The 55,753-nt window shown below is 64.0% G+C and carries 55 protein-coding genes and 1 pseudogene (1 of these 56 cut by a window edge); 27 read left to right on the top strand and 29 right to left on the bottom strand.

Going from position 1 to position 55,753, the window contains the following annotated elements; translation table 11 throughout:
- The 3 genes in view from XH88_RS13445 to XH88_RS13435 are tightly spaced (at most 43 nt apart) and all read left to right on the top strand, a layout consistent with a single transcriptional unit that may run on beyond the window.
- Positions 1–1,747, top strand: partial view of an acyl-CoA dehydrogenase C-terminal domain-containing protein gene (locus tag XH88_RS13445; protein WP_271668768.1) — the 3' portion only. 44 nt of this gene lie to the left of the window's left edge; 1,747 of the gene's 1,791 nt are visible here — the last part of the coding sequence; its start codon lies off the left edge, out of view; it ends in the stop codon at positions 1,745–1,747.
- A gap of 43 nt (positions 1,748–1,790) precedes the next feature.
- Complete coding sequence (locus tag XH88_RS13440) at positions 1,791–2,999, top strand: acetyl-CoA C-acetyltransferase (protein ID WP_271668767.1); 1,209 nt, start codon at positions 1,791–1,793, stop codon at positions 2,997–2,999.
- 18 nt (positions 3,000–3,017) lie between these two features.
- Positions 3,018–5,231, top strand: coding sequence for an FAD-dependent oxidoreductase (locus tag XH88_RS13435; protein ID WP_271668766.1), 2,214 nt, complete (start codon positions 3,018–3,020; stop codon positions 5,229–5,231).
- A gap of 451 nt (positions 5,232–5,682) precedes the next feature.
- Here XH88_RS13435 and XH88_RS13430 read toward each other — a convergent pair whose 3' ends face one another.
- Both XH88_RS13430 and gstA read right to left on the bottom strand, forming a co-directional pair.
- Positions 5,683–5,991 carry a hypothetical protein gene (locus XH88_RS13430; RefSeq protein WP_271668765.1) on the bottom strand — a complete coding sequence of 103 codons (309 nt, stop codon included), beginning with the start codon at positions 5,989–5,991 and terminating at the stop codon, positions 5,683–5,685.
- A gap of 226 nt (positions 5,992–6,217) precedes the next feature.
- A complete protein-coding gene (gene gstA / locus XH88_RS13425; RefSeq protein WP_271668764.1) occupies positions 6,218–6,832 on the bottom strand; it encodes a glutathione transferase GstA in 615 nt (204 codons plus the stop codon).
- 126 nt (positions 6,833–6,958) lie between these two features.
- Between gstA and XH88_RS13420 the strand changes: the two genes are divergently transcribed.
- The 3 genes from XH88_RS13420 to XH88_RS13410 all read left to right on the top strand — a co-directional run bounded on the left by XH88_RS13420 (position 6,959) and on the right by XH88_RS13410 (position 9,680).
- Entirely contained in the window at positions 6,959–7,456 is a 498-nt protein-coding gene (locus tag XH88_RS13420; protein WP_271668763.1) for a MarR family winged helix-turn-helix transcriptional regulator, read from the top strand.
- A 99-nt stretch (positions 7,457–7,555) separates the two neighbouring features.
- Entirely contained in the window at positions 7,556–8,926 is a 1,371-nt protein-coding gene (locus XH88_RS13415) for a glutamate--cysteine ligase (RefSeq protein WP_271668762.1), read from the top strand.
- Positions 8,927–9,101: 175 nt separating this feature from the next.
- On the top strand, positions 9,102–9,680 hold the full coding sequence (locus tag XH88_RS13410) for a PAN domain-containing protein (protein ID WP_271668761.1): 579 nt from the start codon (positions 9,102–9,104) through the stop codon (positions 9,678–9,680).
- An 82-nt stretch (positions 9,681–9,762) separates the two neighbouring features.
- On the opposite strand, the gene XH88_RS13405 is transcribed toward XH88_RS13410, so the two are convergent.
- The 3 genes from XH88_RS13405 to tldD are packed head-to-tail and all read right to left on the bottom strand — an operon-like array spanning position 9,763 to position 12,542.
- The gene (locus XH88_RS13405) at positions 9,763–10,329 is read right to left on the bottom strand and encodes a nucleotidyltransferase family protein (RefSeq protein WP_271668760.1); all 567 of its coding nucleotides are present in this window, start codon (positions 10,327–10,329) and stop codon (positions 9,763–9,765) included.
- A gap of 12 nt (positions 10,330–10,341) precedes the next feature.
- A complete protein-coding gene (lepB, locus tag XH88_RS13400) occupies positions 10,342–11,118 on the bottom strand; it encodes a signal peptidase I (RefSeq protein WP_271668759.1) in 777 nt (258 codons plus the stop codon).
- Positions 11,115–12,542, bottom strand: coding sequence for a metalloprotease TldD (gene tldD, locus XH88_RS13395; protein ID WP_271668758.1), 1,428 nt, complete (start codon positions 12,540–12,542; stop codon positions 11,115–11,117). The genes lepB and tldD overlap by 4 nt, the downstream gene beginning before the upstream one ends.
- A gap of 170 nt (positions 12,543–12,712) precedes the next feature.
- Between tldD and XH88_RS13390 the strand changes: the two genes are divergently transcribed.
- Positions 12,713–13,000, top strand: coding sequence for a hypothetical protein (locus tag XH88_RS13390; protein WP_271668757.1), 288 nt, complete (start codon positions 12,713–12,715; stop codon positions 12,998–13,000).
- Between the two features lie 6 nt (positions 13,001–13,006).
- Here XH88_RS13390 and XH88_RS13385 read toward each other — a convergent pair whose 3' ends face one another.
- Positions 13,007–13,540, bottom strand: a complete 534-nt coding sequence (locus tag XH88_RS13385; protein WP_271668756.1) for an invasion associated locus B family protein — start codon at positions 13,538–13,540, stop codon at positions 13,007–13,009.
- A 447-nt stretch (positions 13,541–13,987) separates the two neighbouring features.
- Here XH88_RS13385 and coxB point away from each other — a divergent pair, with 447 nt between their 5' ends.
- The 9 genes from coxB to XH88_RS13340 all read left to right on the top strand — a co-directional run bounded on the left by coxB (position 13,988) and on the right by XH88_RS13340 (position 21,074).
- Positions 13,988–14,842, top strand: coding sequence for a cytochrome c oxidase subunit II (gene coxB / locus XH88_RS13380; protein WP_271668755.1), 855 nt, complete (start codon positions 13,988–13,990; stop codon positions 14,840–14,842).
- 85 nt (positions 14,843–14,927) lie between these two features.
- Positions 14,928–16,547 carry a cytochrome c oxidase subunit I gene (gene ctaD / locus XH88_RS13375; RefSeq protein WP_271668754.1) on the top strand — a complete coding sequence of 540 codons (1,620 nt, stop codon included), beginning with the start codon at positions 14,928–14,930 and terminating at the stop codon, positions 16,545–16,547.
- 60 nt (positions 16,548–16,607) lie between these two features.
- Positions 16,608–17,552: a heme o synthase gene (locus XH88_RS13370; protein ID WP_271668753.1), complete on the top strand. Its 945-nt coding sequence runs from the start codon at positions 16,608–16,610 to the stop codon at positions 17,550–17,552.
- Positions 17,549–17,725, top strand: coding sequence for a hypothetical protein (locus XH88_RS13365; RefSeq protein WP_063686513.1), 177 nt, complete (start codon positions 17,549–17,551; stop codon positions 17,723–17,725). Before XH88_RS13370 ends, XH88_RS13365 begins: the two co-directional genes overlap by 4 nt.
- Before the next feature lie 3 nt (positions 17,726–17,728).
- Positions 17,729–18,385, top strand: a complete 657-nt coding sequence (locus tag XH88_RS13360) for a cytochrome c oxidase assembly protein (protein WP_271668752.1) — start codon at positions 17,729–17,731, stop codon at positions 18,383–18,385.
- A gap of 63 nt (positions 18,386–18,448) precedes the next feature.
- Entirely contained in the window at positions 18,449–19,345 is an 897-nt protein-coding gene (locus XH88_RS13355; protein ID WP_271668751.1) for a cytochrome c oxidase subunit 3, read from the top strand.
- A 96-nt stretch (positions 19,346–19,441) separates the two neighbouring features.
- Entirely contained in the window at positions 19,442–19,843 is a 402-nt protein-coding gene (locus tag XH88_RS13350; RefSeq protein ID WP_271668750.1) for a DUF983 domain-containing protein, read from the top strand.
- Positions 19,840–20,592 carry an SURF1 family protein gene (locus XH88_RS13345; protein ID WP_271668749.1) on the top strand — a complete coding sequence of 251 codons (753 nt, stop codon included), beginning with the start codon at positions 19,840–19,842 and terminating at the stop codon, positions 20,590–20,592. The genes XH88_RS13350 and XH88_RS13345 overlap by 4 nt, the downstream gene beginning before the upstream one ends.
- A gap of 116 nt (positions 20,593–20,708) precedes the next feature.
- Positions 20,709–21,074 carry a nuclear transport factor 2 family protein gene (locus tag XH88_RS13340; RefSeq protein ID WP_271668748.1) on the top strand — a complete coding sequence of 122 codons (366 nt, stop codon included), beginning with the start codon at positions 20,709–20,711 and terminating at the stop codon, positions 21,072–21,074.
- Between the two features lie 31 nt (positions 21,075–21,105).
- Here XH88_RS13340 and XH88_RS13335 read toward each other — a convergent pair whose 3' ends face one another.
- The gene (locus XH88_RS13335) at positions 21,106–22,446 is read right to left on the bottom strand and encodes a histidine kinase (RefSeq protein WP_271668747.1); all 1,341 of its coding nucleotides are present in this window, start codon (positions 22,444–22,446) and stop codon (positions 21,106–21,108) included.
- A gap of 86 nt (positions 22,447–22,532) precedes the next feature.
- Here XH88_RS13335 and XH88_RS13330 point away from each other — a divergent pair, with 86 nt between their 5' ends.
- The 5 genes from XH88_RS13330 to XH88_RS13310 all read left to right on the top strand — a co-directional run bounded on the left by XH88_RS13330 (position 22,533) and on the right by XH88_RS13310 (position 27,834).
- Positions 22,533–23,177, top strand: coding sequence for a response regulator transcription factor (locus tag XH88_RS13330; protein WP_271668746.1), 645 nt, complete (start codon positions 22,533–22,535; stop codon positions 23,175–23,177).
- Between the two features lie 550 nt (positions 23,178–23,727).
- Positions 23,728–25,146 carry a threonine synthase gene (gene thrC, locus XH88_RS13325; RefSeq protein ID WP_271668745.1) on the top strand — a complete coding sequence of 473 codons (1,419 nt, stop codon included), beginning with the start codon at positions 23,728–23,730 and terminating at the stop codon, positions 25,144–25,146.
- The gene (locus XH88_RS13320; protein ID WP_271668744.1) at positions 25,143–26,432 is read left to right on the top strand and encodes a M16 family metallopeptidase; all 1,290 of its coding nucleotides are present in this window, start codon (positions 25,143–25,145) and stop codon (positions 26,430–26,432) included. Before thrC ends, XH88_RS13320 begins: the two co-directional genes overlap by 4 nt.
- A gap of 40 nt (positions 26,433–26,472) precedes the next feature.
- The gene (locus XH88_RS13315; RefSeq protein ID WP_063197874.1) at positions 26,473–27,060 is read left to right on the top strand and encodes a GNAT family N-acetyltransferase; all 588 of its coding nucleotides are present in this window, start codon (positions 26,473–26,475) and stop codon (positions 27,058–27,060) included.
- A 120-nt stretch (positions 27,061–27,180) separates the two neighbouring features.
- Positions 27,181–27,834, top strand: a complete 654-nt coding sequence (locus XH88_RS13310) for a hypothetical protein (RefSeq protein ID WP_271668743.1) — start codon at positions 27,181–27,183, stop codon at positions 27,832–27,834.
- A gap of 176 nt (positions 27,835–28,010) precedes the next feature.
- Here XH88_RS13310 and XH88_RS13305 read toward each other — a convergent pair whose 3' ends face one another.
- The 5 genes from XH88_RS13305 to XH88_RS13285 form a co-directional block, all read right to left on the bottom strand.
- Positions 28,011–28,496, bottom strand: coding sequence for a F0F1 ATP synthase subunit B family protein (locus tag XH88_RS13305; protein ID WP_271668742.1), 486 nt, complete (start codon positions 28,494–28,496; stop codon positions 28,011–28,013).
- 5 nt (positions 28,497–28,501) lie between these two features.
- A complete protein-coding gene (locus XH88_RS13300) occupies positions 28,502–29,068 on the bottom strand; it encodes a F0F1 ATP synthase subunit B (RefSeq protein WP_271668741.1) in 567 nt (188 codons plus the stop codon).
- Positions 29,069–29,129: 61 nt separating this feature from the next.
- A complete protein-coding gene (locus XH88_RS13295; protein ID WP_092289028.1) occupies positions 29,130–29,357 on the bottom strand; it encodes a F0F1 ATP synthase subunit C in 228 nt (75 codons plus the stop codon).
- A gap of 53 nt (positions 29,358–29,410) precedes the next feature.
- Positions 29,411–30,160 carry a F0F1 ATP synthase subunit A gene (locus tag XH88_RS13290; protein WP_271668740.1) on the bottom strand — a complete coding sequence of 250 codons (750 nt, stop codon included), beginning with the start codon at positions 30,158–30,160 and terminating at the stop codon, positions 29,411–29,413.
- Between the two features lie 114 nt (positions 30,161–30,274).
- Positions 30,275–30,649, bottom strand: coding sequence for an AtpZ/AtpI family protein (locus XH88_RS13285; RefSeq protein ID WP_271668739.1), 375 nt, complete (start codon positions 30,647–30,649; stop codon positions 30,275–30,277).
- Positions 30,650–31,036: 387 nt separating this feature from the next.
- On the opposite strand from XH88_RS13285, the gene XH88_RS13280 reads away from it, so the two are divergent.
- Together XH88_RS13280 and XH88_RS13275 are read left to right on the top strand one after the other, a co-directional pair.
- Complete coding sequence (locus XH88_RS13280) at positions 31,037–31,570, top strand: hypothetical protein (RefSeq protein WP_271668738.1); 534 nt, start codon at positions 31,037–31,039, stop codon at positions 31,568–31,570.
- A 150-nt stretch (positions 31,571–31,720) separates the two neighbouring features.
- On the top strand, positions 31,721–32,194 hold the full coding sequence (locus XH88_RS13275) for a secondary thiamine-phosphate synthase enzyme YjbQ (protein ID WP_271668737.1): 474 nt from the start codon (positions 31,721–31,723) through the stop codon (positions 32,192–32,194).
- Positions 32,195–32,279: 85 nt separating this feature from the next.
- Here the strand turns inward: XH88_RS13275 and XH88_RS13270 are convergent, their stop codons facing one another.
- Positions 32,280–33,914: an MFS transporter gene (locus tag XH88_RS13270; protein WP_271668736.1), complete on the bottom strand. Its 1,635-nt coding sequence runs from the start codon at positions 33,912–33,914 to the stop codon at positions 32,280–32,282.
- Positions 33,915–34,206: 292 nt separating this feature from the next.
- Between XH88_RS13270 and XH88_RS13265 the strand changes: the two genes are divergently transcribed.
- The gene (locus XH88_RS13265; protein ID WP_271668735.1) at positions 34,207–34,878 is read left to right on the top strand and encodes a response regulator; all 672 of its coding nucleotides are present in this window, start codon (positions 34,207–34,209) and stop codon (positions 34,876–34,878) included.
- A gap of 689 nt (positions 34,879–35,567) precedes the next feature.
- Here XH88_RS13265 and XH88_RS13260 read toward each other — a convergent pair.
- The 6 genes from XH88_RS13260 to XH88_RS13235 all read right to left on the bottom strand — a co-directional run bounded on the left by XH88_RS13260 (position 35,568) and on the right by XH88_RS13235 (position 45,496).
- Positions 35,568–39,077, bottom strand: a complete 3,510-nt coding sequence (locus XH88_RS13260; RefSeq protein ID WP_271668734.1) for a PAS domain-containing hybrid sensor histidine kinase/response regulator — start codon at positions 39,075–39,077, stop codon at positions 35,568–35,570.
- Positions 39,078–39,253: 176 nt separating this feature from the next.
- Positions 39,254–40,483: a 5-aminolevulinate synthase gene (gene hemA, locus XH88_RS13255; RefSeq protein ID WP_271668733.1), complete on the bottom strand. Its 1,230-nt coding sequence runs from the start codon at positions 40,481–40,483 to the stop codon at positions 39,254–39,256.
- 228 nt (positions 40,484–40,711) lie between these two features.
- Positions 40,712–41,773, bottom strand: a complete 1,062-nt coding sequence (locus XH88_RS13250) for an MBL fold metallo-hydrolase (RefSeq protein ID WP_271668732.1) — start codon at positions 41,771–41,773, stop codon at positions 40,712–40,714.
- Positions 41,774–41,908: 135 nt separating this feature from the next.
- The gene (locus XH88_RS13245) at positions 41,909–44,062 is read right to left on the bottom strand and encodes a methyl-accepting chemotaxis protein (protein ID WP_271668731.1); all 2,154 of its coding nucleotides are present in this window, start codon (positions 44,060–44,062) and stop codon (positions 41,909–41,911) included.
- A 165-nt stretch (positions 44,063–44,227) separates the two neighbouring features.
- The gene (locus XH88_RS13240; protein ID WP_271668730.1) at positions 44,228–44,953 is read right to left on the bottom strand and encodes an outer membrane protein; all 726 of its coding nucleotides are present in this window, start codon (positions 44,951–44,953) and stop codon (positions 44,228–44,230) included.
- A gap of 222 nt (positions 44,954–45,175) precedes the next feature.
- Complete coding sequence (locus XH88_RS13235) at positions 45,176–45,496, bottom strand: hypothetical protein (protein ID WP_209961152.1); 321 nt, start codon at positions 45,494–45,496, stop codon at positions 45,176–45,178.
- Positions 45,497–45,686: 190 nt separating this feature from the next.
- Between XH88_RS13235 and XH88_RS13230 the strand changes: the two genes are divergently transcribed.
- Complete coding sequence (locus XH88_RS13230) at positions 45,687–45,974, top strand: hypothetical protein (RefSeq protein ID WP_271668729.1); 288 nt, start codon at positions 45,687–45,689, stop codon at positions 45,972–45,974.
- An 86-nt stretch (positions 45,975–46,060) separates the two neighbouring features.
- Here XH88_RS13230 and XH88_RS13225 read toward each other — a convergent pair whose 3' ends face one another.
- The 7 genes from XH88_RS13225 to XH88_RS13195 all read right to left on the bottom strand — a co-directional run bounded on the left by XH88_RS13225 (position 46,061) and on the right by XH88_RS13195 (position 52,265).
- Entirely contained in the window at positions 46,061–46,270 is a 210-nt protein-coding gene (locus tag XH88_RS13225; protein ID WP_271668728.1) for a hypothetical protein, read from the bottom strand.
- Positions 46,267–46,431, bottom strand: coding sequence for a hypothetical protein (locus XH88_RS13220; RefSeq protein ID WP_271668727.1), 165 nt, complete (start codon positions 46,429–46,431; stop codon positions 46,267–46,269). Before XH88_RS13220 ends, XH88_RS13225 begins: the two co-directional genes overlap by 4 nt.
- 167 nt (positions 46,432–46,598) lie before the next feature.
- The gene (locus XH88_RS13215; RefSeq protein WP_271669058.1) at positions 46,599–48,218 is read right to left on the bottom strand and encodes an ABC transporter ATP-binding protein; all 1,620 of its coding nucleotides are present in this window, start codon (positions 48,216–48,218) and stop codon (positions 46,599–46,601) included.
- A gap of 2 nt (positions 48,219–48,220) precedes the next feature.
- Positions 48,221–49,060 carry an ABC transporter permease gene (locus XH88_RS13210; RefSeq protein WP_271668726.1) on the bottom strand — a complete coding sequence of 280 codons (840 nt, stop codon included), beginning with the start codon at positions 49,058–49,060 and terminating at the stop codon, positions 48,221–48,223.
- Positions 49,057–50,028 (bottom strand): ABC transporter permease, encoded by a 972-nt coding sequence (locus XH88_RS13205; protein WP_271668725.1) that lies wholly within the window; start codon positions 50,026–50,028, stop codon positions 49,057–49,059. Before XH88_RS13205 ends, XH88_RS13210 begins: the two co-directional genes overlap by 4 nt.
- A 78-nt stretch (positions 50,029–50,106) precedes the next feature.
- Positions 50,107–51,657, bottom strand: coding sequence for an ABC transporter substrate-binding protein (locus XH88_RS13200; RefSeq protein ID WP_271668724.1), 1,551 nt, complete (start codon positions 51,655–51,657; stop codon positions 50,107–50,109).
- A gap of 296 nt (positions 51,658–51,953) precedes the next feature.
- Positions 51,954–52,265, bottom strand: a complete 312-nt coding sequence (locus tag XH88_RS13195; protein WP_271668723.1) for a hypothetical protein — start codon at positions 52,263–52,265, stop codon at positions 51,954–51,956.
- Between the two features lie 181 nt (positions 52,266–52,446).
- Between XH88_RS13195 and irr the strand changes: the two genes are divergently transcribed.
- The gene (gene irr / locus XH88_RS13190) at positions 52,447–52,926 is read left to right on the top strand and encodes a Fur family transcriptional regulator Irr (protein WP_271668722.1); all 480 of its coding nucleotides are present in this window, start codon (positions 52,447–52,449) and stop codon (positions 52,924–52,926) included.
- 52 nt (positions 52,927–52,978) lie between these two features.
- Here irr and XH88_RS13185 read toward each other — a convergent pair.
- Together XH88_RS13185 and XH88_RS13180 are read right to left on the bottom strand one after the other, a co-directional pair.
- Positions 52,979–53,247, bottom strand: a pseudogene (locus XH88_RS13185) (hypothetical protein); the annotation flags it as partial.
- A 177-nt stretch (positions 53,248–53,424) separates the two neighbouring features.
- Complete coding sequence (locus XH88_RS13180; protein WP_271669057.1) at positions 53,425–53,502, bottom strand: BA14K family protein; 78 nt, start codon at positions 53,500–53,502, stop codon at positions 53,425–53,427.
- 259 nt (positions 53,503–53,761) lie between these two features.
- On the opposite strand from XH88_RS13180, the gene XH88_RS13175 reads away from it, so the two are divergent.
- Entirely contained in the window at positions 53,762–55,018 is a 1,257-nt protein-coding gene (locus tag XH88_RS13175) for an aminopeptidase (protein WP_271668721.1), read from the top strand.
- 61 nt (positions 55,019–55,079) lie between these two features.
- On the opposite strand, the gene XH88_RS13170 is transcribed toward XH88_RS13175, so the two are convergent.
- Positions 55,080–55,634 carry a hypothetical protein gene (locus XH88_RS13170; RefSeq protein ID WP_271668720.1) on the bottom strand — a complete coding sequence of 185 codons (555 nt, stop codon included), beginning with the start codon at positions 55,632–55,634 and terminating at the stop codon, positions 55,080–55,082.
- Between the last annotated feature and the right edge of the window lie 119 nt (positions 55,635–55,753).

Raw genomic sequence — 55,753 nt, 5'->3', positions numbered from 1 at the left:
CAACGACGTCTTCCAGATCGACCGCTACGACAATCTCGCCGGCTTCTCCGATGCCTCGAGCGACGTGCGCGAGGCCATCCTGGGCGAAGCCGCCAAGCTCGCCGAAGAGGTGCTGCAGCCGCTCAATCGCGTCGGTGATCTCGAAGGCTGCAAGCGCGCCGACGATGGCAGCGTCACCACGCCGAAGGGTTTCAAGCAAGCTTTCAAGCAGGTCGCCGAAGGCGGCTGGCTCGGCCTGTCGGCGCCGACCGAGTTCGGCGGCCAGGGCCTGCCGGTGACGCTCAGCCAGGCGGTCAACGAATTCCAGATCTCCGCCAACATGGCGTTCTCGATGTATGGCGGTCTCACCATGGGCGCGACCGCCGCATTGCTGGTGCACGGCAGCCCCGAGCAGAAGCAGACCTACGTTCCGAAGATGATCGCCGGCGAATGGACCGGCACCATGAACCTGACCGAGCCGCATTGCGGCACCGATCTCGGCATGCTCCGCACCAAGGCAGTGCGCCAGGCCGACGGCAGCTTCAAGATCACCGGCACCAAGATCTTCATCTCGGCCGGCGAGCATGATCTTGCCGACAACATCATCCACCTCGTGCTCGCCCGCATCGAGGGCGCACCTGGCGGCATCAAGGGCGTGTCGCTGTTCGTGGTGCCGAAATTCCTGGTGAATGCCGACGGTTCGGTCGGCGCACGCAATGGCGTCGTCTGCGGCTCGATCGAGCACAAGATGGGCATCCACGGCAACTCCACCTGCGTGATGAACTACGACAACGCCACCGGCTGGCTGATCGGCGAAGAGAACAAGGGCATGCAGGGCATGTTCGTGATGATGAACGAGGCACGCCTCGGCGTCGCCGTTCAAGGGCTCGCGCAGTCCGAGGTCGCCTATCAGAACGCGGTCGCCTATGCCCGCGAGCGCATCCAGGGCCGCGCGCTCACCGGCGTGAAGGCGCCGGACAAGCCGGCTGACCCGATCATCGTGCATCCCGACGTGCGCCGCACGCTGCTCTCGATCCGCGCCTTCAACGAGGCCGCACGCGCCTTCGTGATGTGGACCGCGCTGAAGAGCGACGTTGCTCATCGCTCCGAGGATCCGAAGGACCGCCAGTCCGCCGATGACCACATGGGCCTGATGACGCCGGTGCTGAAAGGCTTCCTCACCGACTATGGTTTCGCCAACGCGGTGCAGGCGCAACAGATGTATGGCGGTCACGGCTACATCGCCGAGCAGGGCATGGAACAGTTCGTGCGCGATGCGCGCATCGCCATGATCTATGAAGGCGCCAACGGTATCCAGGCGCTCGACCTCGTCGGCCGCAAGCTGCCGCGCGACGGCGGCCGTGCCATCATGGCCTTCTTCGGCGAGGTCATGACCTTTGCCAAGGAGAACGGCGGCGACGAGGCGCTGAAGCCTTTCATCACCCCGCTCTCGACCTCGCTTGGCCATCTCCAGCAGGCCACGACCTGGCTGATGCAGAACGCGATGGCAAAGCCGGACAATGCCGGTGCCGCCGCAACCGACTACCTGCATCTCTTCGGCTTCGTCGCGCTCGGCTACATGTGGGCGAAGATGGCGAAGGTGACGCAGGCGAAGATTGCCGCCAGCGGCGCGACGCCCTATCTCTCGACCAAGCTCGTCACCGGCCGGTTCTTCATGGAGCGGATGCTGCCGGAGACCGCCGCCAATCTCGCGCGCATCCAGTCCGGCTGCGCCACCATCATGGAACTGCCTGCGGAAGCGTTCTGATTTCCGCGCCATCAAATTTCGAACATCACATCAGGAGGGCGTCATGCCTGAGGCATTCATCTACGACCACGTTCGCACCCCGCGCGGTCGCGGCAAGGCGGACGGCGCGCTGCACGAAGTGACCGCGCTCGCGCTCGCCACCGTGCCGCTCAAGGCGCTGAAGGACCGCAACAACCTGCCCGAGGATTCCGTCGACGACGTGGTGCTCGGGATCGTTGATCCTGTCGGCGAAGCCGGTTCGGACATGGCGCGTTTTGCCGCCCTCAAGGCAGGCCTCGGCCAGAAAGTGCCGGGCGTGCAGATCAGCCGTTTCTGCGCCTCCGGCCTGGATGCCGTGAATTTCGGCGCGGCCCAGATCATCAGCGGCCAGCATGATCTCGTGATCGGCGGGGGCGCCGAATCGATGAGCCGCGTCGGCATGCTCGCTTCCGGCGGCGCGTGGGCAATGGATCCCTCGATCGCCGTGCCAACCTACTGCATGCCGCAGGGTATTTCGGCCGATCTGATCGCGACCAAATACGGCTTCTCGCGCGACGACGTCGACGCCTATGCGGTGCAGAGCCAGCAGCGCGCGGCCAAGGCCTGGGACGAGGGCCGTTTCGACAAGTCGGTGGTGCCGGTGAAGGACATCAACGGCCTCACCATCCTCGCCAAGGACGAGCATATGCGTCCCTCGACGACGATGCAGTCGCTGGCTCAGCTGCAGCCGTCGTTCACGATGATGGCGCAGATGGGCGGCTTCGACGGCGTCGCGGTGCAGTCGCATCCGGAGATCGAGCGCGTCAATTACGTGCACCACGCCGGCAATTCGTCGGGCATCGTCGACGGCGCCGGTGCCGTGCTGCTCGGCAGCAAGGAGGCGGGCGCGAAATATGGCCTGAAGCCGCGCGCAAGGATCCGTGCGTTCGCGAACATCGGCTCCGAGCCCGCGATGATGCTGACCGGTCCGGTCGACGTCACCGAAAAGCTATTCGCGCGCTCGGGCATGAAGAAATCGGACATCGACCTGTTCGAGCTCAACGAGGCGTTCGCTTCGGTCGTGCTGCGCTACATCCAGGCCTTCGACATCGACAACGCCAGGATCAACGTCAACGGCGGCGCCATTGCGCTCGGTCATCCGCTCGGCGCCACCGGCGCGATGATCCTGGGCACCGTGCTCGACGAGCTCGAGCGCACCAACAAGTCCACCGCCCTGGTTACGCTGTGCATCGGCGGCGGCATGGGCACCGCGACCATCATCGAGCGCGTCTAAGGGCAGGGAGCAACCAACATGTCATACAAGAATTTCAAGGTTGAGACCGATTCCGACGGCATCGCGCTCGTCACCTGGGACATCCCGGGCCGTTCGATGAACGTGCTCGACGAGACCTCGACCAATGAGCTCGACGCGATCGTCAAGACGACGACGGCTGACGCCGCGGTGAAGGGCGTCGTCATCACCTCGGCCAAGGAGGCGTTCTGCGCCGGCGCCGACCTCTCCATGCTCGAAGGCATGAACCAGGCCTACGCAAAGGTCTTCAAGGAACAGGGCGAGACCGCCGCGAACCAGATGCTGTTCGAGCAGAGCCGGCGCTTCTCGCAGGTGCTGCGCTCGATCGAAACGTCAGGCAAGCCGTGGGCGGCCGCGATCAACGGCCTCGCGCTCGGCGGCGGTTTCGAGATCACGCTGTGCTGCCACTACCGCGTGGCGGCGGAGAATCCCAAGACGCGGCTTGGCCTCCCCGAGGTCAAGGTCGGTCTCTTTCCCGGCGCCGGCGGCACGCAGCGCGTGCCGCGCCTGGTGCCGCCGCAGGACGCGATGACCATTCTGCTGAAGGGCGATCCGGTTACCATCGAGAAAGCGAAGCAGCTGAATCTCATTCACGCCATCGTTCCCGTTGCCGATCTCGTCAAGGCCGCCAAGGACTGGATCAAGGGCGGCGGCAAGGCTATTGCGCCCTGGGACGAGAAGGGTTTCAAGCTGCCCGGCGGCCCGGTGTTCTCCAAGGCCGGCATGATGATGTTCCCGGCCGGCAACGCGATCTATCGCCGCGAAACCTACGACAACTATCCGGCCGCACGCGCCATCATGAGCTGCGTCTATGAGGGCCTGCAGTTGCCGATCGATGCGGCGCTGCGCGTCGAGTCGCGCTATTTCACCTCGGTGCTGCGCTCGAAGGAAGCGGCGGCGATGATCCGAAGCCTGTTCCTGTCCATGCAGGAGCTGAACAAGGGCGCGCGCCGTCCGAAGGATGTACCGCCGACCAAGGTGAAGAAGATCGCTGTGATCGGCGCCGGCTTCATGGGCGCGAGCGTCGGTTACGTCTCGGCCCGCGCCGGGCTCGACGTCGTGCTGATCGATCGCGATCAGGAAAGCGCCGACAAGGGCAAGGCGCATGCGCAGAAGGTGATCGAGGACCAGATCAAGAAGGGCCGCGCCAAGCCTGAGGATGCCGAGAAGCTGCTTGCGCGCATCACGCCGACCGCGGACTATGCCGCGCTGAAGGACGTTGACCTCGTCATCGAGGCCGTGTTCGAGGACCGCAAGGTCAAGGCGGAGACGTTCGCCAAGGCGCAGGAGTATCTCAAGCCGGACGTGATCTTCGCCTCGAACACCTCGACCTTGCCGATCACTTCGCTGGCCGAGAGCTTCAAGGATCAGGGCAAGTTCGTCGGTATCCACTTCTTCTCGCCGGTCGAGAAGATGATGCTGGTCGAGATCATCCTCGGCAAGAACACCGGCGATGTCGCGCTCGCGACCGCGCTCGACTACGTCCGCCAGATCGGCAAGACGCCGATCGTGGTCAATGACTCCAGAGGCTTCTTCGCCAACCGCTGCGTCGGCCGCTACGTCGCTGAAGGCAACGAGATGTTCCTTGAAGGCGTACCGCCCGCGATGATCGAGAACTGCGCCAAGATGGCCGGCATGCCGGTCGGCCCGCTCTCGCTCTCGGACGAGGTCGCCCTCGATCTCGGCCTCAAGATCATGAAGGCCACTGAAGCCGATCTCGGTCCCAACGCCATCAACCCTGATCAGAAGAAACTGATGGTGGAGATGGTCGAGACTCAGGGACGCCTGGGCCGCAAGAACAGCAAGGGCTTCTATGACTATCCCGAGAAGGGCAAGGGTCAGAAGAGCCTGTGGCCGGGGCTCTCCGCGCTGCAGCCGAAGCAGCTCGATCCTGATACGCTCGACGTCGAGGAGCTGAAGCAGCGCTTCCTGGTCGTGCAGGCGGTGGAAGCCGCGCGGACGGTCGAGGATCACGTCATCACCGATCCGCGCGAGGCGGATGTCGGCTCGATCCTTGGTTTCGGCTTCGCGCCGTTCACCGGGGGGACGTTGTCCTACATCGACTTCATGGGCACGAAGAAGTTCGTCGAGCTCTGCCACAAGCTCGAGGCGAAGTACGGCTCGCGCTTCACGCCGCCGAAGCTGCTGGAAGAGATGGCGGCCAAGGGCGAAACCTTCTACGGCCGTTTCGCGCCGAAGAAGGCTGCTGCCTGATCAATTAGGTTCGTTCGAGTCCAGCAAGGCCGGATCATCGATCCGGCCTTTGTCTTTTGGGCAAATGTCATCACGGTTGCGTCAATTCTATTTACGTTTGTGGAACCAGTCATAGAGATCGCGTAGGAACCGCGGCAGAGCCCCTGCAGTTGCGATATCGTGCAAATGTCATAGACGCGTCAAAACAGCGCCGTTCTTTTGCTCTGCCTTGGCACCTCTCCTGCTACGGATCAGGCTGAAGAATCCGGTTGGGACACTTGCCGAAGCATCGGCAAGTTGAAGACGAAATAAGAAGGTGTCTTTGGTGAACTCTTTGGTGCTGCGGAAGACCGCGCTCGGTCGCGATCTCGCCGGGAAATATGTTGTTGCGCCGAGCCCTCGCCGACTCTCGCCGCAACAGAAGCCCGCGCGGCTGCGCCGCAAGGGACCGTTGCTTTGGGCTGCGCTGGCGCTACTTGTGATGGCGGCGGATTTTCTGGTCGCCTATCTCGCCTGGTTCGCCGTCGACTTCGTCATGAGATGAGACATCGCGCGCGTACAGCAGATATGATGCTGCGAGATAGGCGAGCTGAGTGGCGGCAAGACAGACGGCAATGATGATCACGCCCGCCATCATTCCGAACTCATAGGCGTGCAGAACTATCGCAGAGAAAACCGCAATTGGCGGCGAGATCACGACCAGCGCCCAGGTCCTGAACACGTAACCTGTCGCTACTCCTACCAACGCGCTTGCAGCGATCAGGACAATGGCGATCGTCAAGCTCAACTCCGATGAGAGTTCAAAAATCATTTAATCAATTCGGCAAGGCTCGCCCGCTTTGCCTGCAGTGACAAGACAGCACTGCTTACATTTGGCGAACAGTCGTTCATAAGTCTAACTAAGGTACGATGATCCGGCGAAACCGGTTCGCTTGCACGCCCGTCGGCAGCAAACGACAAGGGCCGGATCGTCGATCCGGCCCTCTCGATTGATCGCCGCTTGCGCCTCAGGCGGCCTGGATCAGCCCTTCCTTCTTCAGGGCTTCCTGCACCTTCGGTCGTGCCGCGACGCGGGCTTTATAGGCGGTGAGGTGCGGCATCGCCGAGAGGTCGAACTTCATCCGATCGCCCCAGGTCAGCATCGTGAAGAGGTAGCCGTCAGCGACCGAGAACTGCTTGCCCATGAGATAGTCGCGGCCGGCGAGTTCGCTGTCGATGTGCTTCAGCTTGCCCATGACGCGATCCTTGAAGAACGCCTTGGCTTCGTCGTTCAGCGCCGGAGCGAACAGCGGGCCAAAGCTCTTGTGCACCTCGGAGGTAAGGAAGTTCAGCCATTCGAGCAGTTTGTATCGCTCGGAGCTGTCGCGCGCGGGCGCCAGCGCCTTGGCCGGAGCCTTGTCGGCGATCATCTGGACAATGACCGGGCCTTCCGTCACGATCTCGCCGCTGTCGAGGCCCAGCGCGGGGACCTGACCCTTCGGATTGACCTTGAGATAATCGTCACCGTTCTCGAGCTTCTTGGCCCGAATATCGACCTTGACCAGTTCGTAAGGCAGGTCGGCCTCGAGAAGCGCGATGTGAGGGGACAGCGAGCAGGCGCCGGGCGAATAATACAGTTTCATGGAATTTCCTCCTCTTGACGCTTGGTGGGGGCGAAGGAATACCTACATGCACCTGCATGGAATAGTCAAGATTGATGCAGGTGCATCGAGTGAGGTAAGAAGCGGACGACGAGTTTGAGCGGCATCATGAAACGCAAACCATCAACCGAGGCAACCAGCGCCTGGATCCGTCTGATGCGGGTGCAGAGCCGTGTGCTCGACTGCGTCGAGCAGGATCTGAAGAAGGCCGGCTTCCCGCCGCTGGCCTGGTACGATGCCCTGCTTGAACTGTCGCGCGCGCCGAGCGGAGAGCTGCGGCCGGTGGAACTCGAGCGACAGATGCTGATCCCGCAATACTCCACCTCGCGCTTGATCGACCGCCTGGTCGATGAGGGGCTTGCCTGCCGGCGCGAATGCAAGATCGACAAGCGCGGCCAGTTCGTCGAGATCACGGAAGCCGGCCGCGAATTGCAGAAGCGGATGTGGGGCGCCTATTCGGCTGCGATCGAGAAATATGTCGGCTCGAAACTGTCGGATGCCGATGCCGTCAAGCTCAGCGGTCTGCTCGACCGGCTGGGCTGCTCCTGCGGCGAGATGAAGCTGCCGCCAGTCGTCAACGTCAACGCAAGCTCGCCGTCGCGATGATCGCGCGGCAAACCAGCACGTCGGCGCGCCCGGTGGGTTCGCGGACAATCCCCGTCACCTGGGCGCGTTCGGTCGAAGCGCTTCTGATTAGAGTTTGATATGGCGCGAGACCAAATCGATATGACGCCGCTGCAATCGCGCGACGAACTCGTCGCGTGGTTCGAGGCCGGCTGCAAGGACCCATCCGAATTCCGCATGGGCACCGAGCACGAGAAGACGCCGTTCACGCTCGAAGGCCATCGGCCGGTGCCTTACGAAGGCGCGCGCGGCATCGGCGCGCTGCTCGAAGGCATGAAGCTCCTGCTCGGTTGGGAGCCGATCATGGAGAAGGGCAACATCATCGGTCTCTACGACGTCACCGGCGGCGGCGCGATCTCGCTCGAGCCCGGTGGGCAGTTCGAGCTCTCGGGCGCGCCGGTCGAGACCGTGCACCAGACCCAGAGCGAGTTGATGGCGCACCTGGCGCAGGTGCGCGAGATCGCGACCCCGCTCGGCATCGGTTTCCTCGGCCTCGGCATGACGCCGTCCTGGTCGCGCGCCGACATCCCCGTGATGCCCAAGGGTCGCTACAAGATCATGACCAATTACATGCCGAAGGTCGGCCAATACGGCCTCGACATGATGTACCGGACATGCACGGTGCAGACCAATCTCGACTTCTCCTCCGAAGCCGACATGGTCAAGAAGCTGCGTGTTTCCCTGGCGCTCCAGCCGATCGCGACCGCCCTGTTTGCCAATTCGCCGTTCACCGAAGGCAAGCCGAACGGCTTCCTGTCCTTCCGCTCCGAGATCTGGCGCGACACCGATAACGCCCGCGCCGGCATGATGCCGTGGGCGTTCGAGGACGGCATGGGATTTGAACGCTATGTCGACTACGCGCTCGACGTGCCCATGTATTTCGTCAAGCGCGGCGACGATTACATCGACGTGTCCGGCTCCTCGTTCCGTGCATTCTTCGACGGCCGCAACAACAATTTGCCCGGCGAACGTCCCACGCTGTCGGACTGGGCCAACCATCTTTCGACGATCTTCCCGGAGGTGCGGCTCAAGCGCTATCTTGAAATGCGCGGCGCTGATGCTGGTCCGTGGGGCCGTCTGCCGGCGCTATCGGCGTTCTGGGCCGGGCTGCTCTATGACAATGTGTCGCTCGATGCCGCCTGGGACCTGGTGAAGCACTGGACCGCGCCAGAACGCCAGGCGCTCCGCGACGACGTGCCGCGCTTCGGCTTCAAGGCGCGGATCAAGGACCGCTATCTATTCGAGATCGCCAAGGAATGCCTCGTTCTGGCGCATGCCGGCCTGCGCCGTCGCGGCCGCATCGACGCGATCGGCCGCGACGAAACGCGGTATCTGGAGCCCCTCGATCGCATCATCGATTCCGGCCGGACGCCGGCCGAGGAGATGCTCGAGAAGTTCAACGGCGCCTGGAACGATTCAGTGGAACCGGTCTATGAGGAATACGCGTTCTAGATCCATGTCTAGGTGCGTTTTCTTCACGCGAACCGGGGTTCGCGTCGCTCGAAAACGCTTCCAGGCAAATTGCTCAACGATCGGGGCTTAGGCCGTTCATCGCCCATACAGGTTTGCGGCGATCAAATGACGGGCCGAAAAACCTGAGCGCCGTCAATAACTCGAAAGCTGTTCGATGGGAAAGGGCCGCCTGTCCGGGGCCGTCATGGCAAAGGTCATGCCCTGCGTCGTGGCATGTGTCACGCTGCTTTCGCTCGCCTTTGCGAGCGTGCCCGCGCGTGCCCAGACGGCATTCGACCGGCCCGGCGGCGATTACTTCAACACGCCGGTCACGTCAGGTGATCCCGAGGACTGCGCGCTGCTTTGTGAGCGCGATCGCAGGTGCCGCGCCTGGAGCTTCAGCTATCCCGATATCGACGGTGCTGCGGCGGTGTGCTGGCTCAAGAACACCGTGCCGCCGCGACAGCCCGCCAATTGCTGCATCTCCGGCGTGCGCGGCGCCGGCGTAATCGAGCCGCGCGTCGAGGGTGTCGAGACCTCGATCGACCGCCCCGGTGGGGATTTGCGCAATTTCGCGCTCAAGGAGGGCGAAGGCGAAGATGTCTGCAAGGCCGCGTGCACCGCCGACAACAAGTGCCGCGCCTTCACCTACGCCCGTCCCGGCTACACCGGGCGCGAGGCGCGCTGCTTCCTGAAAAAGGACATCAAGCCGCCGCGGCGGAAAGCGGGTTTCACATCGGGCGTTGTGCGCTGATGCTTGCTCTCGTGCCCCGGGCGCAGGCTCCCGGCTTTGCGTCGCGTCGTTCGTGCCGCGTTGCGGCCGGGACGCGAGGCTCTCAATTCGCTGCGATCACCGTCAGCTCCGGCCAGAGCCCCTTCCATCGCGTTGCCTTCGCGGCGTAATTCGCCACGGAAAAATTGAGCGCCCGGTTCGGCCGTACGATCAAACTTGCGATGTCATCGAAGCCATGCGGTACATAAACATCGAAACCGCTGTCCGTGCGCCGCAAGCCGACTTGCGTGTTCTGCGTGAGGAAGCGGTCGATACCGTCGGTCGAGCACGACAGCGGCGGATAAGGCAGTTCGTGCTTGGCCGGGTACCACAGATGCACGCGGGCCTGGTTGCGAATCTCGATCTTGGCGTCGAGATGGCCGAGCCGTGTCTGCAGCTTGCGGATCACCGCGTCTTCCGCGTCCCAGGAGGTGTCGGGGTCAAAGTAGAAGATATCGTAGTCGGCGATGCCATGATCGACGGCGCGGCCGGTGAGCACGTTCCACGCCGTTTGGACAAGGCATCCAGCGACCAGCCACGCATCCGGCAGCGCAAGCCGGCGGAGTTCGTCGATGATCACGCCGTTGACGGGATTTCGCAGGGCGAGTGCAAGGAATTCGTCTTTGCTCACCCTGCGATCAACTCAGTGCACGGCGGTGAAGAACCGCGCGAGGCGGAAGCCGGAGAGCCAGGTCCAGACCGGCTGGCCGCGCATGCCGAGATCCCAGGAGCCGAGCACGGCATCGGCACGGCCGACGAGATTGTCGATCGGCAGCAGGCCGACGCCGCCGGCGCGCAGCGGCACGCGGCTGTCAGCGGAATTGTCTCTGTTATCGCCGAGCACGAACAGATGACCGGGCGGCACGGTGACTTCGGGCGTGTTGTCGAGCTGGCCGTTGTCCCGCATCTTGAAGATCAGATGCGATACGCCGTTCGGCAGGGTCTCGACGTAGCGATAGGCCGGCTCGCTGCCGCCATTGTCGTCCTCGGCAGCACCAACGCCATCAGGCTTCAATTCGGCGGGGCGGTCATTGATGAACAGCTGGCCTTGCCGCATCTGGACGCGGTCACCGGGCAGACCGACGACCCGCTTGACCCAGGCCTGCGAGCGATCGCCAGGCCAGCGGAACACCACGACGTCGCCTTGCCTCGGCGTCTCAGCGAACACGCGGCCGGTCTCCGGCAGGTTGATCTGGATCGGCAGCGACGAGGTGCCGTAGCCATAAGGGAATTTCGAGGCGAGCAGCGCATCGCCAATCAGCAGCGTCGGCTCCATCGAGCCCGACGGCACGTAGAACGGCTCGGCCAGCGCACCCTTGGCGATGAAGACGGCGGCAACGATGCCGGCGAGCTGCGCGAGCTGCCCGGCCCAGCCGCTGCTCTTCCGCTTGGTGCTGACAGTTGCTTTCTCAACGCTCATGCGCCCGTTCCACCCACCGTAATGCGTTCCATCAGAAGCGAAGGCTGACCGACGCCGACAGGCACGCCCTGGCCGTTCTTGCCGCACGTGCCGATACCGGTATCGAGCGCCAGATCGTTGCCGATCATGCGGATGCGATGCAGGTCGGTCGGCCCGTTGCCGATCAGCATGGCGCCCTTCAGCGGCGCGCCCAGCTTGCCGTTCTCGATCTTGTAGGCCTCGGTGCACTGGAACACGTATTTGCCCGAGGTGATGTCGACCTGTCCGCCGCCGAAATTCGCGGCAAACACGCCGTTCTTCACCGACGCGAGGATCTCGGCCGGGTCGCGGTCGCCCGCGAGCATGTAGGTGTTGGTCATGCGCGGCATCGGCACATGGGCGTAGCCCTGCCGGCGGCCGTTGCCGGTCGGCTTCATGTTCATCAGCCGCGCGTTCTGGCGGTCCTGCATGTAGCCGACCAGAATGCCGTCCTCGATCAGCACGGTGCGATTGGTCGGCGTGCCCTCGTCGTCGATCGACAGCGAGCCGCGGCGCGAGGCAATCGTGCCGTCATCGACCACGGTGACGCCCTTGGCCGCGACCTGTTGGCCCATCAGGCCGGCGAAGGCCGACGTCTTCTTACGGTTGAAGTCGCCTTCGAGGCCGTGACCGACGGCTTCATGCAACATCACGCCGGGCCAGCCGGCCCCGAGCACGACGTCCATTTCGCCGGCGGGGGCGGGAATCGATTCCAGATTGACCAGCGCCTCGCGCAGCGCGCCGTCGGCGGCGTCGCGCCAGGATCGGGCCTCGATGAACTCTGCATAGCCGGCACGGCCGCCATAGCCCTTGCTGCCGCTCTCCTGGCGGTCGCCCTGACCGGCGACGACAGAGATATTGACGCGCACGAGCGGGCGGATGTCGCGATAGCTCTCGCCGTCGGGCCGCAGGATCTCGACCACCTGCCAGGTCGCGCCCAGGCTGACGCTGACCTGTCGCACCCGCGGATCCTTGTCGCGCAAGTACGAATCGATCTCGGCAAGCAGCTTGACCTTGGTCTCGAAGCCCGGCGCATCCAGCGGATTGTCATCGCCGTAAAGGCGCACATTGGTGTGCGGCGGCGGTGCGGCAAAGCTGCCGGAATAGCCGCCGCGGACGGCCGCGACCGCATCGGCCGCGCGAATCAGCGCCGGCAGGGACACGTCGGAGGAATGCGCGTAGCCGACCGCGTCGTCCTTGACGGCGCGCAGGCCGAACCCCTGCGAGGTGTCGTAGGTCGCCTGCTTCAGCCGTCCATTGTCGAACATCAGCGCTTCGGTCTGGCTGTACTCCAGAAACAATTCGCCGTCGTCGGCACCGGCAAGGCCGCGCGCGACCTCATGGCGAACCTGGTCGCGGTCGAGATTGGCGCGGTCGAGCAGGGAGGTCGTGGCAGGGTTGGTCATGCGTCCGTCCATTATCGGGGGATGTGAGGCAAGATAATGGTTTCCGGCGCGTTTCGCGAGGGTCGGGCTGTCACATTACGGAAACGATAGGTACAGCTTCCGCTTAAACTCGCTTTCAGTATTTCGGGCTATCGAGGACGAACCCACGGGTCGGAGCCGCCGGCAAAAGCATGTGGAATTCGCTGTTTGCGTTCTGGGATCGGTATCACGGCCTGATTATTGGTTTTGGCGTACTGGGCCTGGTCCTGCTTTTCAATCAGTTCATCTATCGTCGCTACTGGACCTCCTATCCCACTCGCGAGGCCTATATCGCAGCTCATCCCGGCTGCGACACGGCGGACGGCATCGTTTGCGCGACGTGCCGGCGAAAAGCACTGACCGGGCCGGTGGCCGGAAAAGGGCGCATCTATCGCTGCGACTGGTGCGACACGGAACTCTATCGCGTCGACGGGGCCTGAACGCTTCTACGGCAGCTTGTCGTAGCCCTCGCCGAGACCGTTGAGGCTGAGCGGGAAACCGATGCCCTCTTCCGGCGTCTCGAAGATGATGAAGGTCGCGGTCTTGGCGCTGCGGAGCTGGCCGAGCAGCTTGTCGTCCATGACGACCTCGGCGACGCAGCCATTGGGCAGGCAACGGACGAAGCCGGCGCGACCGACGTCCTGGTTATCGAGCTTCAGCCCGAGACCGGAGGGCAAGAGCACGCCCAGCGGGGCGACCACGCGCATCAGGCGGCTCTTCTGGTCGGCTGTCTTGAGCACGATCACGGTGAGGCCGGCATTGGAGCGGTCTTCCGCCACCACGCTCTGGATCAGGGCGCATTGCTCCGTCTGGGCGCCCGGCGGGGTGTCGCAGCGGATCTGCCAGTCGCCATGGACGGAGCGCACCGCGCCCTGCGCATGGGCGAGGCCGGGGAGGACGAGAAAAAGGGCGACAGCCAGAAGGCCGATCAGCGCCGTGAGACCGTCAGCCGGTCTTGCCATGCATCTCGATAGCCCCATCAGGGTCGGTCCCTCTGCTCGCTTGGATCGCTCGCGCTGGTGGACTGATACGGGAATGACGGCGTCTTGAAGGCAATTCACAAGCAAATTCCGCGCCGCCTTGGCCGCAATCGCCGCCACGAATCAGGTTCCTGCGCGGCCCTGCGCCTGTGCCTACAGCGGGCAATTCGGCTGTCAAGCCGCGCCCTCCCGGCAAGCGGTATTTTTGTCTGATCTTACTAGGAAATATCTTGCGGGTGATCGCTGGCAGAAGAGGCTCAAGACTGCATTGCGATAGATCAAGAATTATGGTTTGAGAGGCTTGATTTCGGCGTTCTAGCGATCTGGCCCCAATTCCTCCTAGAGGTGTTCTTGAGCGGCGGTTTGTCAGACGGGCGGATCGAATAAGCGTTCTCCCAACATAGGGGAATGCACTTGGGGTGATTTCGTAAGGGGAGCGCGAACGGCATGAGGATGTCGATGGGTCGGGTGGGCCGGCATTTGCTGGGAATGGCCACCATCGCCTTGGTGGCGACTGGCATCACGCTGATGACGGGTGGCGCGGCATTTGCCGAGCTCGGGCAGCCCGAGCCGTGGGAATGGCACCTGCAGGGCTCCGGTTCCCCGGTGATGGACAATATCGTCTGGTTTCACAATTTCTTGTCTGTGCTCATCATCGTCATCACGCTGTTCGTTCTGGCGCTGCTGGTGACCGTGGTCATGAAGTTCAACGCGAAGTCCAATCCGGTGCCGTCGCGGACCACGCACAACACGTTGATCGAGGTGGTGTGGACGCTGGTGCCGGTGCTGATCCTGGTCGGCATCGCGGTGCCGTCGTTCCGTCTGCTGTTCCTCGAACTCGACGTGCCGAAGGCGGATCTGACCGTCAAGGCGACCGGCAAGCAGTGGTACTGGTCCTACGCCTATCCCGACAACGGCAAGTTCGAGTTCGACTCGCTGATGGCCCAGGACAAGCAGCCCCGCCTGCTCGGCGTCGACAACGAGATGGTGGTGCCGGTCAACAAGGTGATTCGCGTCCAGGTCACCGGCACCGACGTCATCCACGCGTTCGCGCTGCCGGCGTTCGGCGTCAAGATCGACGCCATTCCGGGCCGGCTGAACGAGACCTGGTTCAAGGCCACCAAGACCGGCATGTTCTACGGCCAGTGCTCCGAGCTCTGCGGCAAGGACCATGCCTTCATGCCGATCGCGATTCGCGTGGTGAACGACCAGGAGTTCGCCTCCTGGGTGGAATCGGCGAAGAAGAAATATGCGAGCGGCGGCACCAGCACTTTCGCCTCCGCGGCCGGCCCGACGCAGTAGCATCGGGTGACGGTTGAGGGACTGAAAGCGACATAAAGGGCGGGACCTCCAAAGGTCCGAATGGGACGCAAGGCAGGATTTGAAAATGGCAACGAGCGCAGCGGTACACGGCGATCACGCCCACGGACACGACGAGCACGCCCATCCGACCGGATGGCGGCGCTACGTCTATTCGACCAACCACAAGGACATCGGCACGATGTACCTGGTGTTCGCGGTCATCGCCGGCATCATCGGTGCCGCGATGTCGATCGCGATCCGTGCCGAGTTGATGTATCCGGGCGTGCAGATATTCCACGAGACGCACACCTATAACGTGTTCGTGACCTCCCACGGTCTGATCATGATCTTCTTCATGGTCATGCCCGCGATGATCGGCGGCTTCGGCAACTGGTTCGTGCCGCTGATGATCGGTGCGCCCGACATGGCCTTTCCGCGCATGAACAACATCTCGTTCTGGCTGCTGCCGGCCTCCTTCGCGCTGCTGCTGCTGTCGACCTTCGTCGAGGGTGAGCCGGGCGCCAACGGCGTCGGTGCCGGCTGGACCATGTATGTGCCGCTGTCGAGCACCGGTCACCCCGGTCCGGCCGTCGACTTCGCGATCCTGTCGCTGCATCTGGCGGGCGCCTCGTCGATCCTCGGCGCCATCAACTTCATCACCACGATCTTCAACATGCGTGCGCCGGGCATGACCCTGCACAAGATGCCGCTGTTCGTCTGGTCGATCCTGGTGACGGTGTTCCTGCTGCTGTTGTCGCTGCCGGTGCTCGCCGGTGCGATCACCATGCTGCTCACCGACCGCAATTTCGGCACGACGTTCTTCGCGCCTGACGGTGGCGGCGACCCGGTCCTGTTCCAGCACCTGTTCTGGTTCTTCGGTCACCCCGAGGTGTACATCCTGATCCTGCCCGGCTTCGGCATGATCAGCCAGATCGTCTCGACCTTCTCGCGCAAGCCCGTGTTCGGCTATCTCGGCATGGCCTACGCCATGGTGGCGATCGGCGGCATCGGCTTCGTGGTGTGGGCGCACCACATGTACACGGTCGGCATGTCCTCGGCGACGCAGGCCTATTTCGTCGCCGCGACCATGGTCATCGCGGTTCCGACCGGCGTGAAGATCTTCTCCTGGATCGCCACGATGTGGGGCGGCTCGATCGAGTTCCGCGCCCCGATGATCTGGGCGGTGGGTTTCATCTTCCTGTTCACGGTCGGTGGCGTGACCGGCGTCGTGCTGGCGAACGCCGGCGTCGATCGCGTGCTCCAGGACACCTACTACGTCGTGGCCCACTTCCACTACGTGCTGTCGCTCGGCGCCGTGTTCGCGATCTTCGCGGGCTTCTACTACTGGTTCCCGAAGATGTCGGGCTACATGTACAACGAGACCGTCGCCAAGGCGCATTTCTGGGTCACGTTCGTCGGCGTCAACATGGTGTTCTTCCCGCAGCACTTCCTGGGCCTGTCGGGCATGCCGCGCCGTTATGTCGACTACCCCGATGCGTTCGCGGGCTGGAACTTCGTCTCGTCGATCGGTTCCTACATCTCCGGCTTCGGCGTGCTGATCTTCCTCTACTGCGTGCTCGACGCCTTCATGAAGAAGGTGCCGGCGGGCGACAATCCCTGGGGTGCAGGCGCCACCACGCTGGAATGGACGCTGCCCTCGCCGCCGCCCTTCCACCAGTTCGAAGTGCTGCCCCGCGTGCAGTAAGCCGGCTTCCGCGGCGCCCGAGACGGGCGCCGCGGCTGTATAAGGAAGCGAGTTGAATTCGTGTCCGTCCTCGACCACAACGCCATCGACATCAATCCCCGCATCTCCGAGGCGGAGGTCGGCGACTATCTCGCGCTGCTCAAGCCGCGGGTGATGTCGCTCGTGATCTTCACCGCGCTGGTCGGGATGGCGATGGCGCCCGGGCACTTCCACTTTGTGCTGGCGATCACCTCGCTGCTCTGCATCGCGGTCGGCGCAGGCGCCTCGGGCGCGCTCAACATGGCGCTCGAGGGCGACATCGACGCCAAGATGTCGCGCACCGCCAACCGTCCGATCCCGCGCGGCCGCATCACCCGGCCCGAGGCGATGGCGTTCGGCATGACACTCGCTTTCTTCTCGGTGATGACGCTCGGCATCCTCGTCAACTGGATCGCGGGCGCGCTGCTCGCCTTCACCATCTTCTTCTATGTCGTGATCTACACGATCGGCCTGAAGCGCTGGACCGCGCAGAACATCGTGATCGGCGGCGCCGCAGGTGCGCTGCCGCCGGTGGTAGCCTGGGCTGCCGTGACCGGCAGGGTCGATGTCGAGCCGCTGCTGCTCTTCGCCATCATCTTCTTCTGGACGCCGCCGCACTTCTGGGCGCTGGCACTGTTCCGCTCCGACGATTATGCGCGTGCCGGCATTCCGATGCTGCCGAACGTCGCCGGCCCGGACGCGACCCGCCTCCAGATCCTGCTCTACACCATCGTGTTGATCGCGGTGGCCGCGGCGCCTTGGGCGCTCGGCTATTTCGATGCCGTCTATGGCATCGTCTCGCTGATCCTTGGTGCTGGCATGCTGGTGCTCGCGATCAATGTCTATATGCGTCGCGAGCGCAGCCAGTCGCTGCGCGCCACGCGAAAACTGTTTGCTTTCTCGATCCTTTATCTGTTCGCGCTGTTCGCGACCCTGCTGGCCGAGGTCGTGGTGCGGGCGATTGCTCCGATGGTTGGGGGCGCGTGATCGCGGCGATGGCTGACAAACCCGAGCCAGATGGAATCGTCCTCACCGAGGCGCAGAAGAAGAGCCGTCGCCAGCGCTCGATCGCAATCGCGCTCGCGCTCGGTGTGCTCGTCGTCCTTTTCTTCGCCGTCACCATGGTCAAGGGACCGGCGGTTCTCGTTCGCCCAATGTGACAGATGGATCAGAAGCCGACCATATCGCGGGATCAGAGCCGGACGGCCGGGAAAGGCCGTTCAGGGGGCTTGGGTCGCGATGTGCTGGTCGCTTCGATCTGCGGCGGCGTGGTCGCGCTGATGGTCGGCGCATCCTATGCGGCTGTGCCGTTCTACAATTGGTTCTGCCGCGCCACCGGCTTCAATGGCACGACCCAGGTCGCAAAGTCGGCGCCCGCCACCGGTCCGATCGCACGGAAGATCGCGGTGCGTTTCGATTCCAACGTCGCGCCCGGCCTGCCTTGGAAGTTCGCGCCCGAGCAGACCGAAACCGAGGTCAATATCGGCCAGGTCACCACGATCTATTACACCGTGACCAACCAGGCCGCGCGCACCACCTCAGGGCAGGCCGCCTACAACGTCGCGCCGCTCACGGTTGGATCCTGTTTCCAGAAGATCAACTGCTTCTGCTTCAGCGAGCAGACCATGGGGCCCGGCGAGAAGCGCGAGATGCCTGTGGTGTTCTACGTCGATCCGTCGATCGTCAATGACCATGACAATGACGGCTTGAGCACGATCACATTGTCCTACACGTTCTATCCCGTGAAGGATCCGGTGGTGAAGCCGCTCGCATCCGGCGATGACGACAAACGCAAGGGAAATCTCCAGCCGCCGGGTTGACGCTCTGGGTTGGAACAAGGGGATAAGTGCCTGATAGGCACGGGATTGAGGAGACAGACCGCAATGGCTACGGCGCAAGGCAAGCATCACGACTACCATCTGGTCGATCCCTCTCCGTGGCCGGCGGTCGGCTCCGTCTCGGCCTTCATCATGGCGGTCGGTGCGATCTCCTGGATGCACCACATGTTCTCGGCCGCGCCGATCGTGTTCGGTGTCGGCACCGTCGGCGTGCTCTACACCATGGCGAGCTGGTGGGGCGACGTGATCAAGGAAGCCCAGTACAAGGGCGACCACACCCGCGTCGTGCAGCTGCATCACCGCTACGGCATGATCCTGTTCATCGCCTCCGAGGTGATGTTCTTCGTCGCCTGGTTCTGGGCCTATTTCAATTCCGCGCTGTTTCCGGCCGACGCCGTCCACGCCACCCGTGATGCGGTGTTCGGCTGTGGCCTCGGCACCCAACCCGGCGCCTGCTCGGTGCCGGGCACCTGGCCGCCCCACGGCATCGAGACCTTCGATCCCTGGCATCTGCCGCTGCTCAACACGCTGATCCTGCTGACATCAGGCACCACGGTCACCTGGGCGCACCACGCGCTGCTGGAAAACGACCGGCAGGGTCTGAAGTACGGCCTGATCCTCACCATCCTCCTGGGCGCGACCTTCACCTGCGTGCAGGCCTATGAGTACAGCCATGCGGCGTTCTCGTTTGCCGGCAACGTCTACGGCGCGACCTTCTTCATGGCGACGGGCTTCCACGGCTTCCACGTGCTGGTTGGTACCATCTTCCTGATCGTCTGCCTGGCGCGCGCCTATGCCGGCCACTTCACGCCGAAGCAGCACCTCGGCTTCGAGTTCGCGGCGTGGTATTGGCACTTCGTCGACGTGGTCTGGCTGTTCCTGTTCCTGTGCATTTATGTCTGGGGACACGGCGCCGAGACCATGGCCCACGGCGCGCATTGAGCTTGCGACAGCTCGATTGGCAAAGGGCGGCCGCAAGGCCGCCCTTTCGCTTTCAGCGGCCGAGCCTTGGCCGAAACTGTGATAGGCTTGCAGATCATGAATGAACCCGTCGGCACTTCCGAAACCCAGCCCACGGTCCTGCAGAGCGCGCTGCGGGGCCTCGCTTGCAAATGTCCGCGCTGCGGTGAGGGCAAGCTCTATGCGGGCTTCCTGACTCTGGCGCCGTCCTGTGACCGCTGCGGCCTCGACTATGCCTTCATCGATTCCGGCGATGGTCCGGCGATCTTCATCATCATGCTGGCCGGCGCGATCGTGGTCGGCTGTGCACTCGTGGTCGAGGTCAAGTACCAGCCGCCGTTCTGGCTGCATGCCGTGTTGTGGCTGCCGCTGATTCTCGCCACCACGCTTCTGCCATTGCGCTCCATGAAATCGCTGTTGATCGCGCTGCAATTCCATCACAAGGCGGCGCCGGGCCGGCTGATCGACCGCGCGAAATGAACGAGACGGCGCGCAAGCCCCGCGCGGCCGGCTTCATGCTGTTCACGCTTCTGCTGACGGCGGCCTTCGTGGCGCTCGGTGTCTGGCAATTGCAGCGCCGCACCGCCAAGCACGCGCTGATTGCGGCTCTCACCGAGCGCCTTGCGGCAGCACCTGTCGCGCTGCCGCCGCCCGCGCAATGGGGCGCGCTGACGCCTGCGCGCGACGAATTTCGCCGCGTCAGCTTCAGCGCAACCTATGCGGCTTCGCCCGATGCGATGGTGTATTCGTCCGGCTCCGCCGTGCGCAAGGACGCGTCCGGCCCAGGCACCTGGGCCTTCCTGCCGGCGCGGCTGCCGGGCGGCGAGATCGTCGTGATCGATGCGGGCTTCGTCGAGAACACGATGCAGGATCGCAGTGTCGAGGATCGCGCGGTGAAGAAACTCGTCACCGGTGCGCCCCTCGCGCTGTCAGGCTATCTGCGCTTTCCGGAAGCTCCGGGATGGCTGACGCCGGCGGAGAACCGGGACAAGCGGCTGTGGTTCGTGCGCGATCACCTGGCGATCGCGCACGCTCTTGGTTGGGGCACGGTCGCGCCGTTCTACGTCGATCTCGAACAGCCCGCGCCCGAGAACGGCATTCCGCGCCCGGGCCCGCTCGACGTGCATCTGAAGGACGACCATCTGCAATACGCCATCACGTGGTTCACGCTTGCGGGCGCGGTCCTGGTGGTCTTCGCCGTCTGGATGAGAGGACGCAGAGCCGCCTAGATCCGTAGGTTCCCGGTCGGGATCCGGGATCGTCCGGACTTTATTATTCAGCGCCTATTCACGAAGGTGATCTTAAGCCGCCTCTGACTTTCTCCGCGGCAAACAGGATTGCTGGTGTGCGCGATTTCGATCAGATGGGACTTGCTGTCGATTGGGTGGATGCCTGCCGCAAGGGCGACCTCGCGACGCTGCTCGACCTCTACGCCGATGATGCCGAACTGAAGTGCACGTGCAACGGCCCGCGCCTTTATCGCGGCCGGAGCGAGCTCGAAGCCTATTGGGGACCCAGGCTCAGCGCTTTCTCGTCAGCGGGCTTCGGCCTCGAGGAGATCCATCCCGCGCAGAATGGCGTCGATCTCGAATTTTCCGTCGCGGGTTCGCTGCGCATCCGCGCCTCGTTTCGCTTCAGTGCAGACGGCAAGATCCACGGGACGCTGTGCGAACCGGCGCAGCAGGCCTCCCACGACGGCTGCGTCTGCTAGGGCGTTTCGAGCTTTCCATCGGAACGGGGCTCTAGGTTGATGGCGGCCCGTCTCGCCCCGTTTCCATCGGCAGGCGACAGCGAACATAGGTTCGTTCGTCCGCGCGCAGCAGTGAAAGAGATCCACTGAGCGCGCGCACGCGTTCATGCATGCCGGTCAGACCGCGGCCGAAGACATTGTCGGCGGGAAAGCCGCCGCCATCATCGGAGACTTCGATGCTGAGCGCAGCGCCTGATATCGCCGCCTCCACATGAGCATTGCTTGCTCTGGCGTGGCGCAGCACGTTGGTCAACGCCTCCTGAATCACGCGGTAGACGGTCTGGGCCAGCGGACCCTCGATCCTGTCGAGGCCGGGATCGATCGTCGTGGTGAGACCGATATGAGGCGACTGCCTGCGAAAATTCCGGAGCAGCGTCTGGACGCTGCCTTCGAGACCCAGTTCCTCGATGTAGAGCGGCCGCAGCCGGTCGAGGATGCGGCGGTTGGTCTGCTGGAGCGTCTCGACCGATCGCATCACCTCCTTTACGGAACTGCCGAGATGTCCCGCTTGCGGTGAAGCTTCGCCCAGCGCGATCGTGCCGGCGCGGATGCTGAACAGCAGCGGGCCGAGCTCGTCATGCAGCTCGCGAGCGAGATCGCGCCGCTCATCGTCCTGGAGCGACACGAGCCGGTGCAAGAGATCGCGATTGTCCCGACTCAATTGCGCGAGCGTCGTTGCCAGCGCATTGGCCTCCTCGCAGCTTTGTCGGATTTCCGGCGGCCCCGCGATCGGGATCGGCGTCGCATAATCGCCGCGCCGGATTCGGGTCAGGCCGGCGCCGAGGTTTTGCAGCGGCCGAAGCGCGGCACCTGCAAAGAAATAGGCGATCAATCCGGTCAGCACCATCAGCACTGCGGCGAGGCTCACCAGCGCCAGAAAGCCGATCCATTTCTCGAACAGGTCGGCGGAGAGATCGGGCATGAAGACGATGTCACCGACATGCCTGCCCTCGATCATGACGGGAGATGTCGCACCCTCGTCACGAAGGGCGATCAGGTCCACGAACCATCGCGGCACGCCATGCACATCGCGCAGGCCCTCCTTCGCGGAGAGCACAGGACCCGCGTCCACCGGCCGGAATTGAATATCAGAGGTGGGATCCAGGGATTGGACGAATGCGTCCAGCACCTTCCCTGGATTGTCGGAGGCGCCGAGCGCGCTGTTGAGTGCGACAGCGATCGTCTGAGTCGAGCGTCGGCCGGGCTCGCTCTCCTCGGCCAGCTGACCGGTGGCAAATGCCTGGAGCAGCACGCCGCTCAGGACCAGCGCGGCGACGAAGCTCAGTCCGAGCGGAAGAAACAGTTGAGTCCTGAATGAGAGCCGTTGCCACATTAGGTCAATTCTAACGCGCATCGACGGAATTTTCTCTTTCCATTTGTTCCCGCCGGTCTATGAGTCGACAAAACAGAGAGCGCGCAATGCAAGATACCGCCAAACCGGCGACCAAGGTTCTCATCGTCGACGATCACCCCGTGGTGCTGTCGGGGTGTCGCACCCTGTTTGCGTCCGATCATTCGATCCGGATCGACGAGGCGAGCGACGCCAAATCCGGACACCGGGCCTATATCAGCAAGCGCCCCGACGTGACCGTGATCGATATCAACCTGCCCGACCTCTCCGGTTTCGAGTTGATGCGGCGGATCCGCAAGGACGACCCGGACGCGAAGATCATCATGTTCAGCATGAACGACGATCCGGCCTTCGTGGTGCGCGCGGTGGAGCTCGGGGCGCAGGGCTACGTCTCCAAGGGCGACGATCCCCGCATCCTGCTCAAGGCCGTGCGCAAGGTGGTTGCGGGCGACCATTTCATTTCGCCGCAGCTTGCGGAGGCCGTGACCTTCTCCGGCGCTGCGATCAAGGCCAATCCGGCCTCGCAGATGACGCCGCGGGAGCTCGAAATCCTCCGCCTGCTCGGGCGCGGCAACAAGATCGTCGAAGTGGCCGGGGCGCTCGGCATTTCCTACAAGACCGTCGCCAACACCACCTCATTGCTCAAGCAGAAGCTCGGCGCCAAAAACCATTCCGACCTGATCCGGATTGCGGTGGAAATCGGCATGAATTGACCCCGCAGGGACCGAGCCGGTTGCTCCAGGATGCATCCGGCTCGGCCGACGGATCGGCGCTGCCGCTGTCCGGGCAATGCATGGACGACGGCTACCCCGATCCGCCGACACAATGGACCGACGAAGCGTTCGTTCCGTGTTCAATGCAGCGTTGCGGGAAAGATCGGTAATGCAGTGGTGCGGCGGCGAGTTTGATTGTCAATGCCGACGACTCATTTCGGGAAAAACAGGAACATTTGGCGACGCGCGCCGTTTTTTGTCCTTGACGATCTCACGACAGGCGACGATAGCTCGAACCAACGATTTCCGGGGGCAGGCGCCCCAACGCACTAAACCGGGTCTGCACACATCAACGACAGACCTTCCAAGAGAAGGGCTGCGGCATTGCTGCAGCCCTTTTTCGTTGGTCATGCTTGCCGCCGCGAAGCGGTTTCCCGATGCCGCAAAACACTCTATGGTGCCCGAAGTGCCTGTGATGGCGAACTAGGAACATTGTAAAATCAAAGGCTTAAGACCCGGATTCAGGTCGGGCCGGCCTTTGGAGGGCAGTTTGACTCGTTACATCTCGACCCGGGGCGAGGCCCCTGAGCTTGGCTTTTGCGACGTAATGCTGACCGGGCTTGCCCGCGACGGCGGCCTGTATGTGCCGGTAACCTGGCCGCAGCTCTCACGCGAGACCATCGCCGGCTTCTTTGGTCGTCCCTATTGGGAAGTCGCAGTCGACGTCATCCGGCCGTTCGTCGGCGGCGAGATTTCGGACGCCGAGCTCGGCCGCATGGCGAACGAGGCTTACGCCACCTTCCGTCATCCGGCCGTGGTGCCGCTGCGCCAGATGTCGCCGCACCAATTCGTGCTGGAGCTGTTCCACGGTCCGACGCTGGCCTTCAAGGACGTGGCGATGCAGCTGATCTCGCGGTTGATGGATCACGTGCTGGCCAAGCGCGGCCAGCGCACCACGATCGTGGTCGCCACCTCTGGCGACACCGGCGGCGCCGCGGTCGAAGCCTTCGCCGGCTTGGAGAACGTCGACCTCATCGTGCTGTTTCCGCACAAGCGCATCTCCGAGGTGCAGCAGCGGATGATGACGACGACGGGCGCCGCCAATGTCCGCGCGCTCGCCATTGAGGGCAATTTCGACGACTGCCAGGCGCTCGTGAAGGGGATGTTCAACAACCATCGCTTCCGCGATGCGACCGCGCTCTCCGGCGTCAATTCCATCAATTGGGCGCGCATCGTCGCGCAGGTGGTCTACTATTTCACCTCCGCGGTCGCCGCCGGCGCGCCGGCGCGGGCGGTGGACTTTATCGTGCCGACAGGCAATTTCGGCGATATTTTCGCAGGCTACGTCGCCAAGCGCATGGGTCTTCCCGTCCGCACGCTGCGCATCGCCGCCAATGTCAACGATATCCTCGCCCGCACGCTCAAGACCGGCATCTACGAGGTGCGCGAAGTGCACGCCACAGCCTCGCCTTCGATGGACATCCAGATCTCCTCGAATTTCGAACGGCTGCTGTTCGAAGCGAGCCGGCGCGATGCGCCCGCCGTGCGGCGGCTGATGGAGCAGCTCAAGCAGTCGGGCCGCTTCGTGCTGCCGGATGCGACGCTGGCCGCGATCCGCGAGGAATTCGACGCCGGCCGCGCCGACGAGACCGAAACCGCGGCGGCGATCCGCGCCGCCTGGCGCGAGGCCGGCGAGCTCGTCGATCCGCACACGGCGGTGGCGCTCGCGGTTGCCGATCGCGACACCACCGACACGACCGTGCCCAACATCGTGCTCTCCACCGCGCACCCGGCCAAATTCCCTGACGCCGTGGAGTCGGCTTGCGGCCAGCGGCCACAACTGCCGGCCTGGCTCGACGGTCTCATGACCAAATCCGAACACATGACGGTGATGAAGAACGATCAGTCCGAGGTGGAGCGGTTCGTGCTGTCGGTCAGCCGCGCCGCAAAACAGGGAGTTGTCGGATGAGCGTCGAGATCTCCAAGCTTGCCTCCGGCCTCACCGTCGTCACCGACAACATGCCGCACCTCGAGACCGCCGCGCTCGGCGTCTGGGCCGGCGTCGGCGGCCGCGACGAGAAGCCGAACGAGCATGGTATCTCGCATCTGCTCGAGCATATGGCGTTCAAGGGGACGACCGGTCGCTCCTCGCGCGAGATCGTGGAGGAGATCGAGGCGGTCGGCGGCGACCTCAATGCCGGCACCTCGACCGAGACGACATCCTATTACGCCCGAGTGATGAAGGCCGACGTGCCGCTGGCGCTCGACGTGCTCGCCGACATTCTGGCCAATCCCGCCTTCGAGCCGGACGAGCTCGAGCGCGAGAAGAACGTCATCGTGCAGGAGATCGGCGCGGCCCAGGACACGCCCGACGACGTCGTGTTCGAGCATCTCAACGAGCTCTGCTATCCCGACCAGCCGATGGGGCGTTCGCTGCTCGGCACCGCCAAGACGCTAAAAAGCTTCAACCGCGACTCGCTGCGCAATTATCTCTCGACGCATTATCGCGGCCCCGACATGGTGGTGGCGGCGGCCGGTGCCGTCGACCACGAGCAGGTCGTCGCCGAGGCCGAGAGGCGCTTTGCGAGTTTCGAGGCAACGCCGGGGCCGAAGCCACAGGCAGCCCGGTTCGGCAAGGGCGGCGCCAAGGTCGTGCATCGCGAGCTGGAACAGGCGCATCTGACGCTGGCGCTGGAAGGTGTGCCGCAGACCGACCTGTCGCTGTTCTCGCTCCAGGTCTTCACCAACATCCTCGGCGGCGGGATGTCGTCGCGGCTGTTCCAGGAAGTGCGCGAGAAGCGCGGCCTCTGCTACTCCATCTACACCTTCCACGCGCCCTATACCGACACCGGCTTCTTCGGTCTCTACACCGGCACCGATCCGGCCGACGCGCCGGAGATGATGGAGGTCGTGGTCGACATCATGAATGATTCGGTGGAGACGCTGACCGAGGCCGAGATTGCACGGGCCAAGGCGCAGATGAAGGCGGGTCTGTTGATGGCGCTGGAGAGCTGCTCGTCACGCGCCGAGCAGCTCGCCCGGCACGTGCTGGCCTATGGACGGCCGCAGACGGTGCAGGAGCTGGTGGCCCGGATCGACGCCGTCAGCATCGAATCAACCCGCGATGCGGCGCGTGCGCTGCTTTCGCGCAGCCGGCCTGCGGTTGTCGCGTTGGGCAGCGGCAGGGGTCTGGACACGGCGGTGTCTTTTGCGGAAGGATTGACCCGGGCGCGCGCCAAGGCGCGGCTGCATTAGGAGCCGCGCTGGCGGACCGTCCGCCCCGGGAAGCATCACCATGGCCCTCTTTCGCCTGCCCTCCAGTGGACCTGCTGCCCTCGCCCCCCGCGGCAATGGGCTGCTGTTGCGCGCGCCACAGATGTCGGACTTTCTGCAATGGGCGCATTTACGCGAGACCAGCCGCGATTACCTGACGCCGTGGGAACCGATCTGGCCATCGGACGACCTGACCCGGTCCGGCTTCCGCCGCCGCCTGCGTCGCTATTCCGAGGACATCGCGGCGGACCGTTCCTATCCGTTTCTGATCTTCCGCGAGCTCGACGGCGCCATGGTCGGCGGCATCACGCTCGCCAATGTCCGTCGCGGCATCGTTCAGGCCGGCACGATCGGCTATTGGGTCGGCCAGCCCCATGCGCATCGGGGCTACATGACGGCGGCGCTGCGGGTGCTGTTGCCGACGCTGTTCGGCGAGCTCAATCTGCATCGCGTCGAGGCCGCCTGCATCCCCACCAATGCGCCGTCGATCCGGGTGCTGGAGAAGTGCGGCTTCTCCCGCGAAGGGCTGGCGCGCCGCTATCTCTGCATCAACGGCATCTGGCAGGACCACCTGCTGTTCGGTCTGCTGCACGAGGATTTCCGCGGCTGAGCCGCACCCCGCTGCGCGACGGAATCACCACTTTTTGCTGCCTTGGGATCGCCGATTTTGGCGATATAACCCCGCTGGCCGGCCGATCGGCCGGAACGTTGCCATGGAGTACTGCCGTTCATGAATGAGCTTCGATCATTGCGGAATGCGCTGCGGCGGGGCCCGGTGATCGCGCTGGCGCTCGCGGTTTCATTTGCGGCTGTCTCGCCGGTTGCCGCGCAGTCATTGACCGATCGCTTCAAGAGCCTGTTCGGCGGCAAATCGGACGAGCCTGCCCAGCCCAAGCCGGCGCCTGCACCGGGCCAGCCGGTCGATGACGACCTTGAGTGCCCGCAGGTCACGGTGCGCGCCGGTGCCTCGACCTATGGCGTGGGAGCGACCGGCAAGCCCGCCGTCGGCAACGACGTGCGCTTCCAGGCCTCGATCACCAAGATGGCACGTGAATGCGTTCGCAACGGCGGCGAGATCACCGCGCACATCGGCATTCAGGGCCGCGTCATCGCAGGGCCCGCCGGCGCGCCTCCCACGGTCGAGGTTCCCCTGCGCGTCGCCGTGGTGCAGGGCGGCGTCGGCGAGAAGGTGATCGCCTCGAAGGCCTATCGGACCACGGTCCAGATGTCCGAGGACGGCAGCGTGCCGTTCACCTTCGTCGCCGAGGACCTGTCCTATCCGGTGCCGTCGGCCGCAGTCGCCGATTCCTACATCTTCTATGTCGGATTCGACCCGCAGGCGCTGTCGCCGGAGCCGAAGCCGCGGAAGAAGAAACAGCGCTAGAATTTGCGAAGGCCGTCATGCGCGGGCTTGGTCCGGGCATCGACGTTTCGGTCACGACCTGAAAAGAACGTGGATGGCCGGGACAAGCCCGGCCGTGACAACGATGAGAGATCCAGTCCAAATCAAAAAAGCCGGCGCTCATCGCGCCGGCTTTTTGATTGGTGAGGCGTCTGCCCTCAGTTCAGCTTCTGGCGAACCTCGGTGATGCCCTTGGCGAGCAGATCGTCGGCGACCTGGCCCTTGACCGACTGCGACAGGATCGTGGAGGCGGCCTGGACGGCGGCTTCCGCGGCTGCGGCGCGGACGTCGGCCAGCGCCTGGGCCTCGGCGAGCGCGATCTTGCTCTCCGCGGTCTTGGTGCGGCGGGCGACGAAGTCTTCCATCTTCGCCTTCGCCTCGGTCGCGATGCGCTCGGCTTCGGACTTGGCATTGGCGATGATGTCGGCGGCCTCGCGTTCGGCCGCAGCGCTGCGCGCCTTGTAGTCCGCAAGCACCTTGGCGGCTTCCTGCTTGAGGCGCATCGCGTCGTCGAGTTCGGCCTTGATGCGTTCGGCGCGATGATCGAGCGCAGCCACCGCCTTCTTGAAGACCCCGAGATAGCCGAACACGACCATCAGGACGACGAAGGCGATGGCGACCCAGGTTTCAGGATCGAAGAACATGTCGACTAACCCTTCAAGGACGCATCAACGGCAGCATTGACCGACGCTGCATCCGGAACGACGCCGGTGAGCTGCTGGACGATGGTGCCGGCCGCATCGGCCGCAATGCCGCGGACGTTGCTCATGGCGGTCGCACGGGTCGAGGCGATGGTTTTTTCCGCCTCGGCGAGCTTCTTCGCCAGCTGCTCTTCCAGGGTCTTGCGCTCGGCTTCCGCCTGCGCATTCGCCTGGTCGCGGGATTCGTTGCCGATCGCCTGCGCCCGCGAGCGCGCCGAAGCGAGCTCGCCTTCATAGGCCTTCAGCGCCGCTTCGGACTGATCCTTCAGCGTCTGCGCCTCGGCGAGGTCACCCTCGATCCTGTTCTGGCGCGCCTCGATCGCACCGCCGACCTTCGGCAGAGCGAGCTTGGACACGATCACGTAAAGCACGACGAAGAAGATCGCGAGCGACACCAGCTGCGAAGCGAAGGTGCTGCTCTCGAACGGCGGAAACGCGCCGCTGTGATGACCGCCGTCGGCTTCGGTGTGGGCGCCGGTCTCGGGACCTTTCGCCTCGCCATGACTCTCGGCCATGGAGTACTCCTGTTGCTGTCACGCGCCGCTTCGGATGAAGCGGCGCGAAAGAAGTCGTTCTTCAGAAAACGAACAGCAGAAGCAGCGCGATCAGCAGCGAGAAGATGCCGAGCGCTTCGGTCACGGCGAAGCCGAAGATCAGGTTGCCGAACTGGCCCTGCGCGGCCGACGGATTGCGGACGGCAGCGGCGAGGTAGTTGCCGAAGATCACGCCCACGCCGACGCCCGCACCGCCCATGCCGATGCACGCGATGCCCGCGCCGATGAGTTTTGCTGCTGTCGCGTCCATTTTAGGCTCCTTGAAAGAAAGATAGGGTTGTGGGTGGAAATTCCCAGGACCGCTCAGTGTCCCGGATGAATGGCGTCGTTGAGGTAGATGCAGGTCAGGATCGCAAACACATAGGCCTGCAGGAACGCGACCAGGATCTCGAGAGCGTACAGCGAGATCGTGAGCGCCAGCGGCAGCACGCCGCCGACCCAGCCGATGGCGCCGAGCGAGAAGCCGAGCATGGCGACGAAACCCGCGAACACTTTCAGCGCGATGTGGCCGGCCAGCATGTTGGCGAACAGACGGACGCTGTGGGAGACCGGCCGCAGGAAGAACGACAGGACCTCGATGAACATGACCAGCGGCAGGATGTAGCCGGGGACGCCGTGAGGAACGAAAATCTTGAAGAACTTCAGGCCGTTCTTGGCGACGCCGTAGATCAGCACCGTGAAGAAGACCAGGAGCGCCAGCGCCACGGTGACGATCAGATGGCTCGCGATCGTGAAGGTATAGGGGATGACGCCGACCAGGTTCGAGACGCAGAGGAACATGAACAGCGAGAACACCAGCGGAAAGAACTTCATGCCTTCCGCGCCGGCCGTCGAACGGATGGTCGAGGCGACGAACTCGTAGGAAATCTCAGCGACCGATTGCAGGCGGCCGGGAACGAGCTGCGTGCCGCTGGCCAGCATCAGGATCGAGATGATGGCGACCGCCACCAGCATGTAGAGCGACGAATTGGTGAACGCGATCGTATGATTGCCGATGTGGCCGATCGTGAAGAGAGGCTCGATGTTGAACTGGTGGATCGGATCGATTTTCATCGGCGCGGCATCTCTTGGTCTGCCGGGCAATGCCGGCTGGTCTTGGTCTGCCGGCCGGGCCGGCCCGCACCGGCGAAACCGGTGCGATCAACTCCTCAACGATGAGGATCGGCCTCAAGAACCACCGCGCCTGTTCTGACCCGCGCCCGCCGATCTCACCACATTCACCACGCCGGCCACGAAGCCCAGCAGCGTGAACACGATAAATCCGAAAGGCGACGTCGACAGCAAACGGTCGAAACCCCAGCCAATCCCCGCTCCGACCACGACCCCGGCGATCAACTCGGAGGATAACCGAAAACCAAGCGCCATCGCCGAGGCTCTGGCCGCTCCGTCTCCACCGTCACCTGCGGGTTGCTCAGTCTTGATGTGGCGGCCGCGTAATTCGGACAACCGCTGATCAAGATTTCCGAGCCGTTCGGAAAGCGCAGCTTCCTCGGGCGATCTATCGCGATCTCCATTCTCGCTGTGTCCCGTGTCTTGAGCCATGCCACGAAGACCCGAAACGCTGCGGTTGAATGGAAATTACGCCCGCCACCCTCAAAAGCCGCGCGGACCATACTGACCGCACATAATCAAGTCAAGCCAAGTCACGATCGCGTCGTGTTCTATTATGTGGCTGATTTAATTGGAGATATTGCCTTGTGCGCCAGCGCTGCACACAGCGTGACGCCGCACCGCAGCAGCCTTGCGCGCGATCCGCCGATATGGCTGACATTTGGCCGCTGCTTTCGGGATCAAAGCGACGGCGGCTGCCGTTGATTTCGCAGCTGCGGTTTTCGGCCGCGGACTCGGCTGACCGGCGATGCGCCGTCGCCCGCCGGGGTGTAGAATTCCGAAGGGATGTGCCACCCGTGCGGCGTGGCGGAGAGCGCGATGAGACCTGTGAAGTCATCCACAACATCATGGCTTGCCGCGGCGATCGTTGCTGTGGCGGCGGCCAGCGGCGGCGTGGCTGCCGCGCAATCCGCCCCCGATGGCGACAACGGCCGTTACAGCATGACGCCGATCCCGGAAGGCGTGCTGCGGCTCGACACCCGCACCGGTGCAGTCTCGACCTGCACCAAGAATGAGGCCGGGTGGGCCTGTTATGCCGTGCCCGACGAACGCTCCGCGCTCGATGCGGAGATCGGCCGGCTCGAGGCCGAGGTCGAGAAGCTCAAGGGACAGCTCGCGGCCGGGCCGACCGTATCAGGCAAGATCGACGAGGCGTTGCCGAAATCCGATTCCCTCAAGAAGGCCGAGCCGCAACCACGGGAGCCGAAAGCCGCCGAGGGTGACCGCAGGCTCGAGATCCCGTTGCCGAGCGACCAGGACCTCGACCGCGTAATGTCGTTCCTGGAAAAGGCGTGGCGCCGGCTGATCGACATGGCCAATCGCGTGCAGAAGGACGTGTCGGGCAGGATCTGAGGACCCGTTCGCGCAATCGGAGCGTTGAAGTGCCCTAGGGTGGTCAAAGGCGCAAGGCGCCGTGCCCACGATCTTGATGTCGTTGCACGTATTCGTGGGCACGCTTCGCATTGCCCACCCTGCGGCAGCGTTCGAGTTGAGAGATCTATTATGATAACGTCCAAATCCATCACGCGCTCGGCGCCATCGTCGGTGCAAGCAAACACGATCGTCTCGTCGCTGCTCACCGTGCAGACACAAGGGCGCGGATTCACCGACCTCACCAGCGAGGCCGCGAAATTTGTCGCTGAGGCCCGCGCGCGCGACGGCGCGTTGACGCTGTTCATCCGCCATACCTCGGCGTCGCTGACGATCCAGGAGAATGCCGATCCTTCGGTCCTCGTCGATCTCACCACCGCGTTGTCGCGGCTCGCGCCGGAGAACGTGCCCTGGACTCATGATACCGAAGGGCCGGACGACATGCCGGCCCACATCAAGACGATGCTGACAGGACCCTCGCTCCAGGTCCCCGTCCTGGACGGCAAGCTCGCGCTCGGCACCTGGCAGGCGATCTATCTGATCGAGCATCGCGCGCGACCGCACCGGCGCGAGATCGTACTGCAATTCATCGGCAGCAACGCATAGACACCAAAATGAAACCGGCCGCGGAATGTCCGCGGCCGGGTTGACTTGCTGTGAGGCCGGAGCCGTGGGCTCCGGCCAGTTTCGACTAGATCTGCTTGATGTCGATGTCCTTGGTCTCGGGCAGGAACAGGAAGCCGACGACAAGGCTCATTGCCGCAATGGCGACCGGATACCAAAGGCCGGAATAGATGTTTCCGGTGGCCGCCACGATCGCAAACACCGTCGCCGGTAGGAAGCCGCCGAACCAGCCGTTGCCGATGTGGTAGGGCAGCGACATGCCGCTGTAACGGATGCGGCTCGGGAACAACTCAACCAGCCACGCCGCGATCGGTGCGTAGACCAGCGTCACGTAGATCACGAGAACCCAGAGCAGGATCGTCGTCATGACATAGTTGATGTCGTTCGGATCGGCAGAGGCCGGGTAGCCGTGGGTCTTGATCGCTGCAGGCAACGCCTTGGCGAAATCCGCCGACGTGGCCGTGAGCGTCTGCTCGCCGATCTTGACCGTCGCCGGGGTGCCCTTCGGCGCATCCTGGTTCTGGTAGTTCACCGACAGGTTCACCAGCGCGGCCTTGGCGATGTCGCAGCCGGTGGTGAACTTCTCAGTGCCCGTCGCCTTGAACTGGAACGAGCATTCGCTGGGGTCGGCGATAACAGTCACCGGCGCAGACGCCAGCGCGGCTTCCAGCTTCGGGTTGGCAAAGTGGGTAATGCCCTTGAAGACCGGGAAGTAGGTCACCGCCGCAAGCAGGAAGCCGGCGAGGATGATCGGCTTGCGGCCGATCTTGTCGGACAGTATGCCGAAGATGACGAAGAAGGGCGTACCCAGCGCCAGCGCGACCACGATCATGATCTGCGACGGGACGGCAGGCACCTTCAGGGTCTGGGTCAGGAAGAACAGCGCGTAGAACTGTCCGCCGTACCACACCACCGCTTCACCCGCGGTCGCGCCGAGCAGGGCGAGGATCGCGATCTTGGCATTGTTCCATTCGCCGAAGGCTTCGGTGAGCGGACGCTTCGACGTCTTGCCCTCTTCCTTCATGCGCTGGAACACCGGCGATTCGTTCAGGCTCAAACGAATCCAGATCGAAACCGCCAGCAGCACGCCGGAGAGCAGGAACGGAATGCGCCAGCCCCAATCTCCGAACGACTCTTCGCCCATGACGGTGCGGATTCCGAGGATCAGCAGAAGCGCCAGGAACAGACCGAGCGTCGCCGTGGTCTGGATCCAGGAAGTATAATAGCCGCGCTTGCCTTGGGGAGCGTGCTCCGCGACGTAGGTCGCCGCGCCGCCATACTCGCCGCCCAGCGCGAGACCCTGGATCAGGCGCAGGCCGATCAGCACAATCGGCGCGGCGATGCCCCAGGTCGCATAGCCCGGCAGCAGGCCGATGAAGAACGTGCCGATGCCCATCAGCGTCATGGTGACGAGGAAGGTGTATTTGCGGCCGATCATGTCGCCGAGGCGACCGAAGATCAGCGCGCCGAAGGGGCGGACGGCAAAGCCCGCCGCGAAGGCGAGCAGCGCGAAGATGAAGCCGACATTCGGCGGCACGTTCGAGAAGAAGTATTTTGCCAGGAAGGCGCCCAGCGTGCCGTAGATGTAGAAGTCGTACCACTCGAACACGGTGCCGAGCGAGGATGCGAAAATGACCTTTCGCTCCTCGGCAGTCATTCCTCCAGCGCGGACCCCTGAGCCCGCTGTGGCAGCCATTGTCATCGTTTCGCTCCCAGAGTTAGTGCAAAGCCGCGCGTCCGGACCGGCCGGATCAATTTAGGCTTGCGCTGAAAGTAACATCGGCGTGATACCCGCCCCAATAAGACTTTCGGCCTTTCGCACTGACGCGCAACTGACAGTGCGGAGTTATAGTGCCGTGCCACGCGGCTGGCCGATTAACCCCTTTCCCGCAAAGGAATAATGTGCCCTTGCATGCCACGGCCTGTCGGGGAAGAATTGACCATTGCGCCGGTCCAGACTACTGGCCCGGTGACGAAACGACAGCAAGAGATCGATGAACGCTCCCTCCACCCATCTCGTCATTGCCGACGACCATCCGCTGTTCCGCGATGCTCTGCGGCAGGCGGTGGCAGGCGTCCTGAGCACGGCGAAGTTCGACGAGGCCGGCTCGTTCGAGGATCTGACCAAGCTCCTGGAACAGACCTCCGACGTTGATCTGGTCCTGCTCGATCTCTCGATGCCGGGCATTTCCGGCTTCTCCGGGCTGATCTATCTGCGTGCGCAATATCCCGCGATCCCGGTGGTGATCGTCTCGGCCTCGGACGACAGTGCCACGATCCGGCGCTCGCTCGATTTCGGCGCCTCGGGCTTCATTCCGAAGCGGTTCGGCGTCGAGACCTTGCGCGACGCCATCCTCAAGGTGATGGAGGGGGACGTCTGGGTTCCCGCCGACACCGACCTGTCGGCGGCCGCCGACCCCGAGATGACGAAGCTGCGCGACCGGCTGGTGACGCTGACGCCGCAGCAGGTGCGGGTGTTGATGATGTTGTCGGAGGGACTGTTGAACAAGCAGATCGCCTACGAACTCGGCGTCTCCGAGGCGACCATCAAGGCCCATGTCTCGGCGATCCTGCAAAAGCTCGGTGTGGAAAGCCGGACCCAGGCGGTGATCGCGGCCGCCAAGATCGCCGGCGGCCAGTGGACGCAGGGCACGCCTGCGGGGTAGTCGCGTAGCCATGCGGGCTACAAGACCTTGGCAGTTCGTCGGCCGAAACAGCAATTGCTGGGTCAACCGCCGTCCCTCAAAATATTCCGCTTTACCGAAATTCGGATTTGTCGTATATGTTGCCCATCCTGATCCGGCGAAAAGGGGCGGTCGTCCGTCGTCACGAACCGTGGATCAGGTTGCGGTGGACGCTGGCAGCGCCGTCGCGGATGCGAGCGCAGGGCGGAACCCGTGAGCGACTTGCAAGCCGCGTGGACGAACGGTGCTCGATGTCCGCAAAGCCTTGTGGCTGAGCGGAAAGCCTGCGTACGGCAAAACCGTGTGGTCCCGGCCGTCGTTGCTACGGTCAAGTCTTGCGGATGCGGCATTGGCGCCGACCGGCGCGCTGCCGGTGACTTCCGCAACGCGAGGGAGGCCAGAAGGAATTCGGCTCCCGGGAGAGCACGGCATAAGCCGTCCGACCACTGCGCAGGGAAGGCCGTGTGTTCGGCTTCACCTGTATGCTGCTGTGCGGTCTTCTTGCGCTACACTTTCGCGCAGCGGACCGCGGGTGCCAGCTGGCACCCGGCCTTCCCTGCGCCCTTTTCATTGAGGGCGTGACACGGAGAGCAAAACTCGGGCGAAACGCGCCGCGAGAATGCGAAGGTGTGTCTGCAGAATGAAACGCGAGCTGGAAGAGGCGCCGGCCCTTATTCCGCCGCCACCATCTGCTGGGTGCGCCACTGCCCCAGCAGAGCCCGCAGCGAGGCCGGCTTCACCGGCTTGTTCAGCACCGCGATCTTCTCGTCGCGCGCCGCCATTTGCACGGCAGGACTGCGATCAGCCGTGATCAGGATCGCGGGAATGGTATCGCCGAAGCGGCGGCGAATCTCGCGGATGGCGGCGATGCCGTTGCCGCGGTCGAGGTGATAGTCGACGAGCAGCCCTGTGACGCGCCGGCCGGCGGCTTCGATGGCGGCGATTGCGCCTTCGGGATCGGCGACCGCGATCACCTCAGCGTCCCAGGCCTTGAGCAGCGTCCGCATGCCGTCGAGGATTGCGGCGTCGTTCTCGATGCAGACGATCAGTGCGCCGGAGATCGAGGTGCGGGCCAGCGGCGTTGCGCTGGTCACCGCGGCGGTCAGCGTCACGGCCTTCGCCGTCGGCACTGTCACGGAGAACAGCGAGCCGCCGCCGGCATTGGCATCGATGGTGATGCCGTGGTCCAGCACGCGCGCCAGCCGCTCCACGATCGAGAGTCCCAATCCCAGCCCGCGCGCGATCCGTGCGCCCTGCTCGAGGCGGTGGAATTCCTTGAAGATCTCGCCGCGCTTGACCGCGGGAATGCCGACGCCGGTGTCGTAGACGCAGATCTTGAGCGAGGCGCCGTGGCGGCGGCAGCCGACCAGCACGCGTCCGCGCGGGGTGTACTTGATCGCGTTCGAGATCAGGTTCTGCAACAGTCGCCGCAGCAGCAGCCGATCCGACGCGACCGGCAGCGAGCAGGGCACGAAGGTGAGATCGAGGCCCTTGGCGCGCGCGATCGGCGCGAACTCGATCTCCAGCGAGCGCATCAGATCGGCCATCTTGAAGCTCGAGATCGAGGTCGTCATCGCGCCGGCATCGAGCCTGGAGATGTCGAGCAGCGCGCCGAGGATCTCCTCGATGGCCTGCAGCGACTCGTCGATGTTCTCGACCAGCCGCGTCTCCTCGCCGTTGTGCTGACGCTCGACCAGGCTCGTGACATAGAGCCGCGCCGCGTTCAGCGGCTGGAGAATGTCGTGGCTGGCAGCCGCGAGGAAGCGGGTCTTGGAGATGCTGGCATCTTCCGCGGTGCTCTTGGCCTGTGCCAGCTCGGAGTTCAGCCGGGTCAGCTCCTCGGTGCGGTCGCGCACGCGCTTCTCCAGCGTCGCATTGGCGCGCTCCAGCGCTTCCGCGGCTTCGAAGGTCGGCGTGACGTCGGTGAAGGTGATGACGAAGCCGCCGCCGGGCATGCGGTTCGTGAGCACCTCGATCACCATGCGGCGTTCGGGAAGGCGCTCGAGATAGGGCTCGCTGTCGGTGGTGTAGGCCACGAGCCGCTGCTCGATCATCGCCTCGCGATCGGTCTGATCGGCGGGATCGCTCACGCCCATGAATTCCAGGATCTCGCGGAGCGGCGTGCCGAACTGGATGAAATGCGGGGGCACGTTGAGCAGATCGCCGAACTGCCTGTTCGAGCAGATCAGCTGCAGGTCGGCGTCGAAGACCGCGATGCCCTGACGCACATGGTTCAGCGCAGTCTGGAGGATCTCGCGGTTGAAGTGCAGCGCCGCATGGGAATCGTCGAGCAGCTTCAGCGCGGCTTTCGCGGACACGGTGCGCTTGCGTAGCAGCAGCGACATCACGAGGCGCGAGGACGCAGCCCCGATGGAGGATGCGATCAGGTGCTCGGCGTGCTGCAGCAGCTCGAAATCGGCGGGTGCTCCGGGCTCCAGCCGCATATTGCGCCGCGCCGAGAACGCCTCGAACGATTGCCGCGCGCGATCCGGGCCGAGGTATTGCGCGACCGTGGCCTGGATGTCCTGCACCGTGATGGTGCTGCGCCAGCGACGCAAGCTCGGCGAGATCGGCGCCAGCGTGTTGGGTACGAACAGGTCGGCCTGCACGAGCTCGATGGACGAGGGCTGCCGCGCCAGCGAAAGCAGCACGTAAGTGAGGATGTTGAGCGAAAGCGACCAGACCACGCCATGCATCAGCGGCGACAAATCGGCACCGAACAGCGCCTGCGGCCGCAGCGCCTCGATCCCGAATGGCCCGTGCTGGAGCAGCAGAATTCCGGACGTCGAGGAATCCATGAAGCTCGGGATGAACAGCGTGTAGAGCCACACCGCGAAGCCGACCAGCATGCCGCCGATGGCGCCGCGCGCGGTCGCCCGCCGCCACAACAGGCCGCCGAAAAAACTAGGGGCGAGCTGTGCGATGGCGGCAAAGGAGAGCAGGCCGATGGCTGCCAGCTGGGCATTGCCGAGCGCGCGATAATAGAAGTAGGCCATCACCATGATGGCGAAGATGGCAAGCCGCCGCGAGCGCAGCAGGAAGTCGCCGAAATCGGTGGCCCCGGTGCGCCCCTCGGGCCGCCGTTGCAGCACCAGCGGCACCACGAGGTCGTTCGAGACCATGATGGAGAGCGCGACGCATTCGACGATCACCATCGCGGTTGCCGCCGACAAGCCGCCGACGAAGACGGCGACGCTGAGAAGTCCCGCGCCGCCCTCCATCGGCAGCGCCAGCACGTACATGTCAGGATCAACAGCGCCGAACGGGAAGGTGATGAGGCCCGCAAGCGCGATCGGGATCACGAACACATTGATGGCGACGAGATAGAGCGGGAACAGCCAGCGCGCGCGACTGACCTCGGCATCGCTGGAGTTCTCGACGACGCTGACGTGGAACTGCCGCGGCAGCAGCATGATCGCGCACAGCGACAGCAGCGTCATGGTCAGGAAATTGCCGATCGACGGCGAATAGTCGATAGCGCGCACCGCCTCCGGCGTCTTCATCGCGCGCTCGATCAGTTCGTGCGGCGTGAACATCCAGAAGGTGACGAAGATGCCGGCGGTGAGGAAGGCGACCAGCTTGACGATGGATTCGGTCGCGACCGCGAGCATCAGCCCGTGTTGATGCTCGGTGGCGTCGGTCTGCCGCGTACCGAACAGCACCGCGAAAGCGGCCATCGCCAGCGTCACCATCAGCGCCATGTCGCCGAGGATCGGGATATGGGAGAACGCCTGGTCCTCGCTCAGGATGACTTCGAGCGAGGAGGCCACCGCCTTGAGCTGGAGCGCGATGTAGGGCACCGAGCCGATGATCGCGATCGATGCCACCGTTGCCGCCACTGCCTGGCTCTTGCCGTAGCGCGCGCCGATGAAGTCGGCGATCGAGGTGATGTTGTGCGCTTTGGCAAGCTGGATCACGCGGCGAAGCACGCCAGCGCCGAGGCCGATCATCAGGATCGGACCGACATAGATTGCAAGGAAGTCGGTCGAGGTGCGGGTGGCAAAGCCGACCGACCCGAAGAAGGTCCAGGAGGTGCAGTAGATCGCCAGCGACAGCGGATAGATCAGCCCGGACGCGCGGCCGGGTCGGGCCGACGAGCGGCGGTCACCATGGCTCGCCACCAGGAACAGAAAGCCGATATAGCCGAAGGCGGCAGCGATCACGCCCCAGTCGTGCAGCATGGCGAGCGTGCTTCTCCCAGGGCGCAAGGGCGCCCGATCTCATTTTCCCTGCAAATCTAGCGCGTTGGCGGGATGGAGGCGACAGCGAAATTCCTGATATGGGCAGGAACTGGGGGTGTCGTTAAGCGGGAGGACGAGCTACCCGCTCTTACCCTCCATGGGAGGGTAAGAAAAGCCTACTCCGCCGCCAGCGACTTCTGCCGGAGCGGCAGGCCGAGGCGGTCCCAAACCTGGAGCAGGGCTTCGGCAAGCTGATCAATCAGGCCGTCGTCGTGATAGGGCGAGGGCGTGATGCGCAGCCGCTCACTGCCTTTGGGCACCGTCGGATAGTTGATCGGCTGGATGTAGATACCGTGCTCTTCGAGCAGGAGGTCGGAAGCCTGCTTGCACTTCTCGGGATCGCCGACGAACAGCGGCACGATATGGGTGTCGCTCGACATGACAGGCAGGCCGGCGGCGTTGAGGATCGCCTTGACGCGGGCGGCACGGTCCTGATGGCGCTCGCGCTCCCAGTTCGAGGTCTTCAGATGCTTGATCGCGGCGGTCGCGGCCGAGCAGATCGCCGGCGGTAGCGCGGTGGTGAAGATGAAGCCCGGCGCGTAGGAACGCACGGCGTCGATGATCTGGCCGTTGGCGGCGATGTAGCCGCCGAGGCAGCCGAACGCTTTCGCGAGCGTGCCCTCGAGGATATCGATGCGATGCATGACACCGTCACGCTCGGCAATGCCGCCGCCGCGCGGGCCATACATGCCGACGGCGTGGACCTCGTCGACATAGGTCATCGCGCCGTACTTCTCGGCGAGATCGCAGATCCTGGCGAGCGGGGCGACGTCGCCATCCATGGAGTAGAGGCTCTCGCAGGCGATCAGCTTCGGCCGGTTCGGGCCCGCGGCCTTCAGCAGCTCCTCGAGATGCGCGAGATCGTTGTGGCGGAACACTTGCCGCTCGCAGCCGGACTGGCGGATGCCCTCGATCATCGAATTGTGGTTGAGCTCGTCCGACAGGATCAGGCAGTTCGGAATGAGTTTTGCGATGGTCGCAATGCCGGTCTGGTTCGAGACGTAGCCGGAGGTGAACAGCAGCGCCGCTTCCTTGCCGTGGAGGTCGGCGAGCTCGGCTTCGAGCTGCACCAGCGGATGATGCGTGCCTGCGATGTTGCGGGTACCGCCCGCGCCGGTACCGACGCGCGTTGCGGTCTCGACCATGGCGCCGATCACCTTGGGGTGCTGGCCCATGCCGAGGTAATCGTTGGAGCACCAGATCACGACATCGCGCTTGCCCTTGGGCGAGTGCCAGACCGCGTGCGGGAACCGGCCGGCCGTACGCTCCAGATCGGCGAAGACGCGGTAGCGCCGTTCAGAATGGAGGCGATCGAGGGCGGAATTGAAGAACTGAGCGTAATCCATCGGCAAAACCTGAGACGGAACTGACCAAAAGAGCCGCATATCCTTAGAGCTTTTCCAGCTCCAATGTCTATGCGCTATCCCACATTTGGCCGTGAGGGGCATTTGGGCAAAATGCCCTATCGTGCGATTTGAAACTTGATCCCGATCAAGTCCGCGCGAGATATAATGCTGCTTCGCACCATGACCCTGCTCCTCGCCGCGCATGCGGGGCGAGATCAAGACGACGGCTCACGTCGTCCTGAACTGCAGCACGCCGTCCTTCGTCTCCGCCGTCAGCCGGCCCTCGACGATCATGTAGTTGACGTGGGCGACGAGCTCGCCGGCGGCAAAGCCCATCTGGTGCTCGTCCAGCACGTGCTTGTTGAACACAACAGGCACCAGAGCGCGCGAGGTCTGCGGCACCTCGCGGCAGGCTTCGGCGATCAGGCGGCAGCGCTCCTCATGGTGGTCGGCGAGCTGCTTGATGCGGGTCTTGAGCCCGTAGAACGGCACGCCGTGGCCGGGCAGCACCAAGAGGTCATAGGGCAGGGTGGTGGTGAGGCTTGCGAGCGAGGCCAGATATTCGCCGAGCGAGTTCTGGTCCGGCTCGACCGCCCAGACGCTGACGTTCGGCGAGATCTTGCTCAGCACCTGGTCGGCGGAGAGGAACAGCTTGTCGTCGGCGCAATACAGCATCACCTGGTCGAGCGCATGCCCGCCGCCGGTGATCACCTTGAAGCGGCGGGGACCGATCACGACCTCGTCGCCGTGCGAGATGCGGCGGTAGGACGGCGGCAGCACCGAGACGCGCTTGAGATAGTCCTGACCACGGCCGAGCAGCTTTTCGGTAAGCGACTCGTCCATGCCGTGGCGGCGGAAGAACAGCCGCTGCGCCTCGCGCCGCTCCTCGGTGCCGCGGTTCTGGTGATAGACCGATTGCAGATATTCGACCTGCGACATCACCAGCGGGCATTTGAACCGCTCGACGATCCAGCCGGCGAGACCGACATGGTCGGGGTGCGAATGCGTGACGATCAGGCGCGTGATGTTGACGCCCTGCAGCGGTCCTTCGAACAGCTTGGTCCAGGCCTCGATCGTCTCCTCGTTGCCGAAGCCGGCATCGACCATCGCATAGCCATCGCCGTCAGCGAGCAGATAGATGTTCACGTGGTTGAGGCGGAACGGCAATTTCAGCCGCGCCCACAGCACGCCGGGACGCACCTCGACGATCTCGTCGTGGCCGGGATGCTGGTCCCAGGGATATCGCAGGGCCTCGGCGGAGGACTGCACGGTGTCGGTCTTTGGGTTCATGCTACCGGCTTAAACCCAGGGCGCGCGGGGCGCCAGCCGAAAAAGGACGCGCGGCCCACCTGCATGGCGGTCATTCCAGGCCGTATTCCGCAGCCCGGATGGAGCGCACCGAAATCCGGGCTGCGCGACGGCGGCTTACGCCGCCCGCATGTTGTTGAGAAACGCGTCGATCTCTCCGCGCAGCATGTCGGCCTCGCGGCGGAGCGCGTCGGACGCACTCAGCACCTCGGTGGCCGCAGCGCCGGCTTCGGCGGAGGCGGTGGAGACGCCGACGATGTTGCTGGAGACCTCGCTGGTGCCGCCGGCCGCATGCTGGATGTTGCGGGCGATCTCGCGGGTCGCTGCGCCCTGTTCCTCGACCGCGGCTGCAATGGTCGTGGTGACGTCGTTGATCTCGCCGATGATCCGGCCGATGCCCTGGATGGCGCCGACGGCCGAAGTCGTGACCTGTTGCATGCTGGCGATCTGGGTCCGGATCTCGTCGGTCGCCTTCGCGGTCTGGCTGGCGAGGCTCTTCACCTCGGACGCAACCACCGCAAAGCCGCGGCCGGCTTCGCCTGCGCGGGCCGCCTCGATGGTGGCATTGAGCGCGAGCAGGTTGGTCTGCGAGGCAATCGTCTGGATCAGGTCGACCACGACGCTGATGCGGCTCGCACTGTCGGCAAGGCTCTGCACCGTGGCGTCGGTGGCACCGGCCTCGTCCACCGCCTTCTTGGCGATCGCGGCCGAGGTGACGACCTGCTTGCTGATCTCCTCGATCGAGGACGACAGCTGCTCGGTGCCTGACGACACCGTCTGCACATTGACCGAGGTCTCCTCCGCGGCGGATGCAACCGCGTTCACCAGGGCGTTGGACTGGTCGGCGGTATTGGACATGCTTTGCGCAGTCGCCTGCATCGAATTGGCCGATTGCGCGAGATTGTCGAGCGCGGTGCGCACCGTGCCCTCGAATTCCGCGATCTTCGCCTCCATATGCGCGGCACGCTCGGCCTTGACGACGCGATCCTTGTCCTGCTCGCTCGCAAGCGCCCGGGCCTCGATCATGCTGTCGCGGAACACCGTCAGCGTTTCCTTCATCGCGCCGATCTCGTCGTTCTGACGGGAGCGGATGATCTCGGTGTCGAGGTCGCCGGCCGAGAGCAGCTGCATCGCGCGCTGAAGCTCGCGGATGCGGCGCAGGATGTTGCGCCCGACATAGAGCCAGACGAACAGCGCCGAGCCGATCAGGGTGAGCCCGCCGAGCGCCAGCATGGCTGTCGTGGCGAGCGAGATCTCCTGACGTGCCTTGAAGGTCGAGGCGTTGGTCTCCTTCTGTACGCCGTCGACGAGCGCCTGCACGCTGATGCCGAGGCCGACATTGAGCTTGCGGGTCTCGTCCAGAATGGTCTGGCCGTAGTCGATGGCGTCGAGTTCCTTCTGGCGAATCTTGAACACGCCGGTCTTGCCCTCGCCGAAGGCGAACAGCTTCTGCACGGCGCCGCGCACGGCCTGCATCGAGGTAAAGCTCGGCAGGTCCTCGAGGTTCGACTTGACGCGGTCGCGCGTCGTCTTGAATTCCTTCTCGATCGCCTCGAGCGTGTCGCTGCTGTTTGCGGAGAGCGCCGCCATCATGTCGGCGGCCATCAGATTGCCGTTGGCGGAGATGGTTGAGATCTGGGCGACGGTGCGTGCGGCTTCGGTGGCGTCATCGGCCGACACTTCCGCCGAACCGAGGATCGCGTTGAGGCGCGTCTGCGCGTCCAGCATGGCCGGGCCGGCGGCGCCGACGAAGGACTGCTGGGCCTTGCGCAATGCTTCATACTGCTTGTCGTGCAGCGCTCCGGTGTCGAGCCGTTCGCGTGCGGCCGAGACCAGGCTCTGCGTGGCCTCGTCGATGCTCTTGGCGGTGTCGCGGAGTGCGCTCGCCGTCTGCTGGTCGGCGCCGAGCTCGATGATCTCGCCTAGCTTGGCCATCGCGAGCTGCTGGATCTCCTTCACATTCTTGGTGCGCTCGTTCAGCGCATCGTCGCTCGGTGAGGCGAGCAGGCCCGGTCCTTGGGCGGCGAGGGTCGCGCTCTGCGAGGCGAGCTGAAGGCTGGCGGAGAGGCGCGGGATGTCGCGGCCGCTCAAATCCATCATCGTCGAGCCGAGATGGTTGAACACGAAGCCGGCGCCGCCCGCGATCACGAGCCCCATGCCGGCGATCACGGCGAAAGCCGCGAACAGGCTGCCGCGCAGGCCCCATCTCGGCATTTTGAAACGAGGCTTGAGACGGCCAAGGACACGGCCAACGCCCAGACGGATCGCCATCGAAATTCCCCCACACCCGTAATCTTATGTTTTCGTCGCGGAGTATCCTCGGGCCGGGTTAAAAAATCGCAAGTTGCACAAAAGCTTGGCAGTTCCGCAGGGCGAAAAAAGAAAGGGCCGGCAATGATGCCGGCCCTCGATAGCGAAGTGCTGTTTCAGGCGCGATCAGTAGCGCGCGACGGCGGGGCTTGCCCAGTTGAAGCGGTAGTTGAGGCCCGCCTTGAAGGTGTGGTCGTCGGTGGTGAAGTTGCCGGTGCCGACCAGCGGACCTGCCGTGAAGTGCGCATCGCCGAAATTATAGTACTGGTATTCGGCCTTGGCCGACCAGCTCGGCGCGAACATGTATTCGAGGCCGGCGCCGACCGTGTAGCCGTTGCGGTGATCGCCATCGATGATGAAGGCGGCCGGCACGCCGCCGGGGGTGGTCACCTTCTCATTGTTGTCAGAATAGGCGTAGCCGCCCTTCACGTAGACCAGGCCCGGGCCCCAGGTGTAGCCGACGCGGCCGGTGATCGAGCCGAGGCCGCGCTGGTCGTTGGTGTAGGTGCCACCCGGGAACACTGCGCCGACGCTGCCGGAGAGCCAGGAATACTGGGCTTCGGCGCCGACCACGAAGTACGGATTGACCTGCCAATCCATACCGGCCTGCAAGCCGCCGAGGAAGCGGCCGTTGCCGTTGTTGCCTGTCGAGAGGCCGCTGAAATTGTTGTCGCTCGAGAATGCACCGCCGATATGGCCGCCGATGTAGAAGCCGGTCCAGTTGTAGATCGGCGCGACATAAGCCGGCGCAGCCTTGTTGTAATAGGGGCGGGCGCCGAGATCGGCGCCGATCGCCGGCGCAGCGGCACCCACAACGAGCAGCGCAACGGTCGCAAACAGAATCTTCTTCATCGTCCAAACTCCAGCACTAAGGTCCCCGGCAGGCGCGCTGTCCGCGCCGCGTTGGTTTTGCAGATAGCTTGCTTTTGACGAAAATGCTGTCACATGCGTGGCACAGCAGCTCCCAACGTAACTTATTGGGCTTCAATTGATTTTCGTGCTTAATGGCTGCTTAAGAAATGCTGAAGGAAGACTTAACCCGAGACGCCGCCGGTAACCTCGCCAGGCATCTCGTTAACCAAGACGCCGCAACACCTCGTCACGCATCTGCGCGCGGAACGCTGCACGCTTGGCCGGTCGCTCGTCCTCGCGTACGTCATGACGGTCGAAGATATCGAATTTCTCCAGGATAGGATAGCGCTCGCTCGCCATCGCAAGCACGCGCAGCACCTTGGTCGCAGCGAGCGTCGGCCCGCTCACCTCCCATCGCCGGATCGTGTCGGCGCCGCCCTTCTCCGGCAAGGCACACAACTTCGCCATGTCGGCTGCGGTGAGCGTCTGTCCGAGCACCTCGGACAGGTCTGCGCGCAATTGCTTCAGTTCGGGGCCCGTCATGTCACCTCAAGACGCGAAGTCTTTGCAGCCTGTAGCGCTGATTCGGGTCGATCCGAAGGCGGGCAGGTGCGGCCTCATGGTGTTTCGGCACCTATCCGCGTACACGGAGTTATGAACGGAAGACCTATGGGAACTCTCCGGCGAATGGACACATGCTGTCGCAGGACCGCAGTGAATGAAGGGATCAGTCATGACAACGACCAGGCTCGCCATCGCCGCGCTCGTCACGACCGGGTTGCTTGCCGCGCCGTTCACGGCCGAGGCGAAGAAGGCTCGGGCAAGCCGACACTACAGCACGCCCGTCGTGGCTCCGGCCTACGGCGGCTCCGGTGTGATTGCGACACAGCCGAAGCCGTCTTACGGGTCGTCGGGGCAGACGGTCGGCACGGTCACGGCGCCGTCGATCGGAACATATAGCTGGCCGTCGGTCGGCGTCACCAACGCAGTCCCGACCTGGAGCAACACCAATCCCCGGTAAGATGCAGCGAGTGACCGCGCCGCGGATTTGGTCCGGGCGTCTGCTTCTCGGAAAGATGGATTGACGAGGGCGAAACGGGAGCGGCCCTAGATTCCGCGGCCGCTCTGTTGACCGATCACGCACCGCCACCCCGCAAGGCGCTCCGCCGGATGCTGGTTCATCCATTCGGCGAGTTGCGGTGCGCCCATCATGCATGACTGCACCGAGACCTCGGCGAAGTCCGAGCTGGTGACGGTCTGTTCGTGACAGTTTCCGGGCGAGGCGAGGCTGCAGAGCACGGCGATGATCTTGATCACGCGAGGTTGCTCCTGTCGCTCTGGCGCGCATCGGGACCGCTCGACCGCTCGCCGGCCGGATCGTCAGACGGGAAAATGCTGTCATAGATCGCGCGCGCTTCCGCAATGAGGCGGAGGCGCTCGCGCTCGGACTTCGAGACAAACTGAACAATCTGGCCCATATCGGCTCCAATCAATCCTCGCTCCATCATCAGATGATGGAAATCATTTCATACGGATGTGGGGTGCCGGCTGCAGCTTTGCAGCCGTGCAGGCGGTCACAGGGGATAAAAAGCCCGTGACCGCTCCGTTCCTAAGACAGGCCAGAATACCAAAGCAAAAAGGCGCCTCACGCCGCTGGCGCGCCTTCCTGCTGGCCTGGAACCGCAGCGAGCAGCTCGCGCGTGTAGGAATGTTCCGGCGTTTCGAAAAGTTGCATCGTCGGCTTCAGCTCGACGATGGCGCCGCGCTGCATCACCGCGATGCGATCGCAGATCTGGGCGGCAACGCGCAGGTCGTGGGTGATGAACAGCATCGAAAGTCCGAGGCGCGCCTTGAGATCTTCGAGCAGCCTTAAGACCTGCGCCTGCACCGAGACGTCGAGCGCGGAGACGGCTTCGTCCGCGACGATGATCTCCGGCTCGAGCGCGAGCGCCCGCGCAATCCCGATGCGCTGGCGCTGCCCGCCGGAGAATTCGTGCGGATAGCGCTCGAGCGCGCCGGCATCGAGACCGACCATCTTGAGGAGATCGCGGGCGCGATCGAACGCGATCTTCGGATCAAGGCCGGCGGCGATCGGGCCGTCGGCGATGATACGGCCGATCTTGCGGCGCGGATTGAGCGAGGCGAAGGGATCCTGGAAGATCATCTGGATGCGATGGCGTTCAGTGCGCAACGCCTTGCCGGAAAGAGACGTGAGATCGGTGTCGCCGATCCGCACCGTGCCGCGGTCTGCCTCGATCAGCCGCATCACGAGGCGGGCGACCGAGGATTTGCCGGAACCGGATTCGCCGACGAGCCCGAGCGTCTCGCCCTTGAGGATGTTGAAGTTCACCGCGCGTGCGGCGTCGACGCGACGATCTTCGCGAAACCAGCCGCCTGATGTGACGTAGGTCTTGTCCAGCCCGATCACCTCGACGGCTTTGGCCTGTTCGTCCAGCGGCGCCCGCGCCGGCGGATGCATCGACGGCACGGCGGCGAGCAGCGCCTTGGTGTAGTCGTGCTGCGGCTCGGTAAAGACGGTGGCGGCAGGGCCTTCCTCCACGACCCTGCCGTGCCGGAGCACGACGACCCGATCGGCGATTTCGGCGACGACGCCGAAATCATGGGTGATGAACATCACCGCCATGTTGCGGTTGCGCTGGAGATTGCGGATCAGCTTCAGAATCTGCGCCTGCGTGGTGACGTCGAGCGCGGTGGTCGGCTCGTCCGCGACCAGCACCGCCGGTTCGAGCGCGAGCGCCATCGCGATCATGGCGCGCTGGCGCTGGCCGCCGGAGAGCTGATGCGGATAGGCGCGCACGATGCGCTCGGGGTCGGGCAGGCCGACCTCGCGCGCCAGCGCCAGCGCCTTCGCGCGGCGCTCCCCAGGTGTCAGCAGGCCGTGGGCCTCGAACATCTCCGCCATCTGGTCGCCGATCCGCATCAACGGATTGAGTGCGGTCATCGGCTCCTGGAAGATCATCGCGATGCGGCGGCCGCGCAGATCGCGCCAGCCATCGTCGTCGAGCTTGAGCAGGTCGCGGCCTTCGAACTGGATCTCGCCGGAGGCGATGGACACTGTATCCGGCAACAGGCCCATCAGCGCATGCGCACACATCGACTTGCCGGAGCCGGATTCGCCGACGACGCAAACGATCTTGCCGGGCCGCAAATCAAGCGAGACGCCGTCGACGGCGAAGGGACGTTCGGCGCCCTTGGGCAGGGCGATCTTCAGGTTTTTGATCGACACGGCAGGCGGGGCGGTCATCATCAGCGTCCTTCCCGCGACAGGCGCGGATTGAGCGCGTCGTTGAGGCCTTCGCCGATCAGGTTCAGCCCGAGCACGGAGATCAGGATGGCGACGCCGGGAAACACGGTGATCCACCAGGCCTGGCGGATCACGGTGCGGCCGGCGCCGACCATGTAGCCCCAGGAGATCAGATTGGGGTCGCCAAGGCCGAGGAAGGACAGCGAGGATTCGAGCAGTATCGCGGTCGCCACCATCAGCGAAGCCAGCACGATCACCGGCGACAGCGCGTTGGGCAGGATCTCGCGCAGGATGATCCAGCCATGCGACTGCCCCGTGACAACGGCGGCCTGGACATATTCGCGCGTCCGCAGCGACAGCACCTCGCCGCGTACGAGGCGCGCGACCGGCGGCCAGCTCACCACGGCAATCGAGGCCACGATCGAATAGATCGAGGGCTGCAGGATCGCGACCAGCACGATGGCGAGCGCAAAACTTGGAATGGTCTGGAAGAACTCGGTGAAGCGCATCAGTGCGTCGTCGACCTTGCCGCCGAAATAGCCGGCCATGGCGCCGATCGGCACGCCGACCACAAGCGCGACCAGCGTGGAGACGAGGCCGACCAGCAGCGACACGCGTGCCCCGAAGATCATGCCGGCGAACACGTCACGGCCGAGTGCGTCGGTGCCGAGCGGCACCGTCGACAGTGTGAAGGGCGGCAGGAACGGTCGCTGCACCATGCGCCAGGGCGAGTTCGGGAACAGTAGCGGTCCGAACACCGCGACCGCGATCGCGAGCAGCAAGATGATGAGGCCGACGACGCCGCTCGGGCTCTTCAGCATCGATGTCCAGAACTGTTTCATGCGGCAAATTCGATGCGAGGGTCGACCAGTCGATAGACGAGGTCGGTGATGAGGTTGAAGATCAGCACCATGACCGAGCAGGTCACGAAGACGCCGAGCAGGAGATTGTAGTCGCGCTGCAACAGCGCGTCGTACATCAGCCGTCCGATGCCGGGCCAGGCGAACACGGTCTCGGTGATGACCGCGCCGCCGATCAGCGTGCCGGCATGGACGCCCGCGAGCGTTACAACCGGGAGGAGTGCGTTGCGCAGCACATGCCGGCGCTGGATCACGGCGTCGGAGAGGCCTTTCGCGCGCGCCGTCTTGACGAAGTCGAGCCGCTTCACCTCCAGCATCGAGGCGCGCGTCATGCGGGTGTAGGTCGCCATGAAAAACAGGCCGAGCGTCATCGCCGGCATGATCAAATGCTTGGCGACGTCGACTACTTGGGCAAAGCCGGTGAGGTTGGCGCCGACGGTCTCGTAGCCGAAGCTCGGCAGCCAGTCGACCGTGACCGAGAACAGCAGGATCCCCATCAAGGCCACCCAGAAGATCGGCATGGCGTAGAAGACCAACGCAAAGACGGTGATGCCGGTGTCGAGCAAGGTGCCGGCAAAGCGGGCGGCGAAAGTGCCGAAGAGAACGCCGAGCGCGAGCGAGATCGCGAATGCGGTCAGCGTCAACAGCAGCGTCGCTGGCAACCGTTCCGCGATCAGCTTCGCCACCGGCGCCTGCTGGCGGAACGAGAAGCCGAGGTCGAGGGTCGCGATGCCCTTGACGTAGATGAAGAGCTGCTCGGGCAGCGGCTTGTCGAGGCCGAATTTCTCCCGGAGCTGCTTGACGAAGACCTGGTCGGAGGCGCCGGCCTCGCCCGCCATTACGACCGCCGGGTCACCAGGCGCAAGCCGGATCAGGAAGAAATTGAGGACGACGATCGCAAGCAGAACGATCACGCCCTTGAGGACACGTTGAGCGACGAAGGAGAGCATCTAGTTTTGAATGTCAGAGGTTGAGGCGACCGCGCCGCGAGGAACACCTCTCCCCGTCGGGGAGAGGTGGGGCCGCGCTCACTTGTCCAGCCATGCGTCCTTGAAGCCGTCATTGACCCCGATGGCGGTGGTGATCAAATTCTTGACCTTGCAGCGCGTGATGGTCGGGAATTGCAGTTCGAGCATCCAGGCCACCGGCACGTCCTCGACCAGGATCTTCTGCGCCTTTTCGTAGATTTCCTTGCGCTTGGTATCAGGCGTAGCGACCGCGCCGTCGGCGAACAGCTTGTCGATCTCGGGGTTGGAGTAGCCCTCGACGTTGTTGAACACCTGCCCCTTGGCGATGGCGCTGGAGACGTAGTTGCGCCCCACCCCGAGCGCGGGATCGCCGTACTGGTAGAGATAGGTGAAAGCGATGTCGTAATCCCAGTCGCCGATCTTCTGGTTGCCGCCGGCGACGTCGGTCGAGATCGTCTCGATGTTCATGCCGACATCCATCAGGTTCTGCTTCACGGCTTCACCCCAACGCTGCCAGGTCTCGCCATAGGCGAGCGGCAGCAGGCGGATCTTCTCGCCCTTGTAGCCGGCTTCCTTCAGCAGCGCCTTGGCTTTGGCCGGATCGTAAGCGTATTTGGGCACGTCGTCGGTGTAGTACTTGATGGTCGACGCCGAGGGGCCGGTCGCGACCTTGCCGAGCCCGTTCCAGATCACGTCCTTGGCGAAGTCGCGGTCGATCGCATACATGATCGCCTGCCGCATCCGCTTGTCGGCCAGCGGCCCCTGACGGTTGTTGAGCCACAGCCAGGCCAGCGGCGAGAAGAACTCCCAGCCGGCGCCGGTAACGCAGGTGTCCTTCAGCTTGGACAGCCGCGGCACGTCGAAATTCTCCACCGAGCCGCCGGGCAGCACGTCGACCTTGCCGGTCTCATAGGCCAACGAGCGCGCGGCGGCGTCGGGGATGATCTGCCAGTAGATCTCGTCGATATAGGGCTTGCCCTTTTCGTAATAATTCGGGTTCTTGACCAGCCGGATGAACGAGCCCTTCTGCCACTCCTTGAACATGAACGGGCCGGTGCCGATAGGCGCATTGTTATAGGGATTGGTCTTCCAGTCGGTGCCTTCATAGAGATGCTTCGGCACCATCGGCATCGAGCCGACCTCGAAGATGCCGAGAAACGGGCCGAACGGCTGCTTCAGCGTGAACACGACGGTGTAATCGTCGGGCGCCTCGACCTTGTCGACCTGCGCGAGGTTGTTGCGGGCGCGCGCATGTGTCTGCTTCAGCATCTCGACCGAGAACAGCACGTCGGCGGAGGTGAAGGGCTTGCCATCATGCCAGGTGACGCCCTTTCGAAGCTTGAAAGTATACGTCTTGGCGTCCTCGCTGACGCTCCAGCTTTCGGCGAGCTCGGGCTGCGGCTCGAGCTTGGGGCTGTAGCGCAACAGGCCCTCGAAAATGTTGCCCGAGACCATCTGGGTCGGACCGTTCTGGATCATCGCAAGCATCAGGCCGGGCGGCTCAGGCTGGATCACCGCATTGATCACGCCTCCCGTCTTCGGCGCTTGCGCCAGCGCGGAGGCCGTGAGGCCGCAAGCCAGGAGGAGACCAAGCAACACTCGTTTCGACATGTCGTATCTTTCTCAACCACGACCAGCCGTCAGCGCTTCGCAACGTCCTCGCGCGCAAAGCGACGGCCGGCCCATCCCAGTCCCCATCCGGGCGCGAGGCTCACACGGTCCCGTTCCGCGCCGCAAGATGAAAGTCTCGACAGTGTCAGCACAAAAAATGTACAGCGCGTCCGGTTTCACTTGTTTCGTTGGCCTCAAGCCGAGGGGCGCCACCGGCGATCTCAACAGTCCCCATGCCGACAAGGAATGCACAGGTGCCGCCGCCGAAGCCGACACAGGTCAAGGCCAGATAGGACTCAGGAGGTTTTCAGCGCCTGCTGCAATTCATCCAGTGCGCTGGCGAGCAGCTCGCGATGCGCGATGTCGTCCTTTGGAATCGCAGCGACGCTCGACGCGAGCTCGCGCAAGATGCCGGCGAGCAAGCCGAAGTGGATGTGGAGGTGCACCGACTTGCGCACGTCCTCGGTCCCGGGGCGCTCGAGCACGAGTGCCACCCCGCTGCCGTCGAGATGTGCCTCGAACCGTGATGAATGCTCGAAGGTGCCGGCGTAGAACTTGTCCGGATATTCGAGCGCGATCTCTGCCTTGTCGGGAACCGGCTTCGTCATAACGGCCTCATCGGTGCCGCAACATCCTGCCGGGAAATAGATCGGCCCACGTTGCGATAGGTCAGAGGCCGGGTGCGGAATTGATCCGGATCAAAGCCAAGCCGCTCCTTTTGCGATCCGATGTCAACTAGTGGAGGGCGAAGCCGCGCCTTGTCCGTTATCGCAGGAGACAAGACGACCGATGGACATCCAGGCCACCAACAATCCTGTGGGCGGGGAGGATGCCGTCGCGCCCGGCCTGCTCTCGGATGACGCAACGAAACATTGCCTGCAAATGCTCGTCGATGCCGGCCTGCGCCCGACGCGCCAGCGTCTTGCGCTCGGAAAACTGTTGTTCCTGCGCGGCCATCGCCATGTCACTGCGGAGAGCCTCTACGATGAGGCGGTGGCGGCAAATGCCTATCTGTCGCTGGCCACGGTCTACAACACGCTGAACCAGTTCACCGAAGCCGGCCTGCTGCGTCGGATCGCGGCCGACGGCATCAAATCGTTCTTCGACACCGACACATCTGTCCATCCGCACTTCTATCTGGAAGGCGAGGATGTGCTGGTCGACGTCGCCGCCGGCCTTGCCTTCAGCAAGGTGCCGGACGCGCTTCCCGGGCACGAGATCGCGCGGCTCGATGTCATCATCCATCTGCGCCGGAAACGGATGCAGTGACGGAGCCGGTCGCGAGCGCCTGCTCGGACCCCCGAAGCTGCGCAACGTCCCGATTCTCGGCGGCATGGATCTGCGACTCGATCGCCGCGGCGCTCCTCTCGGTGATCTCGTCCTGAAGACGTCGTTGAGCTCGCGGTCATAGCGTTCGGCCCAGAGATGACCCCCGGTGGTGGCGTCGTTGAGCTGCGCGGTGATGCGCACGCGGTTGTCCACCTTGCGCACGCTGCCCTCGACGACGTAGCGCACGCCGAGCTCCTCGGCGATCTGCTTGATGTGCACCGCGCGTCCCTTGTCGGTAAAGGACGAGTTGCGGGCGATCACAGCTGAAGGATTTTCCCGCCGAGTTCGGCGGCAGCGGCGAGATGATGCAGGAGCAGAGGGGCACAAGCCGAGGTCCAGACGCAAATCCACCCTGTGCCGTGAGGAAGCAGGGTGGATGCCGATCAGAAGAGTTCGATCAAGCGCCCAGGCCGGCCACAGTCGGCGCGGCTCGCCTCGCTACGGGCAAGGATGGCGCCTGCCATCCTTGCCGAGGTACAGGCCGGTATTCGGGTTGTAGGATCTGTAGCGCTGCATGCAGTATTGGATGTCGCCTTCCGGTGGTCCGTAAGGGCGGAAGCGAAGCGATCCAGTCTCCCTTGCGGAGACAGTCATCACCGAAAAATGACCTCGGCCGTGCGCCCGCCAGGACCAACCAGGTGCCGAAATCGGCAACGCGTTGAAAACCAAACTGCGTGAAACTCCGTATCTTTCACGTCTTGCAAGACGCTCGCACACTTGTGTCTCGTGATGCTAGACTTAGATTGAATGGCAGACTTTCGGCAGAGGACCCGGCATGACTGACAACCGCAATACATCCACGCCCATTGATCCCGTGAAGCTCGACCGGCTGGCCGAGGTGGCGGTGAAGGTGGGACTGGGCTTGCGGCCGGGACAGGATCTTCTCTTGACGGCGCCCGCGATCGCATTGCCCCTGGTGCGCCGGATCGCTGCGCACGCCTACAAAGCAGGCGCGGGCATCGTCACGCCCATCCTCTCCGACGAGGAGATGACGCTGGCGCGCTATCGTTATGGCCACGACAACAGCTTCGATCGCGCCGCCAACTGGCTGTACGAGGGCATGGCAAAGGCGTTCTCGGAGAATACTGCGCGTCTGGCCATCGTCGGCGACAATCCGATGCTGCTTTCGGGCGAGGATCCTTCCAAGGTGGCGCGCGCCAGCAAAGCCAATTCCATGGCCTATCAGCCGGCGCTGGAAAAGATCGTCAATTTCGACACCAACTGGAACATCATCGCCTATCCGAGCCCGTCCTGGGCCAAGCAGGTCTTCCCTGATGATCCCGAAGAGGTCGCGATCGGCAAGCTCGCGGACGCAATCTTCGCAGCGTCCCGCGTCGACCGCGAGGACGCAATGGCCAATTGGGCGAGCCACAATGCGGTGCTGCGCGAGCGCACCAACTGGCTCAACGGCCAGCGTTTCCGCGCGCTGCAATATTCGGGCCCCGGCACCGATCTCACCATCGGGCTGGCCGACGGCCATGAGTGGGAAGGCGGCGCCTCGCTCTCCAAGAACGGCATCAGCTGCAACGCCAACATTCCGACCGAAGAGGTCTTCACCACGCCGCATTGCCGGCGGGTCTACGGCCATGTCGTGAGCTCGAAGCCGCTGTCCTATCAGGGCACGCTGATCGACAACATCGCGGTGCGCTTCGAGGACGGCAGGATCGTCGACGCCAAGGCCTCGCGCGGCGCGGAGGTGCTGAACAAGGTGCTCGACACCGACGAGGGCGCGCGCCGACTCGGCGAGGTGGCGCTGGTGCCGCATTCCTCGCCGATCTCGCAGAGCGGGCTGTTGTTCTACAACACGCTGTTCGACGAGAACGCGGCCTCGCACATCGCGCTCGGCCAGTGCTACTCGAAATGCTTCATCAACGGCGCGCAGCTCACGCCGCAGCAGATTGCCGCGCAAGGCGGCAACCAGAGTCTGATCCATATCGACTGGATGATCGGCTCGGCCGAGACCGACATCGACGGCATCCTGGCTGACGGCAGCAAGGTGCCGGTGTTCCGCAAGGGCGAGTGGGCGAAGTAGGATCCTTCACCTCTCTCGGATGGCGAGAGGTGAACAACCCGGCCGCGGATTAAATCAAACCTCACGCCGCCGCGTTGCGCAGCATCGGGTTGTTGTCGATGCTGAAGCGGTTGAACAATGTGGTGAACGGGCTGCCGTCGGTGGCCCGCACGATGGCGTCGGACGCTGCGACCGCCTCGTACAGCGCGCCGACCGGGTCGTCTGCCTCCGGCAGGCCGAGGCGCTCGCGGACTTCTTCTCGCGCCTCGTTGACGTCGTCCTCGTCCTCGCGTGTCGCCTCAAGCGCATCCGCCGCGCGCCGCATCTCCTGGAGGTCGCCGCCGGCGGAGAATTTGAGGATGTCGAGCCAATAGGGGCGGGCGACGACCAGCTGAATGAACGCCTCGAAGCTCTCAGCGATAATGCCCGCGCGTCCGTCCGATGAGACGTAGAGCACATTCTGCGCCGGCAGCAGCACGAAGGCGCCGCCGGAGCCGTCACTGCCGATCTGCCGGGGGTTTTCGACCCCGTCGATCGTGAACCAGGGTTCCTCGTCCGGCGCGAACGAGACATCCAGGCGGCCGAGCCAGGCGACGACCTTGCTGTCGGATATCAGACGCTCTGGGGTCAGGGGCATCGATCGGGCTCCTCTGGTTCATTCCGCGCACTTTGTCGCACCCCGGAAAAAACGGGTTCATGTGCACGAATTTGCAGGGTAATCTCCACGTTAACCGCTTCGCATCTGCAACTTGCGGC

Source organism: Bradyrhizobium sp. CCBAU 51627, from assembly GCF_028128765.1.
Classification (GTDB): Bacteria; Pseudomonadota; Alphaproteobacteria; order Rhizobiales; family Xanthobacteraceae; genus Bradyrhizobium.
This window is presented reverse-complemented; position numbering and strand designations above follow the sequence as displayed.

Coding starts and splice junctions, on each gene's coding strand:
- XH88_RS13440 (WP_271668767.1), top strand. CDS start 1,791: ATGCCTGAGGCATTCATCTACGACCACGTTCGCACCCCGCGCGGTCGC.
- XH88_RS13435 (WP_271668766.1), top strand. CDS start 3,018: ATGTCATACAAGAATTTCAAGGTTGAGACCGATTCCGACGGCATCGCG.
- gstA (WP_271668764.1), bottom strand. CDS start 6,832: ATGAAACTGTATTATTCGCCCGGCGCCTGCTCGCTGTCCCCTCACATC.
- XH88_RS13420 (WP_271668763.1), top strand. CDS start 6,959: ATGAAACGCAAACCATCAACCGAGGCAACCAGCGCCTGGATCCGTCTG.
- XH88_RS13415 (WP_271668762.1), top strand. CDS start 7,556: ATGGCGCGAGACCAAATCGATATGACGCCGCTGCAATCGCGCGACGAA.
- XH88_RS13410 (WP_271668761.1), top strand. CDS start 9,102: ATGGGAAAGGGCCGCCTGTCCGGGGCCGTCATGGCAAAGGTCATGCCC.
- lepB (WP_271668759.1), bottom strand. CDS start 11,118: ATGAGCGTTGAGAAAGCAACTGTCAGCACCAAGCGGAAGAGCAGCGGC.
- tldD (WP_271668758.1), bottom strand. CDS start 12,542: ATGACCAACCCTGCCACGACCTCCCTGCTCGACCGCGCCAATCTCGAC.
- XH88_RS13390 (WP_271668757.1), top strand. CDS start 12,713: ATGTGGAATTCGCTGTTTGCGTTCTGGGATCGGTATCACGGCCTGATT.
- XH88_RS13385 (WP_271668756.1), bottom strand. CDS start 13,540: ATGGGGCTATCGAGATGCATGGCAAGACCGGCTGACGGTCTCACGGCG.
- coxB (WP_271668755.1), top strand. CDS start 13,988: ATGAGGATGTCGATGGGTCGGGTGGGCCGGCATTTGCTGGGAATGGCC.
- ctaD (WP_271668754.1), top strand. CDS start 14,928: ATGGCAACGAGCGCAGCGGTACACGGCGATCACGCCCACGGACACGAC.
- XH88_RS13360 (WP_271668752.1), top strand. CDS start 17,729: ATGGATCAGAAGCCGACCATATCGCGGGATCAGAGCCGGACGGCCGGG.
- XH88_RS13355 (WP_271668751.1), top strand. CDS start 18,449: ATGGCTACGGCGCAAGGCAAGCATCACGACTACCATCTGGTCGATCCC.
- XH88_RS13350 (WP_271668750.1), top strand. CDS start 19,442: ATGAATGAACCCGTCGGCACTTCCGAAACCCAGCCCACGGTCCTGCAG.
- XH88_RS13345 (WP_271668749.1), top strand. CDS start 19,840: ATGAACGAGACGGCGCGCAAGCCCCGCGCGGCCGGCTTCATGCTGTTC.
- XH88_RS13335 (WP_271668747.1), bottom strand. CDS start 22,446: ATGTGGCAACGGCTCTCATTCAGGACTCAACTGTTTCTTCCGCTCGGA.
- XH88_RS13330 (WP_271668746.1), top strand. CDS start 22,533: ATGCAAGATACCGCCAAACCGGCGACCAAGGTTCTCATCGTCGACGAT.
- XH88_RS13320 (WP_271668744.1), top strand. CDS start 25,143: ATGAGCGTCGAGATCTCCAAGCTTGCCTCCGGCCTCACCGTCGTCACC.
- XH88_RS13315 (WP_063197874.1), top strand. CDS start 26,473: ATGGCCCTCTTTCGCCTGCCCTCCAGTGGACCTGCTGCCCTCGCCCCC.
- XH88_RS13310 (WP_271668743.1), top strand. CDS start 27,181: ATGAATGAGCTTCGATCATTGCGGAATGCGCTGCGGCGGGGCCCGGTG.
- XH88_RS13305 (WP_271668742.1), bottom strand. CDS start 28,496: ATGTTCTTCGATCCTGAAACCTGGGTCGCCATCGCCTTCGTCGTCCTG.
- XH88_RS13300 (WP_271668741.1), bottom strand. CDS start 29,068: ATGGCCGAGAGTCATGGCGAGGCGAAAGGTCCCGAGACCGGCGCCCAC.
- XH88_RS13295 (WP_092289028.1), bottom strand. CDS start 29,357: ATGGACGCGACAGCAGCAAAACTCATCGGCGCGGGCATCGCGTGCATC.
- XH88_RS13290 (WP_271668740.1), bottom strand. CDS start 30,160: ATGAAAATCGATCCGATCCACCAGTTCAACATCGAGCCTCTCTTCACG.
- XH88_RS13285 (WP_271668739.1), bottom strand. CDS start 30,649: ATGGCTCAAGACACGGGACACAGCGAGAATGGAGATCGCGATAGATCG.
- XH88_RS13280 (WP_271668738.1), top strand. CDS start 31,037: ATGAGACCTGTGAAGTCATCCACAACATCATGGCTTGCCGCGGCGATC.
- XH88_RS13275 (WP_271668737.1), top strand. CDS start 31,721: ATGATAACGTCCAAATCCATCACGCGCTCGGCGCCATCGTCGGTGCAA.
- XH88_RS13270 (WP_271668736.1), bottom strand. CDS start 33,914: ATGACAATGGCTGCCACAGCGGGCTCAGGGGTCCGCGCTGGAGGAATG.
- XH88_RS13265 (WP_271668735.1), top strand. CDS start 34,207: ATGAACGCTCCCTCCACCCATCTCGTCATTGCCGACGACCATCCGCTG.
- XH88_RS13260 (WP_271668734.1), bottom strand. CDS start 39,077: ATGCTGCACGACTGGGGCGTGATCGCTGCCGCCTTCGGCTATATCGGC.
- hemA (WP_271668733.1), bottom strand. CDS start 40,483: ATGGATTACGCTCAGTTCTTCAATTCCGCCCTCGATCGCCTCCATTCT.
- XH88_RS13250 (WP_271668732.1), bottom strand. CDS start 41,773: ATGAACCCAAAGACCGACACCGTGCAGTCCTCCGCCGAGGCCCTGCGA.
- XH88_RS13245 (WP_271668731.1), bottom strand. CDS start 44,062: ATGGCGATCCGTCTGGGCGTTGGCCGTGTCCTTGGCCGTCTCAAGCCT.
- XH88_RS13240 (WP_271668730.1), bottom strand. CDS start 44,953: ATGAAGAAGATTCTGTTTGCGACCGTTGCGCTGCTCGTTGTGGGTGCC.
- XH88_RS13235 (WP_209961152.1), bottom strand. CDS start 45,496: ATGACGGGCCCCGAACTGAAGCAATTGCGCGCAGACCTGTCCGAGGTG.
- XH88_RS13230 (WP_271668729.1), top strand. CDS start 45,687: ATGACAACGACCAGGCTCGCCATCGCCGCGCTCGTCACGACCGGGTTG.
- XH88_RS13220 (WP_271668727.1), bottom strand. CDS start 46,431: ATGGGCCAGATTGTTCAGTTTGTCTCGAAGTCCGAGCGCGAGCGCCTC.
- XH88_RS13215 (WP_271669058.1), bottom strand. CDS start 48,218: ATGACCGCCCCGCCTGCCGTGTCGATCAAAAACCTGAAGATCGCCCTG.
- XH88_RS13210 (WP_271668726.1), bottom strand. CDS start 49,060: ATGAAACAGTTCTGGACATCGATGCTGAAGAGCCCGAGCGGCGTCGTC.
- XH88_RS13205 (WP_271668725.1), bottom strand. CDS start 50,028: ATGCTCTCCTTCGTCGCTCAACGTGTCCTCAAGGGCGTGATCGTTCTG.
- XH88_RS13200 (WP_271668724.1), bottom strand. CDS start 51,657: ATGTCGAAACGAGTGTTGCTTGGTCTCCTCCTGGCTTGCGGCCTCACG.
- XH88_RS13195 (WP_271668723.1), bottom strand. CDS start 52,265: ATGACGAAGCCGGTTCCCGACAAGGCAGAGATCGCGCTCGAATATCCG.
- irr (WP_271668722.1), top strand. CDS start 52,447: ATGGACATCCAGGCCACCAACAATCCTGTGGGCGGGGAGGATGCCGTC.
- XH88_RS13180 (WP_271669057.1), bottom strand. CDS start 53,502: ATGCAGCGCTACAGATCCTACAACCCGAATACCGGCCTGTACCTCGGC.
- XH88_RS13175 (WP_271668721.1), top strand. CDS start 53,762: ATGACTGACAACCGCAATACATCCACGCCCATTGATCCCGTGAAGCTC.
- XH88_RS13170 (WP_271668720.1), bottom strand. CDS start 55,634: ATGCCCCTGACCCCAGAGCGTCTGATATCCGACAGCAAGGTCGTCGCC.